Origin of the sequence: Polaromonas sp. YR568, assembly GCF_943371715.1 — a bacterium.
In the GTDB taxonomy this organism is placed as follows: Bacteria; Pseudomonadota; Gammaproteobacteria; order Burkholderiales; family Burkholderiaceae_C; genus Polaromonas.
The window spans coordinates 167837-224525 of the sequence record NZ_CALRVW010000001.1 but is presented as its reverse complement, the minus strand read 5'-3'; the positions used below and the strand labels follow the sequence as shown (position 1 = coordinate 224525).

General features: G+C 65.3%; 51 protein-coding genes and 1 tRNA gene (2 of these 52 cut by a window edge). 22 read left to right on the top strand and 30 right to left on the bottom strand.

The window, feature by feature from the left end:
- Both AAG813_RS01045 and AAG813_RS01040 read right to left on the bottom strand, forming a co-directional pair.
- Positions 1-846 carry the 5' portion of a thymidine phosphorylase family protein gene (locus AAG813_RS01045; protein WP_341910903.1) on the bottom strand. The gene continues 687 nt to the left of window position 1, outside the view, so the window shows 846 of its 1533 coding nt (coding positions 1-846); the start codon lies at positions 844-846; its stop codon lies beyond the left edge, outside the window.
- A 249-nt stretch (positions 847-1095) separates the two neighbouring features.
- Positions 1096-2565 (bottom strand): AAA family ATPase, encoded by a 1470-nt coding sequence (locus AAG813_RS01040; RefSeq protein ID WP_341910901.1) that lies wholly within the window; start codon positions 2563-2565, stop codon positions 1096-1098.
- A 174-nt stretch (positions 2566-2739) separates the two neighbouring features.
- Here AAG813_RS01040 and AAG813_RS01035 point away from each other — a divergent pair, with 174 nt between their 5' ends.
- Positions 2740-3267 carry a flavodoxin gene (locus tag AAG813_RS01035; protein ID WP_341910899.1) on the top strand — a complete coding sequence of 176 codons (528 nt, stop codon included), beginning with the start codon at positions 2740-2742 and terminating at the stop codon, positions 3265-3267.
- 45 nt (positions 3268-3312) lie between these two features.
- Here AAG813_RS01035 and AAG813_RS01030 read toward each other — a convergent pair whose 3' ends face one another.
- From AAG813_RS01030 to AAG813_RS01005, 6 genes are all read right to left on the bottom strand, one after another.
- Complete coding sequence (locus AAG813_RS01030; RefSeq protein WP_341910896.1) at positions 3313-4515, bottom strand: HlyD family efflux transporter periplasmic adaptor subunit; 1203 nt, start codon at positions 4513-4515, stop codon at positions 3313-3315.
- 19 nt (positions 4516-4534) lie between these two features.
- Complete coding sequence (locus AAG813_RS01025; RefSeq protein ID WP_341910894.1) at positions 4535-6916, bottom strand: ABC transporter permease; 2382 nt, start codon at positions 6914-6916, stop codon at positions 4535-4537.
- 4 nt (positions 6917-6920) lie between these two features.
- Positions 6921-7646 (bottom strand): ABC transporter ATP-binding protein, encoded by a 726-nt coding sequence (locus tag AAG813_RS01020; protein ID WP_341910892.1) that lies wholly within the window; start codon positions 7644-7646, stop codon positions 6921-6923.
- An 11-nt stretch (positions 7647-7657) separates the two neighbouring features.
- On the bottom strand, positions 7658-8086 hold the full coding sequence (locus tag AAG813_RS01015) for an Hsp20/alpha crystallin family protein (protein ID WP_341910890.1): 429 nt from the start codon (positions 8084-8086) through the stop codon (positions 7658-7660).
- A gap of 54 nt (positions 8087-8140) precedes the next feature.
- Positions 8141-8794, bottom strand: coding sequence for a BON domain-containing protein (locus tag AAG813_RS01010; protein ID WP_341910888.1), 654 nt, complete (start codon positions 8792-8794; stop codon positions 8141-8143).
- A 126-nt stretch (positions 8795-8920) separates the two neighbouring features.
- On the bottom strand, positions 8921-9910 hold the full coding sequence (locus AAG813_RS01005) for a zinc-dependent alcohol dehydrogenase family protein (protein ID WP_341911091.1): 990 nt from the start codon (positions 9908-9910) through the stop codon (positions 8921-8923).
- A 155-nt stretch (positions 9911-10065) separates the two neighbouring features.
- On the opposite strand from AAG813_RS01005, the gene AAG813_RS01000 reads away from it, so the two are divergent.
- Positions 10066-11817: a poly-beta-hydroxybutyrate polymerase N-terminal domain-containing protein gene (locus tag AAG813_RS01000; RefSeq protein ID WP_341910886.1), complete on the top strand. Its 1752-nt coding sequence runs from the start codon at positions 10066-10068 to the stop codon at positions 11815-11817.
- Between the two features lie 60 nt (positions 11818-11877).
- On the opposite strand, the gene AAG813_RS00995 is transcribed toward AAG813_RS01000, so the two are convergent.
- A complete protein-coding gene (locus AAG813_RS00995) occupies positions 11878-12357 on the bottom strand; it encodes a phasin family protein (protein ID WP_341910884.1) in 480 nt (159 codons plus the stop codon).
- Between the two features lie 35 nt (positions 12358-12392).
- The gene (locus AAG813_RS00990; protein WP_341910883.1) at positions 12393-12779 is read right to left on the bottom strand and encodes a TraR/DksA C4-type zinc finger protein; all 387 of its coding nucleotides are present in this window, start codon (positions 12777-12779) and stop codon (positions 12393-12395) included.
- Between the two features lie 135 nt (positions 12780-12914).
- On the opposite strand from AAG813_RS00990, the gene AAG813_RS00985 reads away from it, so the two are divergent.
- Positions 12915-15590 (top strand): bifunctional acetate--CoA ligase family protein/GNAT family N-acetyltransferase, encoded by a 2676-nt coding sequence (locus AAG813_RS00985; RefSeq protein WP_341910880.1) that lies wholly within the window; start codon positions 12915-12917, stop codon positions 15588-15590.
- 24 nt (positions 15591-15614) lie between these two features.
- Positions 15615-16085, top strand: coding sequence for a universal stress protein (locus tag AAG813_RS00980; RefSeq protein ID WP_341910878.1), 471 nt, complete (start codon positions 15615-15617; stop codon positions 16083-16085).
- Positions 16086-16118: 33 nt separating this feature from the next.
- Here the strand turns inward: AAG813_RS00980 and AAG813_RS00975 are convergent, their stop codons facing one another.
- Positions 16119-16862, bottom strand: coding sequence for a helix-turn-helix domain-containing protein (locus tag AAG813_RS00975; protein ID WP_341911089.1), 744 nt, complete (start codon positions 16860-16862; stop codon positions 16119-16121).
- A gap of 163 nt (positions 16863-17025) precedes the next feature.
- Here AAG813_RS00975 and hemN point away from each other — a divergent pair, with 163 nt between their 5' ends.
- Both hemN and AAG813_RS00965 read left to right on the top strand, forming a co-directional pair.
- Complete coding sequence (gene hemN / locus AAG813_RS00970; RefSeq protein WP_341910876.1) at positions 17026-18408, top strand: oxygen-independent coproporphyrinogen III oxidase; 1383 nt, start codon at positions 17026-17028, stop codon at positions 18406-18408.
- A 12-nt stretch (positions 18409-18420) separates the two neighbouring features.
- Positions 18421-19113 (top strand): sulfite exporter TauE/SafE family protein, encoded by a 693-nt coding sequence (locus tag AAG813_RS00965; RefSeq protein WP_341910874.1) that lies wholly within the window; start codon positions 18421-18423, stop codon positions 19111-19113.
- 37 nt (positions 19114-19150) lie between these two features.
- On the opposite strand, the gene AAG813_RS00960 is transcribed toward AAG813_RS00965, so the two are convergent.
- Complete coding sequence (locus AAG813_RS00960; RefSeq protein ID WP_341910872.1) at positions 19151-20509, bottom strand: MBL fold metallo-hydrolase; 1359 nt, start codon at positions 20507-20509, stop codon at positions 19151-19153.
- 79 nt (positions 20510-20588) lie between these two features.
- On the bottom strand, positions 20589-21503 hold the full coding sequence (locus AAG813_RS00955; RefSeq protein ID WP_341910870.1) for a delta(1)-pyrroline-2-carboxylate reductase family protein: 915 nt from the start codon (positions 21501-21503) through the stop codon (positions 20589-20591).
- Between the two features lie 173 nt (positions 21504-21676).
- On the opposite strand from AAG813_RS00955, the gene AAG813_RS00950 reads away from it, so the two are divergent.
- Both AAG813_RS00950 and AAG813_RS00945 read left to right on the top strand, forming a co-directional pair.
- The gene (locus AAG813_RS00950; protein ID WP_341910867.1) at positions 21677-22048 is read left to right on the top strand and encodes a hypothetical protein; all 372 of its coding nucleotides are present in this window, start codon (positions 21677-21679) and stop codon (positions 22046-22048) included.
- Between the two features lie 104 nt (positions 22049-22152).
- A complete protein-coding gene (locus tag AAG813_RS00945; RefSeq protein WP_293592729.1) occupies positions 22153-22374 on the top strand; it encodes a hypothetical protein in 222 nt (73 codons plus the stop codon).
- Here AAG813_RS00945 and pcp read toward each other — a convergent pair.
- Together pcp and AAG813_RS00935 are read right to left on the bottom strand one after the other, a co-directional pair.
- Positions 22367-23005, bottom strand: coding sequence for a pyroglutamyl-peptidase I (gene pcp / locus AAG813_RS00940; protein WP_341911087.1), 639 nt, complete (start codon positions 23003-23005; stop codon positions 22367-22369). The genes AAG813_RS00945 and pcp overlap by 8 nt on opposite strands.
- A gap of 86 nt (positions 23006-23091) precedes the next feature.
- Complete coding sequence (locus AAG813_RS00935; protein WP_341910859.1) at positions 23092-23769, bottom strand: DUF4136 domain-containing protein; 678 nt, start codon at positions 23767-23769, stop codon at positions 23092-23094.
- 115 nt (positions 23770-23884) lie between these two features.
- Between AAG813_RS00935 and AAG813_RS00930 the strand changes: the two genes are divergently transcribed.
- From AAG813_RS00930 to AAG813_RS00920, 3 genes are all read left to right on the top strand, one after another.
- The gene (locus AAG813_RS00930) at positions 23885-24763 is read left to right on the top strand and encodes a neutral zinc metallopeptidase (protein ID WP_341910856.1); all 879 of its coding nucleotides are present in this window, start codon (positions 23885-23887) and stop codon (positions 24761-24763) included.
- A 151-nt stretch (positions 24764-24914) separates the two neighbouring features.
- Positions 24915-26375: a DEAD/DEAH box helicase gene (locus AAG813_RS00925; RefSeq protein ID WP_341910854.1), complete on the top strand. Its 1461-nt coding sequence runs from the start codon at positions 24915-24917 to the stop codon at positions 26373-26375.
- 97 nt (positions 26376-26472) lie between these two features.
- Positions 26473-27381, top strand: a complete 909-nt coding sequence (locus AAG813_RS00920) for a YihY/virulence factor BrkB family protein (protein WP_341911085.1) — start codon at positions 26473-26475, stop codon at positions 27379-27381.
- Positions 27382-27494: 113 nt separating this feature from the next.
- On the opposite strand, the gene AAG813_RS00915 is transcribed toward AAG813_RS00920, so the two are convergent.
- Positions 27495-28346 (bottom strand): symmetrical bis(5'-nucleosyl)-tetraphosphatase, encoded by an 852-nt coding sequence (locus AAG813_RS00915; protein ID WP_341910852.1) that lies wholly within the window; start codon positions 28344-28346, stop codon positions 27495-27497.
- A gap of 23 nt (positions 28347-28369) precedes the next feature.
- Between AAG813_RS00915 and AAG813_RS00910 the strand changes: the two genes are divergently transcribed.
- Positions 28370-29713, top strand: a complete 1344-nt coding sequence (locus tag AAG813_RS00910) for a hemolysin family protein (protein ID WP_341910850.1) — start codon at positions 28370-28372, stop codon at positions 29711-29713.
- Between the two features lie 120 nt (positions 29714-29833).
- Here the strand turns inward: AAG813_RS00910 and AAG813_RS00905 are convergent, their stop codons facing one another.
- Positions 29834-30271, bottom strand: coding sequence for a hypothetical protein (locus AAG813_RS00905; protein ID WP_341910846.1), 438 nt, complete (start codon positions 30269-30271; stop codon positions 29834-29836).
- 273 nt (positions 30272-30544) lie between these two features.
- Here AAG813_RS00905 and AAG813_RS00900 point away from each other — a divergent pair, with 273 nt between their 5' ends.
- The 5 genes from AAG813_RS00900 to AAG813_RS00880 all read left to right on the top strand — a co-directional run bounded on the left by AAG813_RS00900 (position 30545) and on the right by AAG813_RS00880 (position 35485).
- Positions 30545-31876, top strand: coding sequence for a cation:proton antiporter (locus AAG813_RS00900; RefSeq protein ID WP_341910844.1), 1332 nt, complete (start codon positions 30545-30547; stop codon positions 31874-31876).
- A gap of 90 nt (positions 31877-31966) precedes the next feature.
- A complete protein-coding gene (locus AAG813_RS00895) occupies positions 31967-32974 on the top strand; it encodes a metal-dependent hydrolase (protein WP_341910843.1) in 1008 nt (335 codons plus the stop codon).
- A gap of 191 nt (positions 32975-33165) precedes the next feature.
- Positions 33166-34425, top strand: coding sequence for a putative Na+/H+ antiporter (locus tag AAG813_RS00890; RefSeq protein WP_341910842.1), 1260 nt, complete (start codon positions 33166-33168; stop codon positions 34423-34425).
- 122 nt (positions 34426-34547) lie between these two features.
- Complete coding sequence (locus AAG813_RS00885; RefSeq protein WP_341910839.1) at positions 34548-34688, top strand: tyrosine-type recombinase/integrase; 141 nt, start codon at positions 34548-34550, stop codon at positions 34686-34688.
- A gap of 131 nt (positions 34689-34819) precedes the next feature.
- The gene (locus AAG813_RS00880; RefSeq protein WP_341910836.1) at positions 34820-35485 is read left to right on the top strand and encodes a hypothetical protein; all 666 of its coding nucleotides are present in this window, start codon (positions 34820-34822) and stop codon (positions 35483-35485) included.
- Positions 35486-35568: 83 nt separating this feature from the next.
- Here the strand turns inward: AAG813_RS00880 and AAG813_RS00875 are convergent.
- The 9 genes from AAG813_RS00875 to AAG813_RS00835 form a co-directional block, all read right to left on the bottom strand.
- Positions 35569-35644 (bottom strand) — tRNA-Thr (locus tag AAG813_RS00875).
- 45 nt (positions 35645-35689) lie between these two features.
- A complete protein-coding gene (locus AAG813_RS00870) occupies positions 35690-36694 on the bottom strand; it encodes a class 1 fructose-bisphosphatase (protein ID WP_341910834.1) in 1005 nt (334 codons plus the stop codon).
- 159 nt (positions 36695-36853) lie between these two features.
- Positions 36854-39547 (bottom strand): aminopeptidase N, encoded by a 2694-nt coding sequence (pepN, locus tag AAG813_RS00865; protein ID WP_341910831.1) that lies wholly within the window; start codon positions 39545-39547, stop codon positions 36854-36856.
- 42 nt (positions 39548-39589) lie between these two features.
- Positions 39590-40694, bottom strand: a protein-coding gene (prfB, locus tag AAG813_RS00860) for a peptide chain release factor 2 (protein ID WP_300513193.1) whose coding sequence is annotated in 2 segments (ribosomal slippage) — positions 39590-40612 and positions 40614-40694 — 1104 coding nt in all. Because the reading frame shifts where the segments join, the coding sequence is not laid out codon by codon here.
- 122 nt (positions 40695-40816) lie between these two features.
- Positions 40817-42022 carry a hybrid sensor histidine kinase/response regulator gene (locus AAG813_RS00855; RefSeq protein ID WP_341910825.1) on the bottom strand — a complete coding sequence of 402 codons (1206 nt, stop codon included), beginning with the start codon at positions 42020-42022 and terminating at the stop codon, positions 40817-40819.
- Positions 42009-42614, bottom strand: coding sequence for a chemotaxis protein CheB (locus AAG813_RS00850; protein ID WP_341910822.1), 606 nt, complete (start codon positions 42612-42614; stop codon positions 42009-42011). Before AAG813_RS00850 ends, AAG813_RS00855 begins: the two co-directional genes overlap by 14 nt.
- Positions 42615-42622: 8 nt before the next feature.
- Positions 42623-43504, bottom strand: coding sequence for a protein-glutamate O-methyltransferase CheR (locus tag AAG813_RS00845; RefSeq protein WP_341910820.1), 882 nt, complete (start codon positions 43502-43504; stop codon positions 42623-42625).
- Complete coding sequence (locus AAG813_RS00840; protein ID WP_341910818.1) at positions 43505-46981, bottom strand: response regulator; 3477 nt, start codon at positions 46979-46981, stop codon at positions 43505-43507.
- A 121-nt stretch (positions 46982-47102) separates the two neighbouring features.
- Positions 47103-48017, bottom strand: coding sequence for an alpha/beta hydrolase (locus tag AAG813_RS00835; protein WP_341910816.1), 915 nt, complete (start codon positions 48015-48017; stop codon positions 47103-47105).
- Positions 48018-48076: 59 nt separating this feature from the next.
- Between AAG813_RS00835 and AAG813_RS00830 the strand changes: the two genes are divergently transcribed.
- Complete coding sequence (locus AAG813_RS00830; protein ID WP_341911083.1) at positions 48077-49903, top strand: AMP-binding protein; 1827 nt, start codon at positions 48077-48079, stop codon at positions 49901-49903.
- A 276-nt stretch (positions 49904-50179) separates the two neighbouring features.
- On the opposite strand, the gene AAG813_RS00825 is transcribed toward AAG813_RS00830, so the two are convergent.
- A complete protein-coding gene (locus tag AAG813_RS00825; protein WP_341910815.1) occupies positions 50180-51313 on the bottom strand; it encodes a sensor histidine kinase in 1134 nt (377 codons plus the stop codon).
- 134 nt (positions 51314-51447) lie between these two features.
- Complete coding sequence (locus AAG813_RS00820) at positions 51448-52107, bottom strand: OmpA family protein (protein ID WP_341910812.1); 660 nt, start codon at positions 52105-52107, stop codon at positions 51448-51450.
- 204 nt (positions 52108-52311) lie between these two features.
- Here AAG813_RS00820 and AAG813_RS00815 point away from each other — a divergent pair, with 204 nt between their 5' ends.
- From AAG813_RS00815 to plsY, 3 genes are all read left to right on the top strand, one after another.
- Positions 52312-53376: an aldo/keto reductase gene (locus tag AAG813_RS00815; protein ID WP_341910810.1), complete on the top strand. Its 1065-nt coding sequence runs from the start codon at positions 52312-52314 to the stop codon at positions 53374-53376.
- A gap of 103 nt (positions 53377-53479) precedes the next feature.
- Positions 53480-53971 carry an aminoacyl-tRNA deacylase gene (locus AAG813_RS00810; RefSeq protein WP_341910807.1) on the top strand — a complete coding sequence of 164 codons (492 nt, stop codon included), beginning with the start codon at positions 53480-53482 and terminating at the stop codon, positions 53969-53971.
- 28 nt (positions 53972-53999) lie between these two features.
- Complete coding sequence (gene plsY, locus AAG813_RS00805) at positions 54000-54632, top strand: glycerol-3-phosphate 1-O-acyltransferase PlsY (protein WP_341910805.1); 633 nt, start codon at positions 54000-54002, stop codon at positions 54630-54632.
- 75 nt (positions 54633-54707) lie between these two features.
- On the opposite strand, the gene AAG813_RS00800 is transcribed toward plsY, so the two are convergent.
- Together AAG813_RS00800 and AAG813_RS00795 are read right to left on the bottom strand one after the other, a co-directional pair.
- Positions 54708-55370, bottom strand: coding sequence for a TIGR02281 family clan AA aspartic protease (locus tag AAG813_RS00800; protein WP_341910803.1), 663 nt, complete (start codon positions 55368-55370; stop codon positions 54708-54710).
- Between the two features lie 182 nt (positions 55371-55552).
- Positions 55553-56038, bottom strand: a complete 486-nt coding sequence (locus AAG813_RS00795; protein WP_096663397.1) for a YajQ family cyclic di-GMP-binding protein — start codon at positions 56036-56038, stop codon at positions 55553-55555.
- Between the two features lie 56 nt (positions 56039-56094).
- Between AAG813_RS00795 and murB the strand changes: the two genes are divergently transcribed.
- Positions 56095-56689: the 5' portion of a UDP-N-acetylmuramate dehydrogenase gene (gene murB, locus AAG813_RS00790; protein WP_341910799.1), read on the top strand. 467 nt of this gene lie beyond the right edge of the window; 595 of the gene's 1062 nt are visible here — the first part of the coding sequence; it begins with the start codon at positions 56095-56097; its stop codon lies off the right edge, out of view.

The following is a 56689-nucleotide window of genomic DNA, read 5'->3' as shown; positions in this document are numbered from 1 at the left end:
GACCGAGGCGACGAGTTGTCCCTGGCTGTCCAGGTCCAGCGGGCGCTCCACGCGGATCAGGATGTCGTCCGCGGGGCTGATCCGCACCGCGCCGCCCCAGACAATGCAGCCACCGGTGCGGTCGACGACACGCCGGATCTGTGCCACGTCCAGGTCCACCGGCGCCAGTGTCTCCATGGTGTCGGCGGTGCCGGCCGGCGAGGTGATGGCGCGTGACGAGGTCTTGGGCATGCGCAGCCCGCAGGCCGCGATGATGGGCACGATGATCATGGTGGTGCGGTTGCCGGGCAAGCCGCCCACGCAGTGTTTGTCCATGACCAGGCCCTCGCCCCAGTGCATGCGCTCGCCCACGTTGACCATGGCGCGGGTCAGCGCGATGGTTTCCTCCATGTCCAGATGGTCGCCGGCGCAGGCGGTGACGAAGGCCGCGAGCTGCAGGTCCGAGTAACGGCCGGCCGCCACGTCCGCGATCACCGCGTCGATGGCGGCCTGGCCCAGGCGGCGGCCGTAGACCTTGGCGCGTACATGGCTCAGCGATTCGAGTGGCGCGGGATGGTGCAGCGAAATTTCTTCCCCCGGCTGCGCATGAAGCAGGCGCCAGGCCGCTTCGGACAGGCCGGCCTCGTCGGCCGCGAGAAAGTCGCCGGTCACCACATTGAGCGTGGCCACAATGGTGTAGCCATTGAGCCGCAGTTCCACGCGAGACCGTGCCTCGAAGCCTTCCGAGTGACAGATGGGGCAGTCGCGGTGCATGTAGAGCACCGGTTCCTGGTAGGTGTCGATGCCCAGCCGGCGCAGGCGCAGCCGGTTGACAGTGGGAGGAGCGGGGGGCGGCGTTGCTTGCATGGGAATCCTTCGCGCCACTGTAGGCAAGGCGACTATCGCTGGCCTTGATAAAACGCAAGTCCGGCTTCCGGCTTGGCGGGCCCGGCAGCCTCAACCGGGCGAGACGTACTCCTTCGCGTTCAACGCACAGCAAATGTCGGGGCGGCGCCGATGCACCGTTCACCAATCGCGCATAGGCCAAAGTAATAGAAGCGAGAAGCGGGCGTCCGCAAGGTGCCGGGAATCGCGGAAGCGCTCACCCCTAGAGGATCACGCGGGATTGTCTGGTGCCATAGGGCGCACAAAAGAAAGCTCGTCCCCCGACAGGGGATCCACGGCTTCGCGCACTTGTTCAAGCACCACCACGTTGGCCTCCGATGCATCGCCGCGGCGGGCCAGCAGGCGTTCACGCAGCACCGGCAGGGGAGCCTCGCAGTGCACGATGGAAAACGGCACCCCCAGGTCTTGTGCCAGGGCATGTGCCTGATCCCGTTCGATGCGGCGCGGGAAAGCGGCGTCGAGGATCACCGGATACCCTGCCCGCAGGGCCGTGCGCGCCACGCCGAACAGCTGCGCATAAGTGCGCGCGGTGGTGCCCGCGCCGTACAGGTCCAGCCCGCGGGCGCGTGAATCCTCCAGCATGCCCAGGCCGTACAGGCGCTTGCGTTCCACGTCCGAGCGCAGCCGGATTGCGCTTTCCTGCTCGAGCAGCTGCTGCGAAACCCAGGTTTTACCCGACCCGGGCAGGCCGTGCATGATGGTCAGCCTTGCGTTGCCCGGCTGGGCCCAGGCCAGTGCTGTTGCCAGGTAGCGGCGGGCTGCGTCGCTTCCGGCGCTGCGCAGGTGTTCCACCTGCGCACGGACCAGCGCCCGGTACACCACGGAAAAGCGCAGTGCGGGCAGACCGGCGTGGTCGCCGGTGCGGTCCAGCCAGGCATTGAGGAAACGAAAGCACAGGTCCGGCCGCTGGTGGGCAGCAAGGTCCATCACCACGAAAGCCGCATCGTCGAGAACGTCGATCCAGCGCAGCGCCGGGTCGAACTCGATGCAGTCGAAAGCTGCGACATGTTCGTCAAGACGCACCACGTTGGCCAGGTGCAGGTCGCCATGGCATTCGCGTACCTGCCCGTCCGTCAGGCGGGAGGTCCACAAGGGCGCCAGGGCGTCCGCCTCGGCGGTCAGCCAGGTTTGCAGGGTGGAGAACGCGGCGTCGCTGGCCAGTGGCCGGGCACCTTCGAGCGCAGCCAGCGCGATGCGACGGCGCTGGTCGGCGCCGGAAAAACCATCCGTGGCAGCCGCGCGCGGTGCGCCTTCATGGAAGCCGGCCAGCAAGGCGGCCAGCTGATCCACGTCCTGGTTGTCCAGGGTGCCGGCGGCGGCTCTTTCACTGAAGAGCGCTCCCGGGGAAAAACGGCGCATGCGCACCGCGTACTCCAGTACCGGACCGGCACCGTCGATGTCGGGTGAGGCGGGCGTGCCGGTGATGCCTGTGACGCCCAGGTACAGCCCGGGTGCCAGCCGCCGGTTCAGCCGGACTTCTTCCTCACAGAAGTGGCGCCGGGCTGCCAGGGTGCTGTAGTCGACGAAGGGCAGATGCACGGGTTTCTTGATCTTGTACGCGGTGTCCGCGCCCAGCAACACCCAAGAAATGTGGGTCTCGATCAGTTCCGCCCGCAAGGCACCGGCCAGCGTGGTGACCAGCGCGCGGGCGGAGTTCAGGGCAGCATCAACAGTGGGCATCGTGCGCGCAGATTAAGCCGTCCCCGCGGCACCGGGCTTGATGTCGGTCAACCAGCTGTGGGTCGCAGATGCCGGGTGTTTCCTCCGGGCCGGAACTCGCAGCGGCTTGATGCACCTCAATGCCCCCAGCCTGCTGATGCCTATAGTTTCAAAACCACTTCAGAGGAGAGCGCGATGGACGGGATCCTGGTCGTTTTTTATTCCTACACCGGGACGTCACGCCGCCTGGTGCAGCTGCTGTGCAGTCAACTCGGCTGGCCCTCGGGCGAAATTGTCGAGGAGCGAACCCGTTCCGGTGCGTCTGGCACGCTGCGCTGCGTGGCCGATTCCCTGCTGCGGCGCCAGCCGCGCATCCGTTACCAGGGGCCGGACCCCAAGGATTTCTCAACAGTGGTGCTGGTCTCCCCGATCTGGGCGTATCGACTGGCCTCGCCGATGCGCAGTTTTGTGGCCGATCAGCGCGATGACTTGCAGCAGGTGGGCGTGGTGTCGGTGATGGGCGGCAGCGGCGCACCGAATGCCGTGGCCGAAATCGCGCACCTGCTGGGCCGTGCCCCGCTGCTGGCGACCGCATTTACCACGCGTGAGGTCGAAGACGGCAGTTGTGCCGGCCGTCTGGAGGCCTTTGGCCAGGCCCTGCAGACAGCCAGCAGGCAGGCCAGTCCGCTGCGTCCTGCCAGCTGGTCGCCTCTGGCCGGTTGACGCCTGGCGCGGCGCTCGCTGCGTGGCATCGCGTGCAACACGGTGTCAAGGCGTGCGCACGTGGACCTTGCGGCCGTCGCGGATGGTGGAGGGAGGGTAAACAATCACGGTTTGCCCCGGTGTCAGGCCGTTGCGCAGCCACGCCTCGTTGTTGTTGCGGGCGCCGACTTCGACCGGCTGCAGCCGGGCATAACGACCATCCAGCCGGTAGGCCGCCATGCCCTTGCCGTGCGGGAACAGCGCCCCCAGGGGTGCGAGCACGGCCTGTTCGACACTGGCCGTGACAATCCGGACCGATACCCGGAAGCCATCGCCCATGCTGCGCCAGGCTTCGGGCGGGTTGTTGACGTCGATCAACACGTTGACACGCTGTTCTTCCACCCCCAGCGCTGAGACCTTGGTGAAAGCGGCCGGTTCCACCCGGCGTACCACGCCCTCGACGGGCGGCCCGCCCCAGCGTTCGATCACCACGCGGCGCCCGGCTGTGGCCTGCACCGCGTCGGTGGTCAGCAGTTCGCTGATGACCTCCATCCGGAGCGGGTCGCCAATGTCGAGTAGCGCGGCACCAGCTGCAATGGTGCCCTCGCTGGGCTGCGGCACGCGCAGCACCACCCCGCTGACGGGCGACCGCACGCTCAGCGGCCGGGTGTTGCTGCTGCCGGCAGCCACCGGTTGCAGCGCCGCCGCGGCCTGGGCCTTTTCCTGCAGGGCCATTTCGCGCTCGGCATCCGCCACCTGCAGTTCACGGCGCGCGCCTGCCAGCGCCAGCCGGACCGCATCAAGCCGTGAAGCCGACAGGAAGCCCTCACCAGCCAATTTTTCGGTACGCTCCTTTTCCAGTTGCGCTTCCTGCAGGGAAATCCTGGCGCGTGCCACGCGGGCCGAGGCACGCTCCACCCCGGCAGCGGCCGCTTTCAGCCGGGCTGTGGCTTCGCGTGTGCTGCGTTCATCAACCATCGATGACATGACCGGCGTCAGCACGGCCACGACGTCCCCCGCGGCCACGCGGTCCCCCTCGCGCAGCACGATGCGCGCAACGCGTGCGGCCACCGGCGCCGAGACGGTGTAGCGGTCCTTCAGCCGGGTGCGTCCATCCTCCTCGATGGACTGCTCGAAGTGCCCCTGTTTGACCGTCGCGGTTTCGACTTCGACGGGTCGCGGCGAAAAGGCCCAGGCCAGTGCTGCGAGTACGGCGACGCCCGCCGCGATCCAGAGCCATGTGGTTTTTTTCAGTTTCAGCAGATTCATTCCCTGTTTCCCCTATTCCTTATTCCCTTGTCTTGAGCGCAGCCACCATGTCCAGCCGGTCGATTCGCCGTCGCACCACCAAGGCGCTGGCCAAGCCGGCGGCGACGACGCAGATCGCCGCCCAGGCGTAGGTGCGCGGCTGGATGACCACCGGAAATTGAAACTGGTCGGACTTGAGCAGTTCCGCGACCAGATGCACCAAACCCCAGCCCATCAGCATGCCCAGCGGCAACGCAATGGCGATGCTGATGGCCAGTTCGCCGAGCAGCAGAACCGAGACTTCGGCGCGTGTGAAGCCCAGCACCCGCAGGCTGGCCAGCTCCCACGTTCGCTCCGAAAGCGCGATACGTGCATTGTTGTAGACCACACCCACGGCGATCACGCTGGCAAACACGGTGAGAACCAGGCTCATGAGGCGCACATTGCGTGCGCTGACTTCCTGCATGTTGCGCAGCAGGTTGGCTTTGCTGAAGGTGCCCGCCACGCGCGGCAGGCCCTGGCTGGCGGCCAGGAAGGCGGCTTCGCTGCCGCGCTGCAGTGCCACCGCGTACTGCGAGGCCACGTCGCCTTCGCGCATCAACCGGTTCAGCGCGCGGCGCTCCATGTAGGCGTTCAGCCCCATCATTTCCTGCGCGGTGGCGGCCAGTGTCAGCTGCAGCGTCTCCCGGCGTCCTTCGAGCACCTCGGTGCGCACCGCGTCACCCACGCGCAGGCCCAGTTTGCTGGCCAGGCGGTCGGTCATCACCAGGCCGCCATCAGGCAGCGGCACTTCCCGGCCGCGGATGTCGACGATGCGCCGAAGTTCGGGCTTTTCTGCATAACCCTGGATGAGGCCCCGTTCGCTGACCGGGCCGTTGACGAACCGCACGGGAACGAGGCGCGTCGCTTCCACCGCAATGACCCCCGGCATGCGCGCCACCTCATGGCGCGCCTCGTTGCCGATGGGCTCGTTCATCCACAGGATCACGTCGCTGCGCATCGCCAGGGTGAACTGGGTGTCGACGATGTGGTCGATCGCGTCGCGTATGAAATTGCCCATCACCACGATGGCCACGGCCGCGGCGATGCCCGCAATGGACAGTCCGGTGCGCAGCGGGCGACGTTCCATGTTGCGCAGGATCATCTGAAGCGACGGCTTGACCCCTTTGATGCCCAGTCGCTCCAGCAAGGTGCGCCGGAAGTGTCCCGGTGCGGGCGGACGCATGGCCTCTGCCGGGGCCAGACGCACCGTGGCGCCGATGGCACTGAGGGTGCCGAGCATGGCGGTCGCCAGCGTCAGGCCCGCGCCCACCACCAGCAGCCAGGGCGCAAGGTGATGCTCGAAAGTCGGAAAGTAGAAGAAGTCGGCATACAGCCGCGTGAAGGCGGCGCCCAGCCAGTCGCCGAGCCAGATGCCCAGTGCGAGCCCCAGAAGGACGATCACCAGCACCAGCTTGAGGTAATGCGCGCCTATGCTGCGGTTGGGGTAACCCAGCGCCTTCAGTGCCGCGATCTGTTCCCGCTGCGTGGACACCAGCCGTGAGACCACCACATGCAAAAGAAAGGCTGCGACGCCAAGAAAGATGGAAGGCAATACCGTGCCCAGTACCTGCTGCTCCTTGATTTCCGCGTCCAGCATCGCATGTGACATCTGGTCCTCGCGGCCGTAGGCTTCTCCTGCGCCGTAGCGCGCCAGCTGTCGGCTCATGCGGGCAATCACGTCCCGTTGCGATGCCCCCGGCGCGAGCTTGATGCTCACGCGGTTGAAGGCGCCCTGCATGTCATAGGCCGCGGCGAGGGTGTCGCGGTCCATCCAGAACACCCCGAAGCCGCGCTGGTCAGGGCTGCCGCCGAGGCCGGCAAAAATATACTCCGGCGACAGCGCAATGCCTGCAATCAGCAGTGTGCGCTGTTTCCCGTTGATCAGGGCGGTGAAGGTGTCGCCCGGCTTCACGCCTCGCGATGCCGCAAAACCGGCCGAAACCAGCGCCTCGATCCGGCCGTCGCTGCGCACGCCGGAGGAAGTCGCCGAAAGGTCCAGCGCCCGGCCGCGCGAGACGCTCACCTGGTTCATGCGCGGCAGCTGTTTTCGGTCCACCCCGATCAGCTGGCCGAGAATGGGGTCGCTCACACCGGGAAGCCCGATGCGCACCACCTGCTCGATGGTGGTCTGAACGTCGGCCACGCCGGGCATCTGCCGCAGTGTCTCGACCAGGGCGTTCGGCGCGCGTTTGACCGTGGCGAACACGTCCGCAAAGCGCGCCTGGGCATAAAACCGCTCACGCGCCAGGTCCAGCGAGTCCACTGCACTCAGGCTGGTGATGAAGCCGCCGATGCCGCTGGCCACCACCAGCGCGATGGTCAGGCCCTGGCTCCAGAGCAGGCGCAGGTCCCTCAGCAACTTCCGGTCCAGCGCTTTCATGGCTTCACCATGACAATTCCGCGGGTGTCAGGCGCCGCGAAGGAGCTTCAATGCTGGCAATGCGTCCGTCCGCCAGCCGGATGACGCGATCGGCCATGCCGGCGATGGCGGCGTTGTGCGTGATGACAATGGCCGTGGTGCCCAGTTCCTGGTTGATGCGGGCAATGACTTCGAGCACCAGCTTGCCGGTGGCATAGTCGAGCGCGCCGGTCGGCTCGTCGCACAGCAACAGCTGCGGGCGCTTGACGATGGCCCGCGCAATGGCCACGCGCTGCTGCTCGCCGCCCGACAGCTGGGAAGGGAAGTGGTCCTGCCGTGGCGTCAGTGCCACCAGCGCCAGCGCCTCGTCCACCGGCATGGGGTTGCTGGCGATGTCGGTGACCAGTGCCACGTTCTCGCGCACGGTCAGGCTGGGGATGAGGTTGTAGAACTGGAACACGAAGCCGACATGTTCACGCCGGTAACGCGTCAACTCCTCATCGGGCGCATCGGTCAGGCGGTGGTCGAGGAACGCCACCTCACCGGTGCTTGGCCGGTCCAGTCCGCCAAGAATGTTCAGCAGTGTCGACTTGCCGCTGCCCGAGGCGCCGAGCAGCACCAGAAATTCACCCGCCCGCACCTCCAGATCCACGTCACGCAAGGCATGCACGGCGGTGTCACCGCTGCCATAGGTCTTGGACAGGGACCGGATGCGCAGCACCGGGGCGTCCGGCTGCTGCGCCGTGGTCATGCGTGCGGGGCCTATTGGACCGTGATTTTTTTGCTCGCTGCCGAGGCTTTCTTCGGCAACTCCAGGCTCAGGACGCCGTCGGCGTATTTGGCCTGGACCTTGCTGTCGTCCACGTCCTGGGCCAGGCTGAAGGTGCGCGAGATGTTGCCCCAGTAGCGCTCGCTGCGCAGGACCTTGTCACCATTGCCCTTGGTCTCCTTTTCGCGTTTGACCTCGGCATCGATCTGCACCACGTTGCCATCGATGCGCACGTTGATGTCTTCTTTCTTCACACCGGGGATGTCCGCCTTGACCTGGTAGGCGTCGTCCTTCTCCGAGACATCGATGCGCATTTTCAGCGCCGGGGTTTCCGTCTCGAAAACTGCGGGGGAGAAGAAGCGGCGCATGGCCGACTCGAAGGAGTCGGTGAGGGTGGGATCCAGGACACGAAGATTGCTCATGATTGACACTCCTTGAATGATTCTAAAAATGATGAAACAAACGTGCCTTCCAGGTCAGGCACCGACTTCCAGTTTGTCCACAACGCGCGAAACACCGCGCGCCGAGAACGCAGCACCAACGGCCGCTTCGCGCTCCGCCAGTGAATGCACCTTTCCCCAGAGGGTGACGACGCTGCCCTCAACCTCCACGGTGATGTGTTTGGCCTCCCGCGCAGCCTGCCGCGTCAGGGCCGCGGTGATCTGGGCGCCGACGTCCTTGCTGCTCGCGCGGGACTTGATGGTGATGCGGTTGGACAGGCCGCGTACGCCGGCCAGCGGTCGCACACATTGTTCTGCGCTGGCCAGCTGGTAGCTCCAGTCGACTTCGCCGGTCAGGGTCACCCGGCCGTTTTCGACCAGGACCTGGATCTTCTCGTCCGGCACCAGGGAGTTCAGCTGCAGGGCCGTTGCCGCCGCCTGCGCGATGTCGGAATCGCTACGTTTGTGCTCGGCGGCCAGCTTGACATCAAGCTCCAGCGCGATGCCGCGTACGCCTGCCACGCGTTTCACGGCCCGTTCCACCGCATGTTTTTCGGCGTAGCTGTCGAGGTGGCCGGTCAGGGTCACCACACCGTCCTTCACCGCCACGCCGATGCCGGTGGCGTTGACAGCGGGATCCCACGCGAGCTCGTCGGTGACGTCGGCCTTGATGTGGGCATCCGTTTTCATGGAACTCTCCTGATGGCTGTTGGAATCTGAACCCGGCTGCATGGCGCTGCCAAGGCGCCAATTTATTCTTCCTGGCGCGGTGTGCATTGACATTGCTCAAGTCGAGGCGGAACCCGGCTTCCGGTCTCAGGGCAGCAGAACCGCAGCGCCTTGGACCTGCCCCTCGCGCAGGGCCTGTACCGCCGCGTTGGCATCGCGCAGGGAAAAGGTCTGCACATGGGTCTGCAGGGACATGCCGGCCACGGTGCGGAAGAAGGCTTCGCCATCTTCACGTGTGAGGTTGGCGACCGACCGGAGTACGCGCTCACCCCAGAGCAGGCCATAGTCGAAAGCCGGGATGGTACTCATGTGGATGCCGGCGCAAACCACGGTTCCGCCCTTGCGTGTGGCGGCCAGCGCGGCCGGCACCAACGCGCCGACCGGCGCAAAAATCAGCGCTGCGTCCAGCAGCGCGGACGGGGTTTCGTCGGAACCGCCGGCCCAGGTGGCGCCCAGGCTGCGGGCGAAGACCTGTCCCGTCGTGTCGCCCGGCCGCGTGAAGGCATGCACCTGCTGGCCGCGCGCCACGGCGATCTGACAGATGATGTGGGCTGCCGCGCCGAAACCATACAGGCCCAGCCGCCGCGGCAGGGCTTCGCCCGCCAGGCGCCAGGCGCGAAAGCCGATCAGGCCGGCGCAGAGCAGAGGCGCGGCATGGGCGTCGTCGTAGCGGTCGGGCAGGGCAAAGCAGAAGCGTTCGTCGGCGGCGGCGTATTCGGCAAAACCGCCATCCCGGTCATAACCAGTGAACACCGGCGAATCGCACAGGTTCTCCCTGGCCATGGCGCAAAACGGGCATGCACCGCAGGCCTGGCCCAGCCAGGGGATGCCGACGCGCTGGCCGAGCGAAAAACGGCGCGCCTGGGGGCCGCGGGCGATCACCTGTCCCACCACTTCGTGCCCCGGCACCAGGTTGGCGCGTCGGGCCGGCAACTCACCGTCGATGATATGCAGATCGGTGCGGCAGACACCACAGGCCAGCACGCGCACCACCACCTCGCAGCCAGCCGGCTGGGGCACAGGTTTCGACGCGGGCTGCAGTTTTGCACTGGACGGATCGACCGTCATCGCGAACATGGCATCGGGCAGCAGCATCCGGGCATGTTACGCAGCTGGCGAGGCCATGGGCCGGGATTGAGCGTTTCGTTGACCTTGCGCAAATGGCGGGTGGCGCGGCTACGGGACCATCGTGTTTTTGACTGACGGGCGGCGAAGTGGTGCCGCATTTCTTCATGGCACTCTCGCACCCCCGCCCGCACGGGCATACACCGGCCCCGATGGATCTTCCGCTCAAGCTCGGCTTGGCCAGGCTCACGCATGGCGTCTCCCCGGCATCGGTGGCCATGGCATATGCCGACTGGTACACCCACCTGCTGGTGTCGCCGTCCCGGCAGGCCGAGTTGCTCGCCGACGCGCTGCGCAAGGGTCTGTTGTGGGCGCAGTATGCGCCGCAGGCCTGGCGTGGCGATTGTGTGCGCTGCGTGGAGCCGGCCCCCCAGGACAAGCGCTTCTCGCCGCCGGAGTGGGGCATGCTGCCGTTCAGCGCCATGGCCCAGGCTTTTCTGCTGCAGGACCAGTGGTGGACCGGGGCCATGACTGGCGTGCGCGGCGTATCCCGGCACCATGAAGACGTGGCGGCGTTCACCACACGCCAGTGGCTGGACATGTGGTCGCCCTCGAACTTCCTGCTGTCCAATCCCCAGGTGCTCAAGCAAACCCTGGCCACCGGCGGGGCCAACCTCGCCAATGGGTTTGCCAACTGGTCACGCGATGCCATGGCGGTGCTGACAGGGGGCAAGCCACGCGGGGTGGAGGCCTTTCGTCCCGGAAAGGAGGTGGCGCTGACCCCGGGCAAGGTGGTTTTCCGCAATCGCCTGATCGAACTGATCCAGTACGAGCCGGCCACGGCGAAAGTTGATGCCGAGCCGGTACTGATCGTGCCCTCATGGATCATGAAGTATTACATCCTCGATTTGACACCGGCCGATTCGCTGGTCCGCTACCTGGTGGACCAGGGACACAGCGTCTTCATGGTTTCCTGGAAAAATCCGGACGACCGGGATCGTGACCTGGGCCTCGACGATTACCTGCAACTCGGGGCCATGGAGGCGCTGAAGGTGGTGAGCGGGTTGCGGCCCGGCGTTGGCATTCACGCTGCGGGCTATTGCCTGGGGGGAACTTTGCTGGCCATGGCGGCTGCGGCCCTGGGGGGCCGGCCGCGCAACCCGCTGAAAACCGTGTCCCTGCTGGCCGCGCAGGTTGACTTCCATGAGCCTGGTGAATTGGGGCTGTTCATCGACGAGAGCCAGATCGCCTTTCTCGAAGACCTGATGGCGGGACGCGGCTACCTTGACGGCCGCCAGATGGCCGGTGCCTTCGCCCTGATCAATTCCAAGGACCTGGTGTGGTCCAAGCTCGTGCATGAATACCTGATGGGCGCGCAGACACCGATGACGGCGTTGCGCGCCTGGAATGCCGACGCCACGCGCATGCCGGCACGCATGCACAGTGAGTACCTGCGCCGGCTTTACCTGCACAACGACCTCTCAGAGGGCCGCTATCTGGCCGGTGGCCGCGCCATCTCTCTGGCCGACATCAAGGTGCCGCTGTTTGTGGTGGCCACCGAGCGCGACCATGTGTCGCCGTGGACCTCGGTCTACAAGATTCACCGCCTGACACGTGCCCCGGTGAGTTTTGTGCTGACCTCGGGCGGACACAACGTCGGCATTGTCAATCCGCCGTCCGGCCCCGCGGCCCACCCCCAGGCCAGCTATCGCTTCGCCACCCATGCGGAAGGCAAGGCGCCTGCGGATCCGCAGGCCTGGCTGCAAGGAACACCACCGGTTACCGGCTCCTGGTGGCCACGCTGGCACGCCTGGCTGCACGAGCAGTCAACGGAGCAGGTCCGGGCAGTGCCGGTGGCCGGCCTGCGTTCTGCAACCCGCCTGTCAGCCGCGCCCGGGACCTACGTTCACCAGGGCTGAGGCGCGGGTTTTCCTGTCGCCTCGATCCCTTCTGGCCAAGGGGTCGGCAGGCGAAGCGCTTCAAGCGCGGGCTTGCGACCCCGTGGTCGCGGGCTTGCCCGCCAGAAAGCCATTGCCCGACGTGATCGCCGCCTGAAAACTTTCCATGGCGGATTTCAATGCGCCGCCTTTATCGCTGTTGAGCAGGTGGGTCGCGCTGGCCATCATCTCGACCTGCGACTGCAGTGCCGCTGCCGTGATCTGCTGCCAGTACTCGGTGGCACCTTGCAGGTCATAACGCAGCAGGTCCGACTGGATGGCAACCAGCTCGGCCGGTTCATGACTTTCGCGCAGCTTCTGCGCCGCCGCCTGGTGACGCACGGCAGCTTCGTGGGCCGCCTGATGCTGGATGGCCCGCATGGCTTCACTGCCGCGCAACAGGGCGCAGGCCGCATCGGCAGCGACGGCCAGTTGCTGGCGCCCGAGGTCGGCCAGAACGCTGGCGGGGGCGGTGTCCGTACTTTTGCGGGACGGATCGGTGAGGGTCTGTTTTGCTCGCATGGGAATTCCTTTCGGTTGGGGAAACAGTTACCGGTTCAGCGTCGCATGGCTCCTGTGCGCTCATGCTCATGGAAGCCCTGGCACAGGGTGCACAGGGCCGCGGCAGGCCGGGCCGCGAGGCGCCGCAGATCGATGGCATCGCCGCAGTCCAGGCAATGGCCAAAGCGCTGGTCGGCCAGGCGGCGGCGCGCCGCCAGCACTTCCTCGAGTTCAAGCAGGGCGTGCCCAGCCTTGGCCTCATCGACCGTGGCCAGGGCCTGTTCCATGGCGACATCCTTGAGATCCATCACGCGGTGCTGCCCGGTGCCGCCCGCCTCGTGGGGCTGCTCGGTGGTGGCGCGCAGGACGGCACGCAATTCGGTTTCGCGCTGCGCCAGAATCTGGCTGAAGCGCGGCCTCAGGGTGCTGTCGTAGGTTTCCATGGCGAGCCTTGTGCTGGCGTGACCATTCTGCGGGCCACACGGCATCCGGGTCTTTGATCTGGAGCAACTGCGGACGCTGCTCCGTCGCTAATCTTCCAGCATGGGGTATGTTTGACCCCTGTTCCAAGGAAATTCATGAGCGTACGCAATCTCGAGACCCTGTTCCACCCCGCCTCCGTGGCCCTGATCGGCGCCTCCGACCGCGAAGGCAGCCTGGGGGCCGTGGTCCTGCGCAATCTCAGGGCAGACGGGTTTCAGGGGCCGGTCTGGCCGGTCAACCGCCGGCATGCGCAGGTGGGCGGCGGGCCGGCCTGGCCCGATGTCGATTCGCTGCCGCAGGCGCCGGAGTTGGCCATCATCTGCACGCCGGCCGAGACGGTGCCGGATCTGATCACCGCCCTGGGTCGCAAGGGCACGCGCGCCGCCATCGTGCTGTCGGCCGGGCTCAAGCAGGCCTTGAGCCCGGGCGGGCCCACGCTGGAGCAGGCCATGCTGGATGCGGCGCGGCCCTGGCTGCTGCGTATCCTCGGGCCCAACTGCATAGGCGCGCTGGTGCCCGGGATCGGACTCAATGCCAGTTTTGCACCCGGCAATGCCCTGCCCGGCAAGCTGGCCTTTGTGACGCAATCGGGCGCGCTGGCGACCGCCATGCTGGATTGGGCCAACAGCCGCGGTATCGGGTTTTCGCATTTCATCTCGCTGGGCGACAGCGCCGACGTGGACTTCGGCGACGTCATCGACTACCTGGCCAGCGATCCCGGGACGCGGGCCATCCTGATGTACATGGAGTCGGTCAAGGCCGCGCGCAAGTTCATGTCGGCGGCGCGCGCCGCCGCGCGCAACAAGCCGGTGATCGTCGTCAAGGCCGGCCGTGCGCCCGACGGCGCCCGCGCGGCAGCTTCCCACACCGGTGCGCTGGCCGGCTCCGATGTGGTGTTCGACGCTGCCGTCCGGCGTGCCGGCATGTTGCGGGTGGACACGCTGGAGGCGCTGTTCGACGCGGCCGAAACCCTGACCCATGTGAAGCGCTGGCAGGGGGAGCGGCTGGCGGTCCTGACCAACGGCGGCGGCGCCGGCGTGCTGGCCGCCGATGCGCTGGCGCTGGGCGGCGGGTCGCTGGCGGTGCTGGATGAAGGGACGCTGGAAGCGCTCAACCAGTGCCTGCCGCCCACCTGGTCGCACGGCAACCCGATCGACATCGTCGGTGATGCACCCGTCAGCCGTTATGCGGACAGCCTGCGGGTTTTGCTGGCAGCGCCCGAGGTCGACGGTGTGCTGTTCATCCATGCCCCCACGGCCATTGTTCCGGCCGACCGGATTGCAGCGACCTGTCTGCCGCTGATCCAGGCGGCAGCCAAGCCCGTGCTGACCTGCTGGCTGGGTGGTGCGGCAGTAGCGCTGGCGCGGCGGGATAGCGCCAGCGCCGGCATTGCCAGCTACAACACACCGGAACGCGCGGCGGCGGCGTGGCTGCAACTGGCCACCTACGCCCGCAACCAGCAGGCGCTGCAGCAGCTTCCCGCGTCCGTGCTGGAGGACTTCACGCCGGACCGGCAACTGGCCCAGTCGCTGCTCGAGGAGGCGCTGCGGGAAGGCCGCGAGTGGCTCGGTGATGCGCAGGCGCAGGCGCTTCTGCGGGCCTACGGTATCCCCACGGTGGAGACCGTCCGAACTCGCGACGTCGAGGAGGCGGTCGCTGTGGCCGACCGCATCGGTTACCCGGTGGCCCTGAAGATCATCTCCCCCCAGGTCATCCACAAGTCCGACGTCGGCGGCGTGGCGCTCAACCTGGTCTCTGCGGAAGAACTCCGGCGCGCGGCCGGGAAGATGCGCCGGCAGGTGATTGCGCTGCTGCCGCAGGCGCAGATTCTCGGCTTCACCGTGCAGGCCATGGCTGAGCGGCCCGGCGCGCACGAATTGATTGTCGGCATTGCCTCGGACCCCGTGTTCGGCCCGGTGATGCTGCTCGGTGAGGGTGGTGTGGCCGTCGAGCTGCACAAGAACCATGTGGTGGCGCTGCCGCCGCTCAACACCCGTCTGGCACAGGACATGCTCGCTGGCAGCCGGCTGTCGCTGCTGTTGGCCGGTTACCGCGGGCGCCCGCCCGCCGACGAGGCGGCGCTGCTGGCCACGCTGCTGAAGGTCTCGCAGATGGCCTGCGACCTGGCCTGGCTCGCCGAACTCGACATCAACCCCCTGCTGGTCGATGAACACGGCGTGCTGGCGCTTGATGCGCGAGTGCGGCTGCGCCCGGTCCCGTCGGGCGAACGCAGCCGGCTGGCCATCCGTCCCTACCCGCAGGCGCTGGAAGAACATGTGAATGTCAAGGGCCAGGACGTGCTGCTGCGTCCGATTCGCCCAGAAGACGGGCAGCGCCTGATGGCCTTTTATGCCGGGGCATCGCCCGCTGACATGCGGCTGCGCTTTTTCATGACCCGGCGCGAGGTGCCGCATTCCGAACTGGCACGTTACAGCCAGATCGACTATGACCGCGAGATGACCTTTGTGGCGATGGTGCCTCAGGCGGGCGGCGAACCGGTCATGGTGGCCGAAGCGCGGGCCGTTTGCGATCCGGACAACCTGCAGGCGGAATTCGCCATTCAGGTGGCCACGGACTGGCAGGGGCGCGGCCTGGGGCGCCAGATGATGGACAAGCTAATTCGTTACCTGCGCGAGCACGGCACCACCGAGGTCGTGGGGCAGTGCCTGCCGGAGAACGTGGGCATGGCCGCGTTGGCGCGCCAGACCGGTTTCGACGTGTCCACCACAAGTGCGCAGGAAACCGTGGCGATGCGTCTGTCGCTGCGCTGAGAAATTTTTGAGCAGGAGAAAAAATTGTCCGCTTTCCATCAGATTCTTGTACCCTTCGACGGCAGCCCGACATCGGAAAAGGCGCTCGATGAAGCCATTCGCCTCGCCCGGCTGACCGGGGCGCGGTTGCGGCTGCTCCATGTGGTGGACGAGCTGAGTTACGTCAATGGATTCGAGACGGCGATGAACTACACCAATGAAATCGTGCCATTGATGCAGGCGGCTGGTGAGAAACTGCTGGCGCTCGCCCGGCAAAAGGCTGTGGACCAGGGCGTGGACACCGACAGCGTGCTGATTGTGGGCGGGCCGGGCCGCATCTGCGAACATGTGGCCGAACAGGCCAGGAGCGCGAAGGCAGACCTGATTGTGGTGGGCTCGCACGGGCGGCGCGGCATAGGCCGTGTCCTGATGGGCAGCGACGCCGAGCAGATCGTACGAACCGCCCCGGTTCCGGTGCTGGTGGTGCGCGGGGCCGAGGATGCTGCCCGCCAGTAGTGCCAGTAGTGCCAGTAGTGCGCCGGTCGGGCGCTAGTTGCAGCCCTGCTGGTTGACGATGGACTGCAGGGCGTCGGTGTCGAGGATGCGCACATGGCGCTGGTGGACGTCGATGACGCCGTCGTCGGCAAACTTCGAGAAGGTGCGGCTCACAGTTTCGAGCTTCATGCCAAGGTAACTGCCGATCTCTTCGCGTGTCATGCGCAGGACCAGTTCCGACCCCGAGAAGCCCCGCGCGTGCAGCCGCTGCACCAAGTTGAGGAGGAAGGCTGCCACGCGTTCTTCGGCGCGCATGCTGCCCAGCAGCAGCATCACACCGTGTTCGCGCACGATCTCGCGGCTCATGATGCGGTGCACATGGTGCTGCAGGGCATTGATCTCGCGCGAGAGCTCACCGATGCGATTGAAGGGCATGACGCAGACCTCGGCATCTTCCAGGGCAACGGCATCGCAGGTATGGCGGTCGTTGACAATGCCGTCCAGGCCGATGACCTCGCCAGCCATCTGGAAGCCGGTGACCTGGTCGCGGCCGTCCCCGGAGGTGACACAGGTCTTGAAAAATCCGGTGCGAATGGCAAACAGCGATTCGAAAGGCTCGCCGTTGCGAAACAGGGTGGCGCCGCGTTTGACCTTGCGGCGAACGGCCACGACCTCGTCGATGCGTGCGAGCTCTTGCGGGCTCAGGCCCACCGGCATGCACAGCTCGCGCAGGTTGCAGTTCGAGCACGCTACCTTGATGGTTTTTTCATCGACAAATGGTGCTTCCGGAACATTCATTAGCAGATCCGCGGTGGTCGCACGTACGGGGATTTCCTTCATGGGAGAGCCTTTTATGATCTTGATCAAATTGTCCGGGTCCGCGCCCCGGCGCCTTTGATCCATGTCAAGCGCTCATTGGGGCGGACGCGGCACAGTCACTTACCTCCACGAGAAACTTGTCATGACCCATGTATCGCCCGAACTGCTCCAACGATTCGACGTTCCGGGGCCGCGGTATACATCCTACCCAACGGCCGATCGTTTCGTAGAAGCCTTCACTGCAACTGACTATGGCCAGGCCCTGGTCCAGCGCCGCACGGGCCCGGCCGGGTTGACCATGCCGCTGTCGCTGTATGTCCATATTCCGTTCTGTGAATCGCTTTGTTATTACTGCGCCTGCAACAAGATCATCACCAAGCACCACAACCGTGCCGTCAGTTATCTGCGCTACCTGAGCCGCGAAATCGACCTGCACACGGCCCAGCTCGGCCAGGGGCAGACGGTCACGCAGCTGCATCTGGGCGGAGGCTCGCCGACCTTTCTGTCGGACGATGAGTTGCGGGAACTCATGGCCATGCTGCGGCGCAGCTTCACGATGGTGCCCGGTGGCGAATACTCCATCGAGATCGACCCGCGCACGGTGGATGGTTCGCGCCTGCGCGCTCTGGCCGACATGGGTTTTAACCGCCTGAGTTTTGGCGTGCAGGATTTCGATCCCGATGTCCAGAAGGCCGTGCACCGCATCCAGCCGTTTGAGCAGGTCAGCGAGCTGATGGCCCAGGCGCGTGAAGTGGGATTCGACTCCATCAATGTGGACCTGATCTACGGCCTGCCGCGCCAGACGCCCGAGTCCTTTGCACGCACATTGGCCCAGGTGACGCAGCTGAAGCCCGACCGCATTGCGCTGTATGCCTATGCGCACCTGCCCGAACGTTTCAAGCCGCAGCGGCGCATTGTCTCCGCGGACTTGCCCGGTGCGGCGGCCAAGGTGGCCATGCTGTCACAGTCACTCGCGGCATTCATGGCTGCGGGCTACGTCTACATCGGCATGGACCACTTTGCACTGCCCAACGACGCGCTGGCCGTGGCCAAGCGCCAGGGCCGGCTGCATCGCAACTTCCAGGGTTACAGCACCCAGCCCGACTGCGACCTGATCGCCTTGGGCGTCTCGGCCATCGGACGCATCGGTGCGACCTACAGCCAGAACGCCAAGACAATGGAAGAGTATTGCGACCTTCTTGACCAGGGTCGTCTTCCCGTGGTGCGCGGGCTGGCGCTCAGCCGCGACGACCTGGCGCGCCGGGCCGTGATCATGGCGCTGATGTGCCAGGGGCAGGTGCTTTTCGAGTCGATCGAGCTGGCCTGGCTACTGGACTTCCGCAGCTATTTCGCGGCCGAGCTGGAACAGCTGCGCAGTCTGGCCGATGCGGGGCTGGTGCTGCTCGATGAATCAGGCATCCAGGTCACGGCGCAGGGCTGGTTCTTCGTGCGTGCAGTGGCCATGGTGTTCGACCGCTACCTGCAGGCCGACCGCAACCGCGCCAGGTTCTCGCGCATCATCTAAGAGGTTTTCGCGATGTCCACCACACTGGCTGTGACAGCCCTGATGATGGGGCTGGCCGGCGGCCCGCATTGCGCTGCCATGTGCGGCGCGGCCTGTGCGGGCATTTCGCGCCTGGGTCCGCGCCAGGGCGCTGGCTCATCGTCGCGTTCACTCTGGAGTTTTCAGGCCGGGCGTCTGGCGGGTTATTCGCTGGCCGGCGCCGCCGCGGCGCTGGCCGTGCAGAGTCTGGCTTGGCTGACCACGAACACTGCGGCGCTGCGTCCGGTCTGGACGCTGTTTCATCTGGCCGTGCTGCTTTGGGGGCTGATGCTGCTGGCCCAGGCGCGCCAGCCGGCATGGGTCAGCGATGCCGGCCGCGCTGTCTGGTCACGCATCCGGCCGCTGGCCGCGGCGCGGGGCGGCATCTTTGCCACCGGTGCGTTGTGGGCCTTCATGCCCTGCGGCCTGCTCTATTCGGCGCTGCTGGTCGCTTCGCTCAGCGGCGGGCCGCTGGAGGGCGCGCTGTCGATGGCGCTGTTCGCTGCGGGCAGCAGCGTGTCGCTGATGCTCGTGCCGCTGCTGTACGACAAGCTGCAGGACCGCGGCAACAAGCTCAAGCAGGACTGGGGCACGCGCGCCGCGGGTGGCTTGCTGATCCTCGCGGCAGCCTGGGCGCTCTGGGCCGATGCCTTTCACCGCTTTGCCGAGTGGTGCGGTCTGGCCTGATCACCGGCCCCGGCCAGCGTTGACGACGTCAGCGTCGTCAGCGGAGGGTGAACGTTTCGAGGTAGAACGGCATGTGAACGTTCCAGTGCAGCTCGCGCTCGATGTGCTGGCGCATCGCGTCCGCAGCAGCCGGTTCACCGTGCGTGATGAAGGTCTGTTTCGGCGGCGCCTTGAACCCCTTGAGCCAGCTCACGATTTCGGCGGCGTCCGCATGGGCCGACAGGTCGTCCAGCATGGCGACCTCGGCCCGGATCGGCACGTCCTCGCCGAAGATCCGCACCGTCGGCGCACCCCCTGCGATCGAGGCACCACGCGTGCCGCCAGCCTGAAAGCCGGCAAACAAAATGGTGTTGCGTTTGTCGGGCGCAAAGGCCTTGAGGTGGTGTACCACGCGTCCGCCCGTGGCCATGCCACTGGCGGCGACGATCACCATCGGGCCATGGCGCGCATTGAGCAGCCGCGATTCTTCCGGTGTCTGCACGATATGGGCGGCGTGCGAAAGCGCATCACATTCGGCGGCCGTCAGCCGCAGTTCGGGTTTGTGTTTCAGGTAAACCTGCATGGCGCTGGCCGCCATCGGGCTGTTGAGGTACACAGGTATGTTGTGGATCACGCCCTGGGCCTTGAGCAACTGGATGCAGTGCAGCAGGCTCTGGGCCCGGCCCACGGCAAAGGCAGGGATCACCACCACGCCACCGCGGGCGGCGGTGCGGTTGATCACCTTGCCCAGTTCCAGCAGCGGGTCCGCGTTCTTGTGCGGTCGGTCGCCGTAAGTGGATTCCACCACCAGGTAGTCGGCGCCATCCATCTGCACCGGGGGCTTGAGCACCAGGTCATTGGGCCGGCCGATGTCCCCGGAAAACAGGATGGAGCGTGAGCCGTCGTCCAGCCTGACAAACGACGAGCCGACCATGTGGCCCGAGGGCGTCATGCGGGCATGCAGGCCCGGTGCGGCCTCCCATTCCATGCCGTGGGGAACCGGATGAAACAGCTTGAGGCACTGCAGCGCGTCCTCGCGCGTGTACAGCGGCAGCGCCTCCTTGTGTTTGGACAGTTTGTGGCGGTTGGTGTATTCGGCCTCTTCCTCCTGCAGGTGGCCTGAATCGGGAAGCAGGATGCGGCACAGGTCGTAGGTGCCCGGCGTGCAGAACACCTTGCCACGAAACCCCTGGCGCGCCAACAGCGGCAGGTAGCCGCTGTGGTCGATGTGGGCGTGCGTCAGGATCACCGCGTCGATCGAGGAGGGCTTCACTGGCGGCGGCGCCCAGTTGCGCAGGCGCAGCAGCTTGTAGCCCTGGAACAGGCCGCAATCGACCAGCACCTTGGACTTGTCGTGCTGGATCAGGTATTTGGAGCCGGTGACGGTGTCGGTCGCGCCGAGGAATTGGAGTTTCATGGGTTTCAGTCTAGAAAGGGCGGGGCTGGACTCGCTTGCGGTGGATCAACAGGGGTGGACCTGACGCCAGACGCCTTTTTTACTGCGCCAGGGCCGTCCGCGCGGCCGCCAGGTCCCAGCCGGCCCAGCCACAGCTCTTGAAAAGCACCGGCCCTGCCGGACGCTGCGTGTCATGGGCCAGCACGTCCGCGAGTGTTGCAAAGCGGCTCACATCCAGACCGGCCTGCAGCAGATCGCCCGCTTCATGGCTTGCATCGCCGGTGTCCACAAACACCGCGCCCTGCTGTGCAAAGTGACGACACAGGTCGGAGCCCAGCTCCACCATCTGCGGTGTGAAGGCGCCCACCGCGCTGATGAAAGCATCCGGGCGCGGCAGGCTGTCGAGTACCACGCCATGGGCCGGCGTGCAGGTGACCGCCAGCGGGCAGTCGGCCAGCGCGGCGTTGGCGTCCTGCACCACGCTGGCCTTCAGGCCCATCGACCGGGCATGCCGGGCGAGCGCGTCTGCGCTGGACGCGCTGCGCGAGGCGATCAGGACTTCGCGGACCTGCAGGATGTCGGCAAAGGCGTCGAGGTGGGCCTTGCCCTGCACCCCCGCGCCCACGATCAGCAACGGCCCGCGGGTGTGGGGGGCCAGCCGCTGCGCCGCGAGCACGGAAACAGCCGCGGTGCGCCGCGCCGTCACTGTCGGGCCGTCCAGCACCAGCCGGCGTTCGCCGCTGGCAATGTCAAACACCACCACGTCGCCCTGGATGGTGGCGCGCGTGGTTCCGGCGTTGGCCGGCGTGAAGGTGATCAGTTTGGTCATCGCCACCCGGCGGTCCGACGCCGGCATCACAAACAGGCTGCCGCCGCCGGCCAGGGGCAGCACCTGCCGCTGCGGCACCTGCACCGAGGCATCCCCCAGCAGGCGCTCGATCTCTTGCAGCAGGGCGGGGTAGGGCAGGCGGGCCGCGGTCTGCGCGGCACTCAGCAGGATGGGCGAATCGGTCATGGCTGGATGGTAAGCCAGCCCGTGCATGGGCTTGTCCTTGGCGTCGGCGCAGGGCCGCTCAGGGCGTGTTTGCGGGAAGCGGTTTTATCCTACATCGGCACGGGAAGTGACCCGCGTTGAATGTCCAGGGCGCGTTCTTAACATCGAAACAGTCGCAACGAGGAGTTTGTTTCATGTTTTCCACCCATATGCCCCAAGTCAACACCGTCCCCCGTGAATACCTTTATCTGGGTGCCGGTGTCGTGTTGATTGTCAGCCTGCTGGCGGCCATCGCCGTGGTGGCCGGTGGTGAAGTCAAAAAGGCCCAGGCGCGGGACACCATGCTGGCTTCCCAGCAAACCGCCGTGGCTTATTGTGTGGAAACCCTGCGCGGTGCGGCCCTCAGCGACTGCATGCGACATGCCCGGGCCGACGTGTACAACGACGGCGCCAAGCCGACGCTGGCCGGCAATGATGCGGCAGGCGCGGTGATGGCCGGTGGCCAGGCCAAGGCGCCCGCGGACAACATCGGCATGATGCCGGTGTCCTTCAACGCTGTGCGTTAAACCCGGCTTTTATCGGCTTTGACCCGGCTGCTGCCTGCAGGCGCCGGTCGGCGGTGCAGAGGGGTTTCAGGAAGGCGCGCCGGCAGCGGTTAGCATTGCCTTCCATGAAATTATCCCGTCTTTTTCAGCCTCGCAATCCCCTGTTCTGGATGGCCATGGCGCTCAACGCCCTGTCGGCCGCGCTGGCCTGGATTGTTCACAACCGGGTGCTGGACACCTGGGCCACCCTGATCGTCGGCGGTTTCGCCCTCAGCAACGCACTGATCGGCAGCTGGCTGGTCTGGCGGCTGCTGCGGGACGAACCTGCTCCCCAAAAAATCAACTGATCGCCCCCGCGCCCTGCGTGATGTCGCGCTGCGTTGTGATTGCCGCGCGAACAGCCACACGCAGCCCGCGCACCACGTCCTCCAGCGGCATGTGGGGCTGGCCCTGGCCGGGCAGGAAAGGCACATGAACAAAGCCACCGCGCGTGCGCTTGAAGCCGCGCTGCGTGGCCAGCATGTGCATGAGGCCGTAAAACACATGGTTGCAGACAAAGGTGCCGGCGGTCTGCGAGACCTCGGCGGCCAGCCCTTCCTTTTGCAACGCCTGCAGCATGGCCTTGATGGGCAGCGTGCTGAAATACGCCGCCGGCCCGCCGGCGACAACCGGCGTGTCCACCGGCTGTGCGGCGGCATTGTCGGCAATACGCGCATCGTTCACATTGATGGCCACACGCTCCAGCGAGAGGGCGGCGCGCCCGCCGGCCTGACCGACACAGAGGACCAGCACCGGCTTGTGCAGGCGCAACAGCCGCCCGAGTTCGGCCAGCGAGGCTTCAAACACGGTTGGCAATGACGCGGCCACCACCTGGTGGCCGGCGATACGGCGGCCGTGCAGCGCCTGGACCGCCTGCCAGCTCGGGTTCACGGTGTCGCCGCCGAAAGCGTCAAAACCGGTCAGCAGGATGCGCGGCAGGGGTGGGGAAGTCGTCGGGCGTGGCATGCCACCATTGTGCGGCAGGCCGGATCACCTGATTTCCCGTCAGCGCTGGCTTACGCCGCCTATTTCCGGATCAGGGCGCCGGTTTCCCGGTCGAAACGGACCTGGCGCACCTGCCCGTTCTGGCCGGGAAAACCGTCGAGTGCTGCGCGCACCAGATAAGGCATGACGGCGGGCAGCGCGGCGTCGCCTTCGTACACCACGCGGGACTCGAACACGGCGCGGGGCTGACCCGGCGGGCCGCTGCGGGTATCGAGCAGGCGGAGGTTGAGCTGGCTGAACTGCACGGTGTAGGGCACGACGCGGTCGCCCACATAGGTCGGGCCGAACCGGCTGGGCGCCCAGAAACCCGGGAAATACTGGCCGGCGGCGTTGCGGCGCGGCGGGTAAAACACCAGGGGGTCTTCGTACACCGGCTGGAGGTAGGTTCTTTGCTGAGTCTGGCTGACCGTGCTCAGTTCGGCCAGCAGGCGTGCCTGCTCGCCCGCGGCGGCAGGCCGCAGCCCCAGCTTTTCCAGTTCCAGCTGCGCATAACGCTCATAGGTGGCCTGTTCCAGCTCCTGGGGCGCGCCCCATCGATTCGGCGGCGGCTTGATGAAGCTGAAGCTGCTGCCGGCCGCGTCGGCCGGCCACTGGTTGAAACTGGTGACCTGGGTGACCAGCGCGCTGGCGCAGCCGCTCAGCAACACGGCTGACAGCAGGACGGGAAAAAGACGTGCACGTGCAAGAAAGCTGTTCATATGTAATGGGATGCTGCAACCAGCAAAATGTTCCGTCCCTCCAATGCGGGCTCAAGTAAAGTAGTCTGCTCAGTTTGCGCCGCCTCTGCGGCGCCGACACCAACGAAAGTCAATCATGAAATGGGAAGGCAACCGCGAGTCGGACAACGTCGAGGACCGCCGGAGCAGCGGGGGTGGCGGCATGGGCGGGCTGATCGGCGGCCGCGGCATCGGCATAGGCACGATTGTGATCGCATTGGTGGGGGGCTGGATTTTCGGCATCAACCCGCTGACCATCCTGAGCGCGCTTAGCGGCGGCACGCCGACCGCGCAGGTGCAGCAGCAGGGGCCGGCCCAGCGTCCGCCAGCGGACGACAAGATGGCCAGTTTTGTGTCCACCGTGCTGGCCGACACCGAAGACGTCTGGAAAACCGTGTTCAGCCAGGGCGGTGGCACCTACCAGGAGCCGCGGCTGGTGCTGTTTCGCGGCGCCACCGCCACCGCCTGCGGCCAAGGCCAGGCGGCCATGGGGCCGTTTTATTGCCCGGCCGACCAGAAGGTCTACATCGACCTCGGGTTTTATGAAACCCTGCAGAAAAAGCTGGGTGCGCCCGGCGACTTTGCCCAGGCGTATGTGATTGCCCACGAGGTCGGCCACCACGTGCAGAACCAGCTGGGCATCACCGGCAAGATGGACCAGATGCGCGGCCGCGTTAGCAAGACCGAATACAACGCCATGAGCGTGCGGCTGGAGTTGCAGGCCGACTGTTTTGCCGGCTTGTGGGCGCACCATGCGCAGCGCGCCCGCGCCATCCTGGAGCAGGGCGACGTCGAGGAGGCGATGAATGCCGCCGCGAAAATCGGCGACGACGCATTGCAGCGCGGAAACGGCGGCGCCATCGTGCCCGAGAGTTTCACCCACGGCAGCAGTGCCCAGCGTGCGCGCTGGTTCAACACCGGCCTGCAGCAGGGCAGCGTCAAGGCCTGTGACACCTTCTCCGCCAGGAATTTATAGAAAAAATGGCTCCAGCCCACGTTCTGCCAGCGAAGAGTGCTATTGAATTCATAGCATGTGGACGAAGGAAAACCGGTCATCCGCAGGCCCGACCGGGCGGCGGGTCGGCAGAAATGCCTTTATTGCCCAAAGTGCGACAATAGCAGGCTAAATGACATCATCTTTTTCGAACCTTTCGCTGGCAGAACCGCTGGCCCGCGCCGTAGCCGAAATGGGCTACGAAACCATGACCCCCATCCAGGAGCAGGCCATTCCGGTCGTTCTCCAGGGCAGGGACGTGATGGGCGCCGCCCAGACCGGCACCGGCAAAACCGCCGCTTTCGCGCTCCCGCTGCTGCAACGCATGATGAAGCACGAGAACGCCTCGACTTCGCCGGCGCGCCATCCGGTGCGTGCTCTGGTGCTGCTGCCCACGCGCGAACTGGCGGTGCAGGTCGCCGAGCAGGTGAAGTTCTACGCCAAGTACACCAACCTCAACAGCGCGGTGGTGTTCGGCGGCATGGACATGAAGCCGCAAACCGCTGAGCTGAAGAAAGGCGTCGAGGTGCTGGTGGCCACACCGGGCCGCCTGCTGGACCACATCGAAGCCAAGAACACCGTGCTCAACCAGGTCGAGTACGTGGTGCTAGACGAGGCCGACCGCATGCTGGACATCGGTTTTCTGCCCGACCTGCAGCGCATCCTGAGCTACCTGCCCAAGCAGCGCATCACCCTGTTGTTTTCGGCCACCTTCTCGCCCGAGATCAAGCGCCTGGCATCCAGTTTCCTGCAGGACCCGGTGACGATCGAGGTGGCGCGCTCCAATGCCACGGCCTCGACCGTCGAGCAGCATTTCTACGCCGTCAGTGCTGACGACAAGCGCCGTGCGCTGCACCAGGTGCTCAAGTCCCGCGGCATCAAGCAGGCCTTTGTGTTTGTCAACAGCAAGCTCGGCTGCGCACGTTTGGCCCGGTCGCTGGAGCGCGAAGGCCTGAAAACTACCGCCTTGCACGGTGACAAGAGCCAGGACGAGCGGCTGAAAGCGCTGGAAGCCTTCAAAAGCGGCGAAGTCGATCTGCTGGTGTGCACCGATGTGGCCGCACGCGGCCTGGACATCAAGGACGTGCCGGCGGTGTTCAACTTCGACGTGCCTTTTAACGCGGAAGACTATGTGCACCGCATCGGCCGCACCGGCCGCGCCGGCGCCTCGGGCCTGGCGGTGAGTTTTGCGGCCGCCAGCGACCAGCGCCTGGTCACCGACATCGAAAAACTCATCAAGACCAAGATCGAGCTCGAACCCATGGAGTTCGAGGAAGACCAGCCACGCATCAAGGAGCAGGGCCGCATCAACGACGGCCGGCGCATGTACCGCGACAGCGGCGACCAGCCGGTGCGCGAGCCGGTGGAGGCCCAGCGCGACCGGCCGGAGCGCCGCGAACGCCGCGAAGCACCGCCGCCGCAGCGCCAGCAGTCCTCGCGCGACCCCTTCTTTGACAAGCCTTACGAATCCAGCCTGCCGGTCGAAGCGCAGCCGGCCTGGGAAGCGGCCGCCAAGGGCGGCGCCGCACGCGGCGTGTCGGCCAACATCAAGCCGAAGAAAAAAGTCGCTGCGCTGTTCAAGACCGGCAGCTGAGGCGACGGGCCCGCCGTCTTTCGGGACCGGGGCCTACTTTTTCCCGCGCAGGCGTCTGATGGTTTTGTGAAGCCAGCCGCGCTAAGCTGGGGGCATGATGCCCTCGATCGCCGGCCTGCGCCGCGCCTACCAACGTTCCTCTTTTCCCACCCTGTTGCGTCCGGTACGCCGTTCCGTCAACCTGTGGCTGGACGCCGACGGCCTGCGCATGAGTGCGGCCATGTCCTTCTACGGCATTCTCAGTCTCGCGCCCCTGTTGGTGCTGCTGGTGGCCGTGCTCGGCTGGTGGCTGGACCGCAGCTACATCGAAAGCAGCCTGATCCGGGAGATAGGCGGCGTGATCGGCGAGCAGGGCGCGCAGATGATCAAGCAGGCGCTGGCCAGCGCGCAGAAGCCGTCCGAGGGGATGCTGGCCTCGGGCATCGCGTTTGTGTTGCTGCTGTCGGGCGCCACCGGCGTGTTTGCCGAACTGCAGGACGCCTTCGAGCGGCTCTGGCGCCACGATACCGGCGTGCCGCCGCAACAGAAGTGGTGGTACAGCGCGTCGCTGCGCGTGCGCGGCATTGCCTACATTCTGGCCTTCGGTTTTCTGCTGCTGGTCTCGCTGGTGATCTCGGCCGTGCTGAGTTTTCTGACCAGCTGGGCCGGCTCCTACATGCCACTCGAGAGGATTGCGGTGGTGATCAACGAGCTGGTGTCCATGGCGTTTTCCGCGGGGCTGTTCGTCGCGCTGATGCGCATGAGCGCCGGGCCCAAACCCTCGCTGCGTTTCCTGGTGATGGGCGGCATTGCCGGCGGCATTTTGTTTGCGCTGGGCAAGTACCTGATGGCGATTTACCTGTCCACCGCGGCCGTGGTGTCCGCCTACGGCGCCGCCGGCTCGCTGGTGGTGCTGCTGATGTGGATCTACTTCTCCTCGGCGGTGCTGCTGTTCTCGGCCAGTGTGGCGCGCGCCCTGGCCGACGAGGCGGAACTCAGGAAGGCCGCCGCGCCGGTCGCCGCCTGACCCTTTTGCGGGCCACTGGGTCGCTATATTGTTGATAGCTGCTGGCGCCCGTGGCCATTGGGCTGCAGGCCTGAAATGTCTGAAGTTTCCGCGCCCATCAGCCCATCAGCCCGTCAGCCCGGCTGCTGGACCTGCGGACAGGGCACACGGATCAGCTCGAACTGACCGGGCTTGCTGCCCAGCCGCGCCGCCGTCAGGCAACCGCCCCAGACGCAACCGGTGTCCAGCGGCAGGGTGTTGGCCAGCAGGCCGGCCCCGCTGGCCACGGTCTCGGCGCCCAGCGTGGACCAGTGGCCAAAGGCGATGGGCACGCCGGCGGTTTTCCGGCCCGGCACGTCAAACCACGGCAGGTAACCGGGCAGCGCCGTCTGCGTGCCGCCGGTGCTGGCAAATTCCATGGCGCCCTCGGCGGTGCAAAAACGCATGCGTGTCAGGGCATTGACGATCACGCGCAGCCGTTCGGCCCCGGCCAGCGTGTCCTGCCAGTGGTCGGGTGTGTTGCCGTACATCGCTTTCAGAAAACCGGGCAGGTCGGGGCCGCGCAGCGCCTGCTCCACCTCGCCGGCCAGCGCCATGGTTTGCGCGGCACTCCATTGCGGCAACACGCCGGCGTGCACCATCAGCCAGCCGTGTTCGAGCATGGCCATGCGGCGGTGCCGCAGCCAGTCGAGCAGGGCGTCGCCGTCGGGCGCCTCCAGCACCTGCTGCACGGTGTCGCTGCGGTGCGGCTTGCGCAGCCCGTGGCGGATGCCGAGCAGGTTCAGGTCGTGGTTGCCGAGCAGGCACTGCGCCGCGTCACCCAGACCGGACAGGCTGCGCAGCACGCCCAGCGAATCCGGGCCGCGGTTGACCAGGTCGCCCAGGATGTAGAGGGTGTCGCGGCTGGGGGAAAAATCCACGCTGTGCAGCAGGCGCTGCAGCGGCTCGTTGCAACCCTGCAGGTCGCCAATCAAGTAAAGTGCCATGTGTTCATTCTGCCTTCGGATCCATGGATTTCCTCCTCATCGCCTTTTTGACCCTGCTGAACGGCGTTTTTGCCATGTCCGAAATGGCGCTGTCGGCAAGCCGCAAGGCCAGGCTCAGCGCATTGGCCGAGTCGGGCGACAAGGGCGCGCAGGGCGCGATGACGCTGCTCGACAACCCGACGCAGTTTCTCTCGTCGGTGCAGGTCGGCATCACCTCCATCGGCATGCTCAACGGCATCATCGGCGAGGCGGCCTTCAGTGGCGGCCTGTCAAGCTGGATCCAGACCTTTGGCGCGTCACCGCGCGCCGCCGACATCACGGCCACGGCGCTGGTGGTGACCATCATCACCTACGTCACGATTGTGTTTGGCGAACTGGTGCCCAAACGCATCGGCCAGCTTTACCCCGAGACGGTGGCGCGCCTGGTGTCGCGTCCGATGATGTGGGTGGCCACCGGCGCCAAGCCTTTTGTGCGGCTGCTGTCCTTCAGCACCCACAGCGTGCTCAAGCTGCTGCGTGTCGACACCGCCGGTGACCGTACCGTGACCGACGAGGAAATTGCCGCCAGCCTGGAAGAGGGCGTGGACGCCGGGCTGATCGAGGAGCATGAGCACCAGATGGTGCAAAACGTCTTTCTGCTCGACGACCGGCTGCTCACTTCGCTGATGCTGCCGCGCTCGGACATCGAGTGGCTGGACGCGAGCGACACCGTGGCGCAGGCCATCGTCAAGGCCGGCGCGACCGGGCATTCGTGGTACCCGGTGTGCCGCGGCAGCCTCGACGACGTGGTGGGTGTGGTCAACGTGGCCAAACTGCTGGCCCTGCGCGGCCAGATCCAGCCGGTCGGCGAGGAGACCGGCACCGGCACCACCCCGACGCTGGCCGACCGCATTGACACCTACGCGATTCCGGCCACGTTTGTGCCCGAAACCCTGACCGGCATGGAGCTGCTCGAACAGTTCCGCACCCAGTCCACCCGCATGGTGTTTGTGGTCGACGAATACGGCGTGGTGCAGGGCCTGATGACGCCCATGGACATGCTGGAGGCCATCACCGGCGAGCTGCAGCCCGGCGCGCAGGTGGACGCCTGGGCCACGCGCCGCGCCGACGGCAGCTGGCTGATCGACGGCGTGATGCCGGTGTCCGAGCTCAAGGTCCGGCTCGACATCCGCGAGCTGCCCGACGAGGACCGCGGCCGCTACAACACCGTGGCCGGCCTGCTGCAAAGCGTGTCGGGCCGCTTGCTGGGTACCGGCGATCTGGTGGACGCCGCGGGCTGGCGTTTTGAAGTGCTGGACCTGGACGGCAAACGCATCGACAAGGTGCTGGTCAGCCAGATTGCCGAGCCGCCGGACGAATCGGTCTAGAACAGTCAGCCTGGAAGAGCCATCGGAGAGCCGACGTTGTTATCAATGTTTTCGGCCTCCACCCCAGGCAGGACGCTCGCCACACGCTATTGATTCAATAGCATTCTGGCTTGTGGCGACTCAGGGCCGGCTGGCCGGCCGCACCGCCGGCGCCACCGTGATCAGCACTTCGTTGCCGCCAAAGTTGCTGCCCTGCATCTGCACTGTCGCCACACGTTCGGCCTTGGTGAAGGTCAGCAGGCTGAGTTTGGAAAACGAGCTCGAAGTCAGCGTCCAGCCGGCGGCGGGCAGGTTGTCGCGAAACCAGGCAAACGCCGGTTGCGCCTCGCCCGGCACCGTCAGGCTCAGCCGCCCCATCCAGGTGTTGCCCGAGCCCATGACCAGGGTGTCCTGCTGCCTGATGACTGCGCCCTGCGGCAGCGGCACGTCGCCCGCCAGCTGTTTGGCGGTAGCCTCGGTCACGGTGCTGTCACTGCCCATGGGCGTGCTGCCCATGGAACTGCAGGCCAGCAGCGCGAAGGTGGTGGAGAGCACGAGCAGGGTCTTGAGGGATGTCATGGTTGGAACCCGGTAGGCGGTGACACATTCCTGGCCGCACCGTGAGGCCGCACCAGAGGCCGCCGGCGGTCACGTCCCGGCGGGCAGGCTGCGAGATTGTAACGGGGGGTACACGCGGCAAGCAGGCGCCCGCGGCTGGGGTGGACGCGGTATCCTTGTTGGCACCACCCACCGGAACACGACACCCGGGCCGCTTCTGCCCGGAATCCCTCATGACTCCTTCGCACCGCCTCTTGCATGCCCGGCGTGCCCGGCTCCTGCCCGGTCTGCACGATGAATAACGCCCTGTGGTTCCTGCTGGTGGGCGGCCTGCTGCTGGTGATGGGCCTGACCTACACCGTCCTCAAGCGCTCGCCGGTCACGGCCGCCATCATTTACCTGGCGGTGGGGCTGCTGGTCGGCCCGAGCGCGCTCAACCTGCTGCACTTCAACCCGCTCAAGGAGTCGGCCCTGCTGGAGGTGCTGACCGAGGTGGCCGTACTGATCTCGCTGTTTTCTGCCGGCGTCAAGATGCCGGTGCCCTTCAGCTTCACCCGCTGGCGCGCGCCGATTCTGCTGGCCACCGTGTCCATGACACTCACCGTCGCCATGGTGGCGGCCTTTGCTTTCTATGTGCTGGGCCTGCCGCTGGGCGCCGGCGTGTTGCTGGGCGCGATTCTGGCGCCCACCGACCCGGTGCTGGCCACCGATGTGCAGATCCGCCATCCGGGCGACCGCGACCAGCTGCGTTTTACCCTGACCTGCGAAGCTGGCATGAACGACGGCAGCGCCTTCCCCTTCGTGATGCTGGGGCTCGGCCTGCTGGGCCTGCACGAACTCGGCGACTTCGGCCTGCGCTGGGTGCTGGTCGATGTGCTGTGGGCCACGCTGGCCGCGATCCTGATCGGCGGCGTGGCCGGCATGGCGCTGGCGCGCCTCGGCTGGAAGTTCCGGCGTGCGCCGCACCAGCACGAGTTGCTGGACGACTTTCTGGGCCTGGGGCTGATCGGCGTGGTCTATGGCTTGACGGTCATGGTGCATGCCTGGGGGTTTCTGGCCGTCTTTTTTGCCGCCGTGGCGCTGCGCCAGACCGAACTGAAGCTGGCGAGGAACGCACTCACATCCGCCGCCGTGGCCACTGAAACCGCCGAAACCGCCAGCCCCGGCGCGCCGGCCAGCGCCGCGCTCGCCGCCGATCCGGATTCGCTGCACACGGTCAGCGAGGGCTCGCTGATCTTCAAGGAACACCTGGAGCGGCTGTCGGAGCTGATGCTGGTGCTTCTGGTGGGCGGCTCGATGTTCCTGAGCTCCTGGAGCTGGCCGGCGGTGGGGCTGGCGCTGTTCCTGTTTCTGGTGGCGCGCCCGCTCAGTGTGCTGGCCGGCCTGATGTTCTCGCCGACGCCCTGGCGCATTCGCGGCATGACGGCCTGGTTCGGCGTGCGCGGCATCGGCTCGCTGTATTACCTGATGTACGCCATCCAGCACCAGCTGCCCGAAAGCCTGGCCTTGCAGATGATCCAGATGACGCTGGTGGTGGTGGCCCTGTCCATCCTGCTCCACGGGGTCAGCGTCAAACCCATGATGGGTTACTTCTGGCGGCGCAGCAAACAGACGCCGGTTCCCTGAGCCCGGTGCCTGCAGAACGTCCCGGTCCCGCCAGGGGGCAAGGGCCGCCCGCCGCGCCTGCGAGCGGGGCGCTGCGTTAAGCTGCCCGCCATGGATTCACTGACGCAAATTGCACTGGGTTCGGCCGTGACGGTGGCCGTCATGGGCCGGCGCACCGCCGTGTGGAAGGCCGCATTGTGGGGCGCGGTGGCCGGCACGCTGCCGGACCTGGACGCCTTCATCGACCACGGCAACGCCATCCTCAACATGACGCTGCACCGCGCCGAAAGCCACGCGCTGTTCTACCTCACGCTGGCCGCGCCGCCGCTGGCCTGGCTGGTCTCGCGGCTGCACGGCGAGGGCGCGCTGTTCAAACGCTGGTGGCTGGCGCTCTGGCTGGCGCTCATCACGCACCCGCTGCTCGACGCCATGACGGTGTACGGCACGCAGCTGCTGCTGCCCTTCACCAGCTACCCGTTCGGCGTGGGCAGCGTGTTCATCATCGACCCGCTCTACACCGTGCCGCTGATCGTCGGTGTGGTGGCCGCGCTGCGCCTCCAAAACACCCGCGGGCTGCGCTGGAACGCGGCGGCGCTGGTGCTCAGCACGCTCTACCTCGGCTGGAGCGTGCTGGCGCAGCAGCAGGCCACCGCGGTGGCGCGAACCTCGCTGCAGGCCGAGGGCATCACCGCCAGCGCGCTGCTGGTGACGCCCGCGCCCTTCAATACACTGCTGTGGCGCCTGGTGGCCACCACCCCTACGCAGTATTTCGAGGGCCACTACTCGCTGCTCGACAGTTCACCGCGCATCACCTGGACCGCGCACGACCGCGGCGCCGACCTGATCACCCTGCACGGCCAGGACCCGCCGGTGGCGCGCATCGCCGCCTTCAGCCACGGCTTTTTCCGCCTGTCGGAAGCGGGTGGCCGCCTGTTCGTCACCGACCTGCGCATGGGCCAGGAGCCGGCCTACACCTTCCACTTCGACCTCGGCACCGCCGCGGCCCGTGCCGCGCAAAGCCATGTGCCCACCCTCAACAGCGCGCGGCCCGATGTGGCGACGGCCTTGCCCTGGCTGTGGCGGCGCATGTGGGGCGACCCGCTGCCGCCGCCGCGGTGAGGGCCGGGGCGTGGCTTCCCTCTACTACTATTTTGATAGCTGCTTGCGTAGGTGCTGATTGGGCTGGCGGCTGATTTTGCTTGAAAATCCAGGTGGTCCGAGGCTCCTGCTAAAATTTTGGCTGGGTGTCAGCGCCTTCGCGCCAGGGCAGGTATGCGTCGGTCGGGCCGCCACGCGGAGTACCTGTGCCCATGCCTTCGACCCCTGAACCCATCCAGCTGATTGCCGCCGCCATTTTTGCGGTGGCCCTGCTGCACACTTTCGCCGCCAAACAGTTCGAGCGGCTGTCGCACCGCTACCCCCGCCACGCCGGGCTCTTTCACCTGCTTGGCGAGGTCGAGGTCGTCTTCGGCTTCTGGGCCATCGTGCTGGTACTCAGCATGGCGCTGCTGGTGGGCGGCGGCGACGCGCTGGCATACGCCGAGTCGCGCAACTACACCGAGCCGCTGTTCGTCTTCGTGGTGATGGTCATCGCGGCCTCGCAGCCGGTGCTGCGCGCAGTGATGGCCTCGGTCAACACCCTGGCCCATTACATCCCGGTACCGACGCCGATCGCCACCGCCTGGCTGGGCCTGGCCGCAGTGCCGCTGCTCGGCTCGCTGATCACCGAACCCGCGGCCATGACCATTGCCGCCCTGATGCTGGCGCCGCAGATTTTCCGCACGGCTGTGCCCGAAGGCGTGAAGTACTTCGCGCTCGGCGTGTTGTTTGTCAACGTGTCGATCGGCGGCACGCTGACCGCCTACGCGGCACCGCCCGTGCTCATGGTGGCCGCCGCCTGGCAATGGGACAGCGCCTTCATGGCGGCCAACTTCGGCTGGAAAGCGGCCATTGCGGTGCTGATCAATGCCACCGCCGCCACCTTCGTCATGCGCCGGCACCTGGGCACACCGCCCGCGCCCGAGGGCGGGGAAGCGCGCATGCCGCTGTCGGTGGTCGCTGTGCACATAGCCCTGCTCGCCGCCGTGGTGCTGATGGCGCACCACCCGGTCGCCTTCCTCGCGATCTTCCTGCTGTTCCTCGGTTTCACGCAGGCCTATGACCGGCACCAGAGCCCGCTGATCATCAAGGAAGCGCTGCTGGTCGGCTTCTTCCTGGCCGGGCTGGTGGTGCTGGGCGGCATGCAGGCCTGGTGGCTGCAGCCGATTGTGGCCAGCCTGCAGCCGCTGGCGCTGTTCATGGGCTCGCTGGGCCTGACCGCCATCACCGACAACGCGGCGCTGACCTACCTGGGCTCACTGATCGCCGGCATCTCCGACGAGTCCAAGTACATGCTGGTTGCCGGCGCAGTGGCCGGCGGCGGCCTGACCGTGATCGCCAACGCGCCCAACCCGGCCGGCGTGGCGCTGCTCAAACGCGGCTTCGCCGACGAAACCGTGGGCGCCGGCGGACTGCTGCTCGGTGCCCTGGGGCCGACGGCAGTGGCTGCGGCGGCGTTTCTGTTTCTGTAGCCGGGCAGGGTGGGCGTTGCCGGTTGCTAACTAATTGATAGCTGCTTGCGTACGTGGGAGAGGGGCTGGAGGGCGTTCATCCGAAGCATGTTTTCACGTAAGAGGGAAAGCCGATTTTCCAGGTGAAAACAGAGGCATGGTGCAATGCTTTGAAGAGAGCAGGAATCGAACATTTTCGCTGGCACGATCTGCGCCATACGTTTGCAACGTGGCATAGGGAGGCTGGCACTCCGACGCATGAACTACAGCGCTTGGGGGGCTGAAAAACCCAATCGATGGTGGAGCGGTATGCGCATGTGGCACCTGAGGGGCTGCAATTCGTGGCAGGTCGACTAGACTCGTTCTTGAAGTCCTCTGGGGCTGTCCTGGGGCAGTAGAAAAAAAGGGGTGAACGATGCAATCCGAAATGCCGATTGGAAACGTAGCCGCGATAGCGTCCATAGTAGCCGCGCTTATCACTGGTGCTATTGCGTTCATTAATTTGACGCTTAGCAAAGAGATAAAAACGTCTGAGTTTAGACAGATGTGGATTGATGCGCTACGCATCGATTTAGCTGCTTTTTTTGCGGGTGCTAGAGCGATGACACGTGCAATGCAAGAGAACGTCGCTGCAAAGGAGAGGAACATTGCTGCTCCTATGTTTGGCGCAATGACGCCCGAAAAGATTAGCGAAATTCGCTATCAGGCTGCCGAAACCTATTACTCCATCAGGCTGCGATTGAATATGGAGAAAGAAGAGCATAAGGAGCTACTTCGTTTGATGAAAATCGCACTTGATGAGCTGAATAAGTTGCTGCAATCTGATGGCGATGTGAACGCGACTTTGGCGGCTATCGACGGAGCATCGGAGTATGCCCCTCAGATTTTGAAGAAAGAATGGAAGCGGGTGAAGGCAGGGGAATTGCCTTTCAGAGTTACCAGGAACTATCTGGCTCCATTCGTGTTTGTGATACCGCTGCTAGTCGTAATCTATTTATCCTGGGGCAACGCGAAGACTGAGCTTAAGTTGCCGTGGGGAGCTGGTGCCGGCGCGGAGCTTCCCCAAGTCAAGCCTAAGTGATGCTTCTGCGGTAGCATTGACGTGTCGGTTACGAATTGACTACATGAAAAAGCCTCTGTTCCTTGCGAAACAGAGGCTTTCATTGGTGCCGGAGAGATGAATCGAACACCCGACCTTCTCATTACGAATGAGCTGCTCTACCGACTGAGCTACACCGGCGAATCCTGAATACAGCCTGCGATTATAGCCGGGCGAAACGCCCGCTCACTTGGCGTGGTAGGAGGTGACCCGTTCAACTTCGTTCTTCGATCCCAGGATCACGCTGACACGTTCGTGCAGCTTGGCGGGCTGGATGTCCAGGATGCGCTGGTGGCCGTTGGTGGCGGCGCCGCCGGCCTGCTCGATCAGCCAGCTCATGGGGTTGGCTTCGTACATCAGGCGCAGCTTGCCGGCCTTTTCGGGCTCGCGTTTATCCCAGGGGTACAGGAAGATGCCGCCGCGGCACAGGATGCGGTGCACGTCGGCCACCATGGTGGCCACCCATCGCATGTTGAAGTCCTTGCCGCGCGGGCCGTCCTTGCCGGCCAGCAACTCGTCGATGTAGCGTTTCACCGGTGCGTCCCAGTGCCGCATGTTGCTCATGTTGATGGCGAACTCTTTGGTGTCCTCGGGAATACGTACGTTCTCCTCGATCAGCAAGAATGAGCCCTGTTCGCGGTCCAGCGTGAACATAGCGACACCGTCGCCCACCGTCAGCACCAGCGTGGTCTGCGGGCCGTAGATGCAGTAGCCCGCGGCCACCTGCTTGTGGCCGGCCTGCAGAAAGTCCGCCTCGTCGACGCTGTGGTCGTCCTCGGGCATTTTCAGCACGCTGAAGATGGTGCCGATGCTGACGTTGGTGTCGATGTTGCTGGAGCCGTCGAGCGGGTCGAATAGCAGCAGGTATTCGCCCTTGGGGTAGCGATTTGGCACCACGTAGATGGTGTCCATTTCCTCGGACGCCATGCCGGCGAGGTGGCCGCCCCATTCGTTGGCCTCGATCAGCACCTCGTTGGCGATGATGTCGAGCTTTTTCTGCATCTCGCCCTGCACGTTCTCGCTTTCGGCGCTGCCCATGGCGCTGCCCAGCGCGCCCTTGTTGACGGCCTGGCTGATGCTTTTGCAGGCGCGGGCCACCACTTCCAGCAGCAGGCGCAGCTGCGAGGGAATGTGGCCGTCGATGCGCTGCTGCTCGATCAGGTAACGCGTCAGTGAAACTTTGGAACTCATGAGGACTCCAGTCGTCGAAAATTAAAAGGTCGGACGTTGCATGTCTTCCCCGCTTTTTTCAGCAGGGGCCGCGGAACCGGCTTAGCCGGGCCGCAGGCGCAGCGGCCCCCTCGGGGGGCAGCGCAGTACACGAAGTGACAAGCGTGGGGGCCACATTTATCAGTCGGCCAGGGCGCGTGTGACAACCTCGTGCGTGTCCTTGCTCAGGTCGGTACGGGCGGCAACGCGGGCAATCGCTTCGCGCGCGGCGCTGCGGTAGGGCTCGGCCAGCTTGCTCCAGCGGTCCAGCGCGCGCGCCAGGCGGGCCGCCACCTGCGGGTTGATCACGTCCAGTTCAATCACGCGTTCGCTCCAGAACACGTAGCCCGCCGCATCGGTGCGGTGAAACGCGGCCGGGTTGCCCTGGCAGTAGGTGCTGACGACGCTGCGCGCGCGGTTCGGGTTGCGCAGGCTGAAGTCGGCGTGTTTCATGAGCTGCTTCACGGCCGGCAGGATGTTGCCGCCGCGGTCCGGCGCGCTGGTCTGCAGGCTGAACCATTTGTCGATGACGAGCGCCTCGTCCTTGAACATGGCATGAAAGCGCTGCAGCGCCTCGGCGGCCAGCGGGTGGCCGCTGGACACCAGGGCGGCCAGCGCGTTGAAACGGTCGGTCATGTTGCCGGCGTCCTTGAAACGCTGGTAGGTCTTGCCGGGCCAGACCGCATCACCGCTGGCGACGGCGGCCAGGCACAGCTGCGTCAGCGCCATGCCGGCCAGCGCGCGGCGGCCCGCAGACAGCGGGTCGGGCGTGTAGGCACCGGTGTCGTGGTTGGCCGCGTACGCGGCTTCCCAGTCAGCCTGCAGCGCCGTAGCCAGCTGCAGGCGCATGGCTTCGCGCACCGCATGGATGCGCTGCGGATCGACCACGTCGAGCTGCTCGGCCATGTAGGTTTCCGACGGCAGGGTCAGCACGAGGTCCTTGAAGGCGGCGTCCAGCGCCGGGTCGCGCAGCACGCTGCGCATGGCGCCGATATAAGCATCATTCAGGGGCTGGTCGCCCACCGGATAAGCGCTGGCAGCTATTGATTTAATAGCGCTGCGCACCGCCAGCCGTTGCCCGGCCTCCCAGCGGTTGAAGGGGTCGCTGTCGTGCGCCAGCAGGTGCAGCAGCTGCGCGTCGCTGTAGTCGAACTCCAGCACCACCGGCGCGCTGAAGCCGCGCAGGATGGAAGGCACGGGTTCGACGTCCACGTTGACAAAACGCAGGGTCTCGCTGGCGCCCGTCAGCACAAAGGTGCGCGGGCCGGCCACGGCGGATGGTTCGCCTTCCAGCTGCAGCGGCAGGTCGGCACCGTCGGTGCCGAGCAGGCCCAGGCCCACCGGAATCACAAAGGGCTCCTTGGCCGACTGGCCGGGCGTGGGGGCGCAGCTTTGCGCCAGCGTCAAGGTGTAGCTGCGCGCCGCGGCGTCGTACACACCTTCGGCATGCACGCGCGGCGTGCCGGCCTGGCTGTACCAGCGCTTGAACTGCGGCAGCAGGCGCGCCAGGTCGGAGGCCGGGTTGGCGTCGGCAATGGCCTGCGCGAAGTCGTCGCAGGTCACGGCCTGGCCGTCGTGGCGTTCGAAATACAACTTCATGCCCCTGGCAAAACCGTCGCGGCCCACCAGGGTTTGCATCATGCGGACGACTTCGGCGCCTTTTTCGTAAATGGTGACGGTGTAGAAGTTGCTGATCTCGATGTAGCTGTCGGGCCGCACCGGGTGCGACATCGGGCCGGCGTCTTCGGGGAACTGCGCGGTGCGCAGCACACGCACGTCCTCGATGCGCTTGACGGCGCGGGCCGAGGCCTCGCCACACAGGTCCTGGCTGAATTCCTGGTCGCGGAAGACGGTCAGGCCTTCTTTCAGGCTCAACTGAAACCAGTCGCGGCAGGTGATGCGGTTGCCGGTCCAGTTGTGGAAGTACTCGTGGCCGACCACACTTTCGATGTTCGAATAATCGGTGTCGGTCGCGGTGGCCTGGTTCGCCAGCACGTACTTGGTGTTGAAGATGTTCAGGCCCTTGTTTTCCATGGCGCCCATGTTGAAGTCGCTGGTCGCGACAATCATGAAACGTTCCAGGTCCAGGCTCAGGCCGAAGCGTGCTTCGTCCCACGCCACCGAATGCATCAGCGAGGTCATCGCATGTTCGGTCTTGTCCAGGTCGCCGGGTCGCACATAGACCTGCAGCAGGTGGTCCACCCCGGCACGCGAGGTGATGCGCTGCTCGCGCGCGACCAGCTGGCCGGCCACCAGCGCAAACAGGTAGGCGGGCTTCTTGTGCGGGTCGACCCACTTCGCAAAGTGGCGGCCGCCTTCAAGGTTGCCCTGCTCGACCAGGTTGCCGTTGGACAGCAGCACCGGGTACTTCGCCTTGTCGGCGCGCAAGGTCACGGTGTAGCTGGCCATCACGTCGGGACGGTCCAGGAAGTAGGTGATGCGGCGAAAGCCTTCGGCCTCGCACTGGGTGAAGAAGGAGTCGTTGCTGACGTACAGGCCCATCAGCTTGGTGTTTTTGGCCGGGGCGCAGGTGGTGAAAATTTCCAACTCGAAGGGCTCGGGACCCAGCGGCAGGTTTTCCAGCACCAGCTTGTCGCCGTCCATCTTGAACGAGGTGCCCTGGCCGTTGACCAGCACACGCGCCAGGTTGAGTTCCTCGCCGTCGAGCTTGAGCGGCTGGGCCGGCACGTCGGCATTGCGCCGCAGCGTCATCTTGTTGAGTACACGGGTCTTGGCCGGGTCCAGGTCAAAACTCAGATCGACGGTGTCGATCCAGTAGGCGGGGGCAACGTAGTCTGCACGGTGGATGGCCGTGGCTTGTCCTTCACGCAGCATGGTGGGTTCCTGAAAAGTGAAAGGGGAGAGCGCGTGTATTCATCAAACGCCCTGCTTCAGTGAAGCTTCGATAAACGGGTCAAGATCGCCGTCGAGCACCTTCTGGGTGGCCGAGGTCTCGTAGTTGGTGCGCAAATCCTTGATGCGGCTCTGGTCCAGCACGTAGCTGCGGATCTGGTGGCCCCAGCCCACGTCGGTCTTGGTGTCTTCCAGCTTCTGCTGGGCTTCCTGTTGCTTTCTCAGCTCGAAGTCGTACAGGCGCGAGCGCAGGCGTTTCCAGGCCACGTCGCGGTTGCCGTGCTGCGAGCGGCCGTCCTGGCACTGCACCACGATGCCGGTCGGGATGTGCGTCAGGCGCACCGCCGAGTCGGTCTTGTTGATGTGCTGGCCGCCGGCACCGGAGGCGCGGAAGGTGTCGACCCGCACGTCGGACGGGTTGATCTCGATCTCGATCGAGTCGTCGATCTCGGGGTAGACAAACACCGAGGCAAACGAGGTGTGGCGTCCGCCCGAGGAGTCGAACGGCGACTTGCGCACCAGGCGGTGCACGCCGGTTTCGGTGCGCAGCAGGCCGAAGGCGTATTCGCCCTCGATCTTGATGGTGGCCCCCTTGATGCCGGCGGTGTCGCCCGCGGTTTCATCTTCAATCTGGGTCTTGAAGCCCTTGCGCTCGGCGTACTTGAGGTACTGGCGCAGCAGCATGCTGGCCCAGTCGCAGGCTTCGGTGCCGCCGGCGCCGGCCTGGATGTCGAGGAAGGCGTTGAGCGGGTCGGCCGGGTTGTTGAACATCCGGCGGAATTCCATCTTCTCGACTTCCAGCGCCACCTTGGCGGCGTCTTCCTCAATGGCCAGCATGCCGGCGTCGTCGCCTTCGGCTTTGGACATCTCGAAGAGTTCGGAGTTGTCGGCCAGCTCGGAGCTCAGGCGGTCGATCACATGGACCACGTCCTCGAGCGACTTTTTCTCACGGCCGAGTTCCTGGGCGCGCTTCGGGTTGTCCCAGACTTTCGGGTCTTCCAGCGCGGCGTTGACTTCGCTTAATTTACGTTCTTTGGCAGGGTAGTCAAAGATACCCCCGAAGCTCGTTGACCCGGTTGCTCAGGTCTGCGAGCTGGTTGCCGATGATATTGATGTGTTCTGCGTCCATGGGAAAGTCCTGTCCTGGTGTCTGAGGGGTCAATCCGGCATTTTCTCATGCTCCGGACCACGGGACCGCAAAAAGGCCCTGCCCGGCGGGCAAGGCCGCGGCTGCGCAGGCGGGGCCCGGGATCAGACCGCCAATGGGGCCGGGGGCGTCAGCGGCAGGGTGACGGTGAACTCGGCGCCCGCGCCCTGACTGCTTTCCACGTTGATGCTGCCGCCGTGCGCCCGCACGAGCTGGCGGGTGATGAACAGGCCCAGGCCCAACCCGCCGGTGCCGTCGTCGCTGGCAACACGCGAGAACTGCTCGAAAATGCGCTGCTGGTCAGCGGGGGAAATGCCGCGCCCGTGGTCGCGCACCGAAATGCAGGCACCCTGGGGCAGCAGGCGCAGGCTGACCTCCACCGGTTTGCCCTCGCCGTAACGCAGCGCGTTGGTCAGCAGGTTGATGACCACCTGTTCGATCCTGAACTCGTCCCACTGGGCCGTGACCGGCTGGCCGGCATCCAGGGTGATGGGGCTGCCGGCGGCCGCGGCCTGCTGGGCGAGGTTCTCCACCACACGGGTCAGCAGGGCCGCCACCTCCATTGGCGCGGGCCGGATCGACAGCTGCTTGCTGTTGATGCGCGAGGCATCCATCATGTCGTCGATCAGGCGCATCATGGCCTCGACCTGGCGCCGGTCACGTGCCACCATGGCTTGCAGATAGGGCACATCGAAAATGTCCGCGCGGCCCCGGTCCAGCTGCATCTTGCGCAATTGCGACTCCAGGTACAGCGTGTTGAGCGGCGTGCGCAGTTCGTGGGTGGCCATGGAGATGAAGTCGTCGCGGGTGCGCACGGCCGCCTGCAGGTCGCCCTGCGTGACTTTCAATTGCTGCATCAGCAGCTCCTGCTCCTTGCGGCTTTTCTCCAGCGCCACGACCTGCTGGCGGGTTTCCATGCGCTGGTTGTACAGCTCCACAAAAACGTTGACCTTGCTGCGGACGGCATCCACGTCCAGCGGCTTGTAGAGAAAGTCCACCGCGCCGGTTTCGTAACCGGTGAAGGCGTAGTTCTGCTCCTTGCCGGCGGCGGTGACAAAAATAATGGGAATCTGCCGGGTTTTCTCGGTGCCGCGCATCAGCCCGGCCAGCTCGAGGCCGCTCATGCCCGGCATCTGCACGTCCAGGAGGGCCAGCGCAAACTCGTGTTCGAGCAGCAGGTCCAGCGCTTCCTCGCCGGAGCTGGCCTGGTAGATTTCCCGCCCATCCCGCCGGATCAGCGCATTGAGCGCCAGCAGGTTGCCGGGCAGATCGTCGACGATCAGGACTTTCGCAACGTCAGGTTTTCGCATGGTTGTGATCGAGTTGGATGAGCAGTTGCCGGATACGTTCCAGCGTGAGAATCAGATTCGGCTTGAGCTTGCGGATGGCCGCCAGCGGCATGGTGGCTACCTGGGCTTCTGCCGGGTCCTGCACCGCGGTGAGGCCGCCGCGCTGCTTGATGCGGGCCAGGCCGGCGGCACCGTCAAAATTCGCACCGGTGAGCAGCACGCCGGCCAAGCCGGGGCCATAGGCATCGGCGGCGGACTCCATCAGCACGTCGATCGACGGCCGTGAATAGTTGACGGGTTCTTCGCAGCTGAGCGAGAAAGTATGGTCTGTCTCGATGGACAGGTGATAGCCTGACCCGGCGAAATACAGGGTGGCCGGGGCGATGCTTTCCTTGTCGGCGGCCTCGCGCACGGTCATGCCCAGCCTTTGCTGGAAGACATCGGCCAGCCGGCTGTCGCGCTCTTTCGGCAGATGCAGCACCGCGATGATGGGCAGCGAAAAGTGCGCCGGCAGTCCCGACAACAAGGCCAGCAAGGCGTGCACCCCGCCGGCCGAGGCGCCAATCACCACGGCTTCGACGGCATGCCTGGCGGCGACTTGCTGGATATCCATGAGAGCGCTCAAATCTCCAGCTTGCGGAAAATCCGCTCTGGCCGGTCCAGCGACTCAAAATGCCCGGCATGGGCCGAGAAGTCGATGCTTTCCTTGCTGCCCAGGCCCATGAAGCCGCGGTGGCTCAGCGACTCGTGAAACAGGCCCAGCGCGCGGTCCTGCAGCTTTTTGTTGAAATAAATCAGCACGTTGCGGCAGAGTACCAGCTGGGTTTCCGAAAACACGCTGTCCGTGGCCAGGCTGTGGTCGGCGAAGGTGACGTTGTCGCGCAGGGACTTGTCGAAAACCGCGGCGTCGTAAGCGGCCGTGTAGTAGTCGGAAAACGCCTGCTGGCCGCCGGCGGCCTGGTAGTTGGCGGTGTGGCCCTGGATGCTGGCCAGCGAAAAAATGCCCTGGCGCGCCTTGGCCAGCGACTTCGGGTTGATGTCGGTTGCATAAATCAGGGAGCGGTCGAGCAGGCCTTCTTCCTTGAGCAGGATGGCCAGCGAATAGACCTCCTCGCCGGTGCTGCAGCCTGCGATCCAGATTTTCAGCGAGGGGTAGGTGCGCAGCACGGGCACGACCTGCTGGCGCAGGGCCAGGAAGAACGAGGGATCGCGAAACATCTCGCTAACGGGAATCGTCAGGTACTGCAGCAGCTGCATGAAGACGGCGGGGTCCTGCTCGGCGGCCGCCTGCAGGGCCGGGATCGTCGGGTAGCCGAGCTGGGCGAGCGCCTTGATCACCCGCCTTTTCTGCGATGCCCCCGCGTAGTCGCGAAAATCGTAGCTGTACTGGCTGTAAATGGCCTGCATCAAAAGGTGCAGGTCGGCTTCAGAATGCTCATCGGCGGGATCGCTGCCGGGGGCGCGTCCGGGTGCTGGCGAGTGGATCTCAGGTTTCTTGGGCATTCAGCTGCGGTCCTTGGCTGGCATCCACACGCGAAGCAGGGAAAAGAGGCGGTCCAGGTCAATCGGCTTGGCCAGGTAGTCGCTGGTGCCGGCCTTCAGGCATTGCTCCTGGTCGTCCTTCATGGCCTTGGCGGTGACGGCAATGATGGGGAGCTTCTTGAAGCGTGCATCCTTGCGGATGCGGCGCGTGGCCTCCAGCCCGTCCATGCCCGGCATCATGATGTCCATCAGCACCAGGTCGATGCCGGCGATCTCGTCGAGCTTGCTGATCGCCTCGAAGCCGTTGCGGCCGATCTCGACCCGCATGCCCTTTTGTTCCAGCGCGCTGGTCAGGGCAAAGATGTTTCGTGCGTCGTCGTCCACCACCAGAATTGTGCGGCCATCAAAGGCGGTGTCCCGGCTGCGCAGGCTTTTGAGCATGATCTGCCGATCGGCCGACAGCTCCGACTCGACCTTGTGCAGGAAGAGGGTGACTTCATCGAGCAGCCGCTCGGGTGAGCGAGCGCCCTTCATGATGATGGCGCGTGAATACTTCAGCAGTTCGGCTTCTTCCTCGCGGGTCATGTCGCGTGCGGTATAGACAATGACCGGGGGGAAGGAAGAAATTCCCTCGGCCGACATGCGCTCGAGCAGCTCGTGGCCCAGCATGTCGGGAAACTTCAGGTCCATGATCATGCAGTCAAACACGGTGCTGGCGAGCAGCCCGAGCGCCTCACCGCCCGTCGCGACCGCGGTGATCTCGACGTCGCTGTCGCCATCGCCAATCAGATGCACGACGCTGGCACGCTGCAGCGCATCGCCCTCGACCAGCAACACGCGCTTGAATTTCTGGGCCAGCTTGTCGCTCAGCTTCTGGAAAACGTCCTTGAGCTGCTCGCGCGTGGTCGGCTTGAGCGCGTAACCAATGGCGCCCATCTGCAGGGCTTCCTCGCTGAGGTCGTCGCCGGACACCACATGCACGGGGATATGCCGTGTCCTTGAATCTTCCTTGAGCCGCTGCAACACGGACATGCCCGGACGGTCCGGCAGGCCCATGTCGAGCAGCACGGCATCGGGCACAAACTGCATGGCCAGCGCGTAACCGTCCTCGGCGCCGTGGGCCACCAGGCAGTGGTAATTCATCTCACGCGCCAGGTCGTAGAGGATCTGCGCAAAAATAATGTCATCCTCGATCACCAGCACCAGGCGGTCGCCACGCTCCAGATGCCTGTCGTCGGCAAAAGCCGCGGCGGGAACGGGTACCGGCAGGGGGGCGGGCACCAGCACCGGCGCCGGGTTGCGGAGTCGGCCGGGCTTGCGCCGGGCTGGTTTCATGTCAGGCTGTGGCGCCAGCGCTGGGCTCCATTCGCAGGGCAACAGCAGGGTGAAGGTGCTGCCCCCACCCTCGCTGCTTTCCACCGACAGGGAGCCGCCCAGCAGGGTGGTCAGGTCGCGTGAAATCGACAGGCCCAACCCGGTGCCGCCATAACGCCGGCTGGTCGTGCCGTCGGCCTGGCGGAAGGCGTCAAAAATCAGTTGCTGCTGGTCGGGGCGGATGCCGATGCCCGAGTCGCGCACGGAAAAGGCAATGACGCCCTGCGGCTGCAGCGAGACGCGCAGGCTGACCTCGCCGGCATCGGTGAACTTGATGGCGTTGGAAAGCAGGTTTTTCAGGATCTGCTCGACACGCTGGCGATCGGTTTTCAGCGTCGCCGGCGTGCCCGATTCGATGCGGATGGTCAGGGCCAGGTTTTTCTGCCCGGCCAGCGGCTCGAATGTGTCTTTCAGCGAATCCACCAGCGTGCCCACGACCATGTCCTCGGGAGACAGCTCCAGCTTGCCGGCTTCGACCTTGGAAATGTCGAGGATGTCGTTGATCAGGCTGAGCAGGTCGTTGCCGGCCGAAAAAATCGACTGTGCAAACCGGACCTCTTCCGGGTCGAGGTGGCCCTTGGAGTTGTCGGCCAGCAGCTTGGCAAGAATCAGCGAACTGTTCAGCGGCGTGCGCAGCTCGTGCGACATGTTGGCGAGGAACTCTGATTTATAGCGGCTGGCCCGGCTCAATTCGGTGGCGCGCTCCTCGAGCAGGGTCTGGGCCTGGTTGAGTGCCGCATTCTTGTGGTCCAGCGACAGGGCCACTTCGGACAGCTGTTCGTTGTTCTGCTCGAGTTCGGCCTGCTGGTTTTCCAGTGTGACCTGGTACTCCTTGAGCACGCGCGACTGTTCTTCCAGTTCCTCGTTGGTGGTGCGCAGCTCTTCCTGCTGGACCTGCAGCTCTTCATTGAGCTCCTGGGACTGTCCGAGCACGTCCTCCAGACGCCGGCGGTAAAGCGCCGCGTGGAGGGAGTTGCCGATGTTGCCGGCAATCAGGGTGACGAATTCCAGGTCGCGCGGAGCCAGTTCCCGCAGGAAGCCGAGTTCGACCACACCGTTGACGAGTCCGTCGTTGTGCACCGGAACCACCAGCACATGGCGGGCCGACCCCTGGCCCAGGCCGGAGCTGACCTTGAGGTAGCTGGCCGGCAGGTCATCGAGCTGCAGCACCCGGTTTTCGAGGGCCGCCTGGTTGACCAGGCCTTCCGCATCCTGCGACTGCCCGGCCTCGCTGCTGTCATGCGTCATGCCGTAGGCGGCCACACGTTGCAGCCGTCCATCTTCCTGCCGGACATACAGGGCCGCCACCGCCACATCGAGGTAACGCGCCAGAAACTCCAGCACGCTGCGGCCCAGCGACTCGATGGCGTGCTGGCCCAGGGTGTGCTCGGCCAGTTGCCGCTGGCCGGTGCGCAGCCAGAGCTGCTGGCCCAGCAGCAGCGCCGTGGCCGCTTGCTTGTCCTCCGCGTCGGCGTAGGTTTCCGACAAACGATGCAGTTCGCGGTGCCCGAGCAGCGCCAGCAGGCCACTCAGCCCCAGGCTGAACAGCAGGTAGGCTGCCATGCCCCAGGCCGTGTTGCTGCGCGCTTGCGTGTTGCGCTCCTGCAGCAGGCGCTCTTCAATGTTGATGAATTCCGAGAATTCGCGCCGGATTTCGTCCGTCAGGCTTTTCCCGCCGGCCGAGCGTACCGGCGCCTGGTAGTCGAGGTCCTTGCGCCGCAGATTGACAATCGCCTGCGCAAACTCGTTCCACTGCGTCTGCAGCGCGGCGATGCGCCTGAGCCGGCTGACCTGGTCGGGGTTGTTGTGCACCAAGCCGGCCAGTGTGTCGGTTTCCGCGGCGATGCGGGGCTTGCCGATTTCAAAGGGCTTGAGCAGGGGTTCTTCACCGGTGACCAGGTAGCCGTACATGCTGGCTTCCATGTCGGCGCCCAGCTTGGCGATCTGGTTGGCGCTGCTGATGGCCCGCTCGGCCTGCTCGACCCCGCCCAGGGCGGACAGGAGATAAAAGATGAGGCCGACAAAAACGGCGGCACTGAGGGCGCCGACGCCCACCGGCAGGCTGACATTGCGCGTCAGGATGCGGCGGAAGTTTTCCTGCTGGATGGCGCTGGGTGCGTTCATGAGTCTTCCACGCGCCAGGCGCAATAAAACTTCATTGTCCTACAAAGTGGATTTTCCTTGTGTGCGTTATCGAACTTAAGCCTTACCCTCCGGGGCTTTTCCGGCCCCGACGCGGCGGGCGTTAGCCAAGGAAGTCTTCGAGCAGCCTGGCCAGCGGCTCTGGCTGGTCGTGATGCAGCATGTGGCCGGCGTCCACAATGACGGCGGTGCGCACCTGCGGGACGGACTGCAGGCGCTCGTGGTACTCGGCCAGGGTGTATTTGCCTTCCCACCACTTGCCCAGCGAATCATCGGAAGCCTCGACCGCCAGCGTGGGCGCACTGATGCGCCGGTAAATCTCCAGCACCTCGTCGACCCGGTAGAGCTGGGCATTGGTGACCTTGTGGGCCGCGTCGCCCAGGATGCGCCACTGGCCCTGGGCGTCGGGCGCGGCCCAATGGCGGGCCAGCCAGTCGGCCTTCTCCTGGCTCAACCGGGGGTTGGTCCGCATCAGGCGCCGGGCCACGCCGTCCACGTCGTTGTAGGGTTTGAGCGCCATCTCGCCCTGGTGCAGGCTTTTGAGCTCGTCCATCCATTTGGCAAAACGTCCGGGCGCCTGGCTGGGCCGGGTCGCGGGCATGCCGAAGCCTTCGAGGTTGACCAGTTTGCGGATGCGTTCGGGCCGCACGCCGGCGTAAAGCATGGCGACGTTGCCGCCCATGCTGTGGCCGACCAGGTCCACCGGCTGGCCGGGCGCGTAGTGGTCGAGCAGGAAATCGAGGTCGGCGAGGTAATCGGGGAACCAGAAATTGTCGGCACCCAGTGTGCCGGTCTGGCCGTAACCGCGCCAGTCGGGCGCCAGAATGGTCCGGCCTTGCGCAAAGGCGTCGGACAGGGCGTCGACGACAAACTGGTAGGACGCGGCCACGTCCATCCAGCCATGCACCAGCACCAGCGGTGGCAGGCTGCTCTGGGTCTCACCCCAGTGAAGCACGTGGTAGTTGATGCCGCGTATAGGGACATACTCGCTGCGGGAAAGACGGTTTTCTTTGTACATTGGTGCTCATCATAAGGAGACCCGATTTGAAGCGCAGTCAAGACAGGGACATCAGGGAGGTGGCCGCCGCGCCGCAGCCCGACCATTACGCCGCCCTGCACAGCAGCTTTCGCTGGCAGGTGGACGACGACTTCAACATCGCCGACGTCTGCTGCCGGCGCTGGGCGGAGGGCAGTGGCCAAAGTGCCGGCAAAAGCGCTCCCAAAAGAGTAGCTATCCGCGCCCACCAGACGGGGGCTGCGACCACTTTTTATACCTATGTCCAGCTGCAGCAGGCCGCCGACGCACTGAGCCACGTGCTGGTGCAACTGGGCGTGCAGCGCGGCGACCGGGTGGCGATTGTGATGCCGCAGCGTTTCGAAACCGCCGTGGCCTACATGGCGGTGTTCCAGATGGGCGCGGTGGCCATGCCGCTGTCCATGCTGTTCGGCCCCGAGGCGCTGGAGTACCGCCTGCAGGACAGCGACGCGGTGCTGGCCATCTGCGACGAAAACTCGATCACCAGCGTCAACGCCATACGCAGCCGCTGCCCGGCCCTGCGCACGGTTGTCGCAGCCGGTGCGGCGGCGGGCCAGGGTGACGTGGACTACGAACCCGCCCTGGCGGCGCAGCAGCGCGCCTTCACCGCGGTGAAAACCAAAGCCGATGAAGCGGCCATCCTGATCTACACCAGCGGCACGACCGGCCCGCCCAAGGGCGCCTTGCTGGCGCACCGCGCGCTGATCGGTAATCTGCCGGGGTTTGTCTGCAGCCAGAACTGGTTTGGCTTTGACCCGTATCCCGATTCCAAAACTCCCTCCCCCGCGCGGGGGAGGGCGGGGGTGGGGGCGAGCACAAAAGGGGCAAAGCCCAGTCTGCCGGAGCCAGAAACGCAAAGCGTTTTCTGGTCACCGGCGGACTGGGCGTGGACGGGTGGGCTGATGGACGCCTTGCTTCCCACGCTGTATTTCGGCCGGCCCATCGTCGCCTTCAACGGCCGCTTCAGCCCCGAGCTGGCCTTCACGCTGATGGCGCAGCAGGGCGTGACGCATACCTTTCTGTTTCCGACGGCGCTCAAAGCGATGATGAAGGCCTACCCGCACCCGCGCCGGCAGTTCAAGCTCAAGCTGCAGGCCATGATGAGCGCGGGCGAAGCGGTCGGCGACGCAGTGTTTGCGTACTGCCGCGACGAGCTTGGTGTGCTGGTCAACGAGATGTTCGGCCAGACCGAGATCAATTACGTGGTCGGCAACTGCTCGGCCCTGTGGCCGGCCCGGCCCGGCAGCATGGGCAAGGCCTATCCGGGGCACCGCGTGGCGGTGATCGACGACAACGGCAATGAATGCCCGGTCGGTGTGCCCGGCGACGTGTCGGTCAACCGGTTCGATATCCACGGCGATCCGGACCCGATCTTCTTTCTGGGTTACTGGAAAAAGGAGGCCGCCACGAAGGCCAAGTTCAGCGGCGACTGGTGCCGCACTGGCGATCTGGCCACCCGCGACGAAGATGGTTACCTCTGGTACGAAGGCCGGGCCGACGACGTGTTCAAGGCCGCCGGTTACCGCATCGGCCCCGGCGAGATCGAGAACTGCCTGGTCAAGCACCCGGCCGTGGCCAATGCGGCGGTGGTGCCCAAGCCCGACCGTGAACGCGGCGCTGTGGTCAAGGCTTTCATTGTGCTTGCTCCTGATTTTGTAGCTGCTCGCGCAGCACAGGCGGGGGCTGAAGGCAAGTTTGACCTCAAACTCACGGCCGAGCTGCAGGCCCACGTCAAGGGCCTGCTGGCGCCCTACGAATACCCCAAGGAGATCGAGTTCATCGATGCGCTGCCGATGACCACCACCGGCAAGGTGCAGCGGCGCGTGCTGCGGCTCCAGGAAGAAGAACGCTTTCGCCAGGCAGGCTGAGCAGTCCTTCTTTACCAGCAGGGGCCGCAGATCTGGCTTTGCCAGGCGCAGGCGCCGTCCCCTGGAAGGGGAGAGGGCGCAGGTGCAGTGCTGCATGCCTGACGGAACAAATAATAGCGATGGATTTTGGGTCAGGGCAAGGCGCAAACCACAGCGATACCCGAGGTATCGCGCGGATTTGCAACGCCGCCATGGCACAAAAGGCGCGGTTTTATGTTTCGGCGGGCGTGCAACACTGCACCAAACGCAGTGAGCGCCAACAGGGGTGAGCCCGATTCAGGCCGGCGGCGTGCGGGGTAGGGTGACGGTAAACGTCGTGCCGCTGGCGGCATCCGACGTCAAGGCGATGTGTCCGCCATGCGCGCGAACGATTTCCTGGCAGATGAACAGGCCCAGGCCCAGCCCTGTGGCTTCCCGTCGCTCGCCCTTGCCGGAGACCATGCCGCGGACCAGCGGCTTGAAGATCAGCTGCTGCTCTTTCAACGGAATCGGTGTCCCCAGGTTGTGCACCGAGAAAGCCACGCCCTCTGCGTTTTCCCACACGCGAACCGTGACCGGCTGGTCTGGCGCACCATGGGTCAGGGCATTGGCCAGCAGGTTGGACAGCAGTTGCCCCATGCGGCCCTCGTCCCAGTAACCGTGGAAGTTGCCGGTACTCTCCATGCTCAGCAGCCTGCGCGGATATCGCACGCGGGTCTCCGCCAGCACCTTGACGAACTGGTTGACCAGGTCGCCGGCCACCGGCTTGATCGGCATCATGCCCTCCGACTGCACACGCGTGAAGTCGACCACATGTTCGATCACGCTGTTGATGCGGACCACGCTGTTGATGATGGTGTCCGCTGCGCTGGCCGGCAGCTTGCCGGAGCGCACCAGGTACTGCGCCGACATGGAGATGGTGCCGAGCGGGTTGCGGATGTCATGGCCGAGGATGCCGATGAACAGGTCGGTTGATTTCTTGGTCTGATCCGTATAGCGCGCCACGGATTCGGCAATCGCCTGGTCCATGGCTTCATTGAAGCGGATCAGGTCGCGCATGTCGTTGTCGTGATCCCGCCCGCCGCCTGCTTTGAGCCAGAGCCGGACGACGCTGGCCCGCAGCGCGCGGTACTCGGTGATCATGGCATCGATGGCGAAGCCGGAGACCATGCGCGTGTCGGCGTGGGTCTCGGCCGCTGTCTCGAGCTCTCCCTGGGCCTGCTTGCCTTGGCCGCGGGATTTTTCTTCCCGGGCGGCATCGGTTTCGGGTTGCTCCAGCTCATTGGCAATGGCCGCGATGATTTCCCCCGCGTGGTCGCGCAAGGCTTTCTGGTCCATCATGGTTCCGTCATGCACCACCGTGGCGGCGAATTCGTCCCACGCGGTGAGGATTTCTTCGGCGTGGGATCGGAGAAAGTTGGAAAGTCGCATGATTGAACTTCTCTGGTGCTGGAACGGCTTCAGGCCATGGCGAGGTGCGTCTTGCCGGTTTCTGCTGGCTCAGGAACCCTGGAATGAAAAAAACCCTCCGGGCCACCGGAGGGTTTTTGCAACTGGAGGCTTGCTTAGCGTGCGGTGGCCTGCACAGGCTCGGCCACATAGATCTCGACGCGGCGGTTTTTGGCACGGCCTTCGTTGGTGTTGTTGTCGGCGATCGGCTCGCGCGAACCGCGGCCGTCGGTGGCGATGCGGTTGCCTGCAACGCCACGCGCGACCAGGTAGTTGCGCGTGCTGTTGGCGCGGTCGATGGACAGCGGGTTGTTGATGGCATCACTGCCGGTGCTGTCGGTGTGGCCGATGATGGTCACCGTGGTCACCGGGTTCTGGTTCAGGCTGGTGGCAAACTGGTTCAGGATCGGTGCGAAGGTGGTGCTCACATCCGAGCGGCCCGTGGCAAACGAGATGTCCGAAGGAATGTCGAGCTTGAGGCGGTTGTCAGCGGTCTGGCTCACAGCCACGCCGGTGCCGGCGGTGGCTTGTTCCATGGCGGCTTTCTGGTCCTGCATGCGCTTGGACCAGAGGTAACCACCGCCTGCACCCACAGCGCCACCGAGCACTGCGCCCTGGGCCGCGCCTTTGGAGCCACCGGTGGCGGCACCGATCACAGCACCGGCGACGGCGCCGATGCCGGCACCTTTGGCCGTGCCCTGCTGGGTTTCGCTCATGTTGGCGCAACCGCTCAGAAAGAGGGCGGCGCAGGTCAGGGAAGTGAGTACGAGTTTCATGGAAGGCTCCTGGGAAGTTGTTGTCAGACGCAAGCGTTAAAGCTTTTGTGAGTCAATGGTAGCGCGGCGAAAATCAGGAATTTGTAAGCCAATCACCCGAGTTCGTGCCCTCCTGCAACAGCAGCGTTGAACCTTTAAACTAGGACTCGTCCCCGGGCGAGCCACCTGCTGCGCCCTTTATCGCGAAATTCCTACCCCTGATTCATGAACAAAATACAACTCGGCAGCAGCGACCTGCAGGTCACCCCCATTTGCCTGGGCACCATGACTTTCGGTGAACAGGTCGACGAAGCCACGGCTCACTCGATTCTTGACCGTTCCCTGGAGCGCGGCGTCAATTTTCTCGACGCGGCGGAGATGTATTCGGTACCGGCCCGCGCGGAAACCTTCGGCGCCACCGAAACCATCATCGGCAACTGGCTGGCCCGGCGACCGGGAGCCCGTGAAAAACTCGTGGTGGCCACCAAGGTCGCCGGCCCGGCGCGCGGCATGCCCTGGATACGCAACGGCAGCCCCGACCTGACGCCGCAGGACATCGTGCAGGCCTGCCACGACAGCTTGAAGCGCCTGCAGACCGATGTCATCGACCTGTACCAGATCCACTGGCCGGCGCGCAATGTGCCGGCCTTCGGCATGGTGTATTTCGACCCGGCCAAGGACAAGACGGTCAGCTCGATCCACCAGCAACTCGAAGCGCTGGGCGGCCTGGTCAAAGCCGGCAAAGTGCGGGCCATCGGCCTGTCCAACGAAACCCCCTATGGCGTGCATGAATTCGTGCGGCTGGCGGAGCAGCACGGCCTGCCCAAGGTGGCGACCGTGCAGAACCCGTTCTGCCTGATCAACCGCACGGTGGAAAACGGGCTGGACGAAACCATGCACCGGCTCGGCGTGTCGCTGCTGGCCTATTCGCCGCTGGGTTTTGGCTTGCTGACCGGTAAGTACGACACCAGTGGCACCTCCGGCGCCGGGGCGCCCGGGGACGCCCGCATCGCGAAATACGAGTCGGTACGCAAGCAGCGCTGGGGCCGGCCCGAAGCGCTGGCCGCCGCGCGCCGCTACAACGCACTGGCGCGCGAACACGGCCTCACGCCGACGCAGCTGGCGCTGGCGTTTTGCTACTCCAAGTGGCAGGTGGCCAGCACCATCATCGGGGTGACCTCGGTGGCGCAGCTCGACGAAGACCTCGATGCCTGGGGCACGCAACTTTCACCCGAGTTGCTGGCCGCTATCGACGCGATCCGCTGGGAGCTGCGCGACCCCGCGCTGTAAATATGGTTTCCCCCCGAAGCGCCTTCGGCGCCTCCCCCAAGGGGGCGCCATCTGCGGCCCGGCAAAGCCGGTTCCGCGCTGGCACTTGAACGGAAGCACCGCAGTGAGCAAAAAAGCCCACGTGTCAGAGACCCCGGCAACGCAGATGTTGAAGACCGCCGGGGTGACATTCACCGAGCACCCGTACGAGTACCTCGAGCACGGCGGCGCGCAGCACAGCGCCGAGGTGCTCGGGTTCGATCCGTTCACCGTGGTGAAGACCCTGGTCATGCAGGACCAGGACGCCAAACCGCTGCTGGTGCTGATGCACGGCAACCGCAAGGTGTCGACCAAAAACCTGGCGCGCCAGATTGGCGCCAAGTCGGTCGAACCCTGCCAGCCCGAGGTGGCGAACCGCCACAGTGGCTACCTGGTGGGCGGCACCTCGCCGTTCGGCACGCGCAAGGTGATGCCGGTGTATATCGAGGAAAGCATCCTGGCCTTGCCTAAAATCGCCATCAACGGCGGCCGGCGCGGTTACCTGGTGGGCATCGCGCCGCAGGTGTGCGTGGACCTGCTGGGTGCAGAATCGGTCCACTGCGCGCTGGCTGACTGAAGACAGAACAACAACACCGGGGAATACCATGGACTACGTTTATTTCACTCTGGCCGTGCTGACGGCCTACCTGATCGGCTCGCTGTCGTTCGCGGTCATCGTCAGCCGCCTGATGGGCCTGAGCGACCCGCGCAGTTACGGCAGCAAGAACCCCGGCGCCACCAATGTGCTGCGTTCGGGCAACAAGGCCGCTGCTGCGCTCACGCTGCTGCTCGACGGCCTCAAGGGCTGGTTGCCGATGGCGCTGGTCATGTGGTTCGGCCGGGACTACGGCATGCGCGAAGGCACGCTGGCCGCGGTGGGCCTGGCGGCCTTCGTCGGCCATCTTTACCCGGTGTTTTTCGGCTTCCAGGGCGGCAAGGGGGTGGCGACGGCGGCCGGCGTACTGTTTGGCGTGCACTGGGTGCTGGGCCTGGCGACACTGGCCACTTGGGTCATCGTGGCCTTCTTCTCGCGTTATTCGTCGCTGGCGGCCATTGCCTGCGCCATTTTTGCGCCCTGGTATTACCTGATCGGCGACCGTTCGTTCTGGTATGTGGACAAGATGATCGCGCTGGCCGTTGTGGCGATGAGTGCCTTCCTGATTTTCCGGCACCGGGAAAACATCAACAAGCTGCTCAAGGGAACAGAGTCGAAGCTGGGCGCGAAGAAGAAGGGCTGAGGCGGGCCGTTGCTTGCTATCAATCAGATAGCTACCGGCGCTTGTGCAGCATGGGCTGCGGCCTTTTTTTTGATTCTAGAAGCGCTTGACCAATGTCATCTGGTCGTTTTCGCGGATCATCTGGAAGCGCGTCAGAAAGCTGTTGCCCAGCAGCATGTAGGGCATGGGCTGGGGTGACACCACCGCGTCGATGTCGTAGACCTCGACATCACCGACCCGCACGGAGCCGAGTTTGACGCGAAAGCCCTGGGTCACGCCGTTGGCGGTGCTCATCTGCACCGGTTGCCCGTTCTTGTAGCTGATGCCGGCGCGCTCGGCATCGGCCGCGCTCATGGCCACGCCGGTTGCGCCGGTGTCCACCATGAACTGCACCGCCCGACCGTTGATCTGGCCCGGGGTGAAGAAATGGCCACCGGTGCCCGCTGTCAGCACGATGCGGCTGCCCTTGCCGGCGCCACCGCCCGTGCCACCGCCCGCACCGACGCTGACCGGTGCATCGCCGACACGCACGGTGTGGCGCTTGCCCGAGAGGTCAAGCACGGCCTGGTCGCCGGTCGTGGAAACCACCTTCACCCCCTGGTGGGATTCCCCGGGCGCCACCGATTTCGGGGCACCGCCATTAACGATCAGCAACGCCTTGCTGCCCAGCATGCCGGCCAGTGCGACGCTCTGGGCCTGCGCCATGCTGCTAAAGGCCGCCAGCGCGATGAGCAAGAGTGTGAGGCGTCCCCATCCCATGCCAGCCGGGGCCGCGGAACCGGCTTCGCCGGGCCGCAGGCGCAGCGCCCCCGAGGGGCTGGAGCCTGCGGCTCCAAAGCTGCTTGAGCAGCTTTGGACAGGCGACAGAAGCGAAGCCTCTGGCGAGCGGCGGCCTGCAAGGCCTCGCGAACCACACGCAGTGGGGAGCGTGGGGGCCACGTCTAATCCCTGAAGTTGTTGAAGCTCAGCGGCATGTCGGGCAGGTCCGCCTTGATCATGGCCATCGCTTCCTGCAGGTCGTCGCGGTTCTTGCCGGTGACCCGCACCGCGTCGCCCTGGATGGAGGCCTGCACCTTGACCTTGCTGCCCTTGATCAGTTGCGAGATTTTTTTTGCCTGCTCGGCCTCGATGCCGTTGCGCACCTTGATGACCTGCTTGACCTTGTCGCCGCCGATTTTCTCGACCTTGCCGGCGTCGAAAAAGCGAACGTCCACGCCGCTTTTGGTGGCCTTGTTGCGCAGGATGTCGGTGATCTGATCGATCTGGAAGTCGCTGTCGCCGATCAGCGTGATTTCCTTCTCCTTGAGCTCGATGGCTGCTGCCGTGCCCTTGAAGTCGAAACGTGTGCCGATTTCCTTGGCAGTGTTTTCGACCGAGTTTTTGACCTTGACCAGATCGGCTTCGAGAACGGTGTCAAAAGAGGGCATGGTGTTCCGGCTTCCGGGGTTACGTTGCAGGGTTGTCGGGGTGCGACAATCCTGCGATGTTAGTCGAGAAAAACGTTCCCCTCCAGTTTTCCAATACCTTTGGCATCATGGCCAAGGCCCTCACGCTGGTGCGTATTGCCAGCGAAGAGGACGTGGCCGCCGTGCTGGCCGATCCGGTTCTGCAGGCGGCCCCCAAGTTCGTGCTGGGCGGCGGCAGCAACATTGTCATCACCGGCGACGTCAAACCCGTCGTGCTCAAGGTGGAGATCATGGGCAGGAAGCTGGTCGGAGAAACCGCAAAAGCCTGGATCGTCGAGGCGGGCGCCGGCGAGAACTGGCACGAGGTGGTGGCCTGGTCCCTGCACAACGGTTACCCGGGCCTGGAAAACCTCGCCATGATCCCCGGCACCGTGGGCGGCTCGCCGGTGCAGAACATCGGTGCCTACGGCGTGGAGCTGCAGGACCGTTTCGACTCGCTGGACGCCATCGATCTGGGCACCGGCCAGAGCTTCACGTTGAACGCGGCGCAATGCGCGTTTGGCTACCGCGATTCGGTCTTCAAACACAGCAGCACCGGCCCGAACGGGCGCCCCGGCCTGGGGCTGGCCGGCAAGGCCCTGATCACGCACGTGCGTTTTGCACTGCCCAAAG

Coding starts and splice junctions, on each gene's coding strand:
- AAG813_RS00825 (WP_341910815.1), bottom strand. CDS start 51,313: ATGCGACTTTCCAACTTTCTCCGATCCCACGCCGAAGAAATCCTCACC.
- AAG813_RS01025 (WP_341910894.1), bottom strand. CDS start 6,916: ATGAAAGCGCTGGACCGGAAGTTGCTGAGGGACCTGCGCCTGCTCTGG.
- AAG813_RS00835 (WP_341910816.1), bottom strand. CDS start 48,017: ATGTACAAAGAAAACCGTCTTTCCCGCAGCGAGTATGTCCCTATACGC.
- AAG813_RS00895 (WP_341910843.1), top strand. CDS start 31,967: ATGGATTCACTGACGCAAATTGCACTGGGTTCGGCCGTGACGGTGGCC.
- AAG813_RS00795 (WP_096663397.1), bottom strand. CDS start 56,038: ATGCCCTCTTTTGACACCGTTCTCGAAGCCGATCTGGTCAAGGTCAAA.
- AAG813_RS01005 (WP_341911091.1), bottom strand. CDS start 9,910: ATGTTCGCGATGACGGTCGATCCGTCCAGTGCAAAACTGCAGCCCGCG.
- AAG813_RS00845 (WP_341910820.1), bottom strand. CDS start 43,504: ATGCCCAAGAAACCTGAGATCCACTCGCCAGCACCCGGACGCGCCCCC.
- AAG813_RS00820 (WP_341910812.1), bottom strand. CDS start 52,107: ATGAAACTCGTACTCACTTCCCTGACCTGCGCCGCCCTCTTTCTGAGC.
- AAG813_RS00935 (WP_341910859.1), bottom strand. CDS start 23,769: ATGAACAGCTTTCTTGCACGTGCACGTCTTTTTCCCGTCCTGCTGTCA.
- AAG813_RS00960 (WP_341910872.1), bottom strand. CDS start 20,509: ATGAAACTCCAATTCCTCGGCGCGACCGACACCGTCACCGGCTCCAAA.
- AAG813_RS00925 (WP_341910854.1), top strand. CDS start 24,915: ATGACATCATCTTTTTCGAACCTTTCGCTGGCAGAACCGCTGGCCCGC.
- AAG813_RS00900 (WP_341910844.1), top strand. CDS start 30,545: ATGAATAACGCCCTGTGGTTCCTGCTGGTGGGCGGCCTGCTGCTGGTG.
- AAG813_RS00855 (WP_341910825.1), bottom strand. CDS start 42,022: ATGCGAAAACCTGACGTTGCGAAAGTCCTGATCGTCGACGATCTGCCC.
- AAG813_RS01035 (WP_341910899.1), top strand. CDS start 2,740: ATGGACGGGATCCTGGTCGTTTTTTATTCCTACACCGGGACGTCACGC.
- AAG813_RS00815 (WP_341910810.1), top strand. CDS start 52,312: ATGAACAAAATACAACTCGGCAGCAGCGACCTGCAGGTCACCCCCATT.
- AAG813_RS00915 (WP_341910852.1), bottom strand. CDS start 28,346: ATGGCACTTTACTTGATTGGCGACCTGCAGGGTTGCAACGAGCCGCTG.
- AAG813_RS00945 (WP_293592729.1), top strand. CDS start 22,153: ATGAAATTATCCCGTCTTTTTCAGCCTCGCAATCCCCTGTTCTGGATG.
- AAG813_RS00850 (WP_341910822.1), bottom strand. CDS start 42,614: ATGGATATCCAGCAAGTCGCCGCCAGGCATGCCGTCGAAGCCGTGGTG.
- AAG813_RS01000 (WP_341910886.1), top strand. CDS start 10,066: ATGGCACTCTCGCACCCCCGCCCGCACGGGCATACACCGGCCCCGATG.
- AAG813_RS01020 (WP_341910892.1), bottom strand. CDS start 7,646: ATGACCACGGCGCAGCAGCCGGACGCCCCGGTGCTGCGCATCCGGTCC.
- pepN (WP_341910831.1), bottom strand. CDS start 39,547: ATGCTGCGTGAAGGACAAGCCACGGCCATCCACCGTGCAGACTACGTT.
- AAG813_RS01030 (WP_341910896.1), bottom strand. CDS start 4,515: ATGAATCTGCTGAAACTGAAAAAAACCACATGGCTCTGGATCGCGGCG.
- AAG813_RS00800 (WP_341910803.1), bottom strand. CDS start 55,370: ATGGGATGGGGACGCCTCACACTCTTGCTCATCGCGCTGGCGGCCTTT.
- AAG813_RS00950 (WP_341910867.1), top strand. CDS start 21,677: ATGTTTTCCACCCATATGCCCCAAGTCAACACCGTCCCCCGTGAATAC.
- hemN (WP_341910876.1), top strand. CDS start 17,026: ATGACCCATGTATCGCCCGAACTGCTCCAACGATTCGACGTTCCGGGG.
- AAG813_RS00840 (WP_341910818.1), bottom strand. CDS start 46,981: ATGAACGCACCCAGCGCCATCCAGCAGGAAAACTTCCGCCGCATCCTG.
- AAG813_RS00985 (WP_341910880.1), top strand. CDS start 12,915: ATGAGCGTACGCAATCTCGAGACCCTGTTCCACCCCGCCTCCGTGGCC.
- AAG813_RS01040 (WP_341910901.1), bottom strand. CDS start 2,565: ATGCCCACTGTTGATGCTGCCCTGAACTCCGCCCGCGCGCTGGTCACC.
- AAG813_RS01010 (WP_341910888.1), bottom strand. CDS start 8,794: ATGAAAACGGATGCCCACATCAAGGCCGACGTCACCGACGAGCTCGCG.
- AAG813_RS00995 (WP_341910884.1), bottom strand. CDS start 12,357: ATGCGAGCAAAACAGACCCTCACCGATCCGTCCCGCAAAAGTACGGAC.
- plsY (WP_341910805.1), top strand. CDS start 54,000: ATGGACTACGTTTATTTCACTCTGGCCGTGCTGACGGCCTACCTGATC.
- AAG813_RS00890 (WP_341910842.1), top strand. CDS start 33,166: ATGCCTTCGACCCCTGAACCCATCCAGCTGATTGCCGCCGCCATTTTT.
- AAG813_RS00870 (WP_341910834.1), bottom strand. CDS start 36,694: ATGAGTTCCAAAGTTTCACTGACGCGTTACCTGATCGAGCAGCAGCGC.
- AAG813_RS00965 (WP_341910874.1), top strand. CDS start 18,421: ATGTCCACCACACTGGCTGTGACAGCCCTGATGATGGGGCTGGCCGGC.
- AAG813_RS00975 (WP_341911089.1), bottom strand. CDS start 16,862: ATGAATGTTCCGGAAGCACCATTTGTCGATGAAAAAACCATCAAGGTA.
- AAG813_RS00910 (WP_341910850.1), top strand. CDS start 28,370: ATGGATTTCCTCCTCATCGCCTTTTTGACCCTGCTGAACGGCGTTTTT.
- AAG813_RS00955 (WP_341910870.1), bottom strand. CDS start 21,503: ATGACCGATTCGCCCATCCTGCTGAGTGCCGCGCAGACCGCGGCCCGC.
- AAG813_RS00905 (WP_341910846.1), bottom strand. CDS start 30,271: ATGACATCCCTCAAGACCCTGCTCGTGCTCTCCACCACCTTCGCGCTG.
- AAG813_RS00990 (WP_341910883.1), bottom strand. CDS start 12,779: ATGGAAACCTACGACAGCACCCTGAGGCCGCGCTTCAGCCAGATTCTG.
- AAG813_RS00930 (WP_341910856.1), top strand. CDS start 23,885: ATGAAATGGGAAGGCAACCGCGAGTCGGACAACGTCGAGGACCGCCGG.
- AAG813_RS00920 (WP_341911085.1), top strand. CDS start 26,473: ATGCCCTCGATCGCCGGCCTGCGCCGCGCCTACCAACGTTCCTCTTTT.
- AAG813_RS01015 (WP_341910890.1), bottom strand. CDS start 8,086: ATGAGCAATCTTCGTGTCCTGGATCCCACCCTCACCGACTCCTTCGAG.
- AAG813_RS00880 (WP_341910836.1), top strand. CDS start 34,820: ATGCAATCCGAAATGCCGATTGGAAACGTAGCCGCGATAGCGTCCATA.